This window comes from Providencia sp. PROV202, from assembly GCF_028479565.1.
GTDB classification, from domain to species: domain Bacteria; phylum Pseudomonadota; class Gammaproteobacteria; order Enterobacterales; family Enterobacteriaceae; genus Providencia; species Providencia zhijiangensis.
Genome location: NZ_JAMPNV010000015.1, coordinates 57,672 through 115,342, shown reverse-complemented (window position 1 = coordinate 115,342; position 57,671 = coordinate 57,672). Strand labels below are relative to the sequence as shown.

The 57,671-nt window shown below is 43.5% G+C and carries 50 protein-coding genes (1 of these 50 only partly in view); 18 read left to right on the top strand and 32 right to left on the bottom strand.

The features are described 5' to 3' along the window. A protein-coding gene (gene tdh, locus PR799_RS12200) for an L-threonine 3-dehydrogenase (protein WP_108479150.1) crosses the window boundary here: on the bottom strand, positions 1-64 show its beginning. 962 nt of this gene lie to the left of the window's left edge; the window shows 64 of its 1,026 coding nt (coding positions 1-64); it begins with the start codon at positions 62-64; its stop codon lies off the left edge, out of view. A gap of 105 nt (positions 65-169) precedes the next feature. After that, positions 170-1,363 (bottom strand): glycine C-acetyltransferase, encoded by a 1,194-nt coding sequence (locus tag PR799_RS12195; protein ID WP_272522187.1) that lies wholly within the window; start codon positions 1,361-1,363, stop codon positions 170-172. 232 nt (positions 1,364-1,595) lie between these two features. Between PR799_RS12195 and rfaD the strand changes: the two genes are divergently transcribed. From rfaD to rfaC, 3 genes are read left to right on the top strand one after another with little or no spacing between them, the layout of a single operon-like run. Beyond that, on the top strand, positions 1,596-2,534 hold the full coding sequence (rfaD, locus tag PR799_RS12190; protein WP_154603313.1) for an ADP-glyceromanno-heptose 6-epimerase: 939 nt from the start codon (positions 1,596-1,598) through the stop codon (positions 2,532-2,534). A gap of 54 nt (positions 2,535-2,588) precedes the next feature. Then, the gene (rfaF, locus tag PR799_RS12185) at positions 2,589-3,635 is read left to right on the top strand and encodes an ADP-heptose--LPS heptosyltransferase RfaF (protein ID WP_272522242.1); all 1,047 of its coding nucleotides are present in this window, start codon (positions 2,589-2,591) and stop codon (positions 3,633-3,635) included. Then, positions 3,635-4,597: a lipopolysaccharide heptosyltransferase RfaC gene (gene rfaC / locus PR799_RS12180; protein ID WP_154628017.1), complete on the top strand. Its 963-nt coding sequence runs from the start codon at positions 3,635-3,637 to the stop codon at positions 4,595-4,597. Before rfaF ends, rfaC begins: the two co-directional genes overlap by 1 nt. Positions 4,598-4,702: 105 nt before the next feature. Here rfaC and PR799_RS12175 read toward each other — a convergent pair whose 3' ends face one another. Together PR799_RS12175 and waaA are read right to left on the bottom strand one after the other, a co-directional pair. Next, the gene (locus PR799_RS12175) at positions 4,703-6,166 is read right to left on the bottom strand and encodes an ArnT family glycosyltransferase (protein WP_272522185.1); all 1,464 of its coding nucleotides are present in this window, start codon (positions 6,164-6,166) and stop codon (positions 4,703-4,705) included. A gap of 207 nt (positions 6,167-6,373) precedes the next feature. Continuing rightward, entirely contained in the window at positions 6,374-7,651 is a 1,278-nt protein-coding gene (waaA, locus tag PR799_RS12170; RefSeq protein WP_272522183.1) for a lipid IV(A) 3-deoxy-D-manno-octulosonic acid transferase, read from the bottom strand. A 214-nt stretch (positions 7,652-7,865) separates the two neighbouring features. Here waaA and coaD point away from each other — a divergent pair, with 214 nt between their 5' ends. Continuing rightward, positions 7,866-8,351 carry a pantetheine-phosphate adenylyltransferase gene (coaD, locus tag PR799_RS12165; RefSeq protein ID WP_154603309.1) on the top strand — a complete coding sequence of 162 codons (486 nt, stop codon included), beginning with the start codon at positions 7,866-7,868 and terminating at the stop codon, positions 8,349-8,351. 3 nt (positions 8,352-8,354) lie between these two features. Here the strand turns inward: coaD and mutM are convergent, their stop codons facing one another. Continuing rightward, a complete protein-coding gene (gene mutM, locus PR799_RS12160; RefSeq protein WP_272522182.1) occupies positions 8,355-9,164 on the bottom strand; it encodes a bifunctional DNA-formamidopyrimidine glycosylase/DNA-(apurinic or apyrimidinic site) lyase in 810 nt (269 codons plus the stop codon). A gap of 224 nt (positions 9,165-9,388) precedes the next feature. Between mutM and PR799_RS12155 the strand changes: the two genes are divergently transcribed. Further along, on the top strand, positions 9,389-10,348 hold the full coding sequence (locus tag PR799_RS12155) for a glycosyltransferase family 2 protein (RefSeq protein WP_272522180.1): 960 nt from the start codon (positions 9,389-9,391) through the stop codon (positions 10,346-10,348). A gap of 55 nt (positions 10,349-10,403) precedes the next feature. After that, on the top strand, positions 10,404-11,645 hold the full coding sequence (locus tag PR799_RS12150) for an O-antigen ligase family protein (protein WP_272522179.1): 1,242 nt from the start codon (positions 10,404-10,406) through the stop codon (positions 11,643-11,645). Between the two features lie 43 nt (positions 11,646-11,688). Here PR799_RS12150 and PR799_RS12145 read toward each other — a convergent pair whose 3' ends face one another. The 7 genes from PR799_RS12145 to radC form a co-directional block, all read right to left on the bottom strand. After that, positions 11,689-12,663, bottom strand: coding sequence for a glycosyltransferase (locus PR799_RS12145; RefSeq protein ID WP_272522178.1), 975 nt, complete (start codon positions 12,661-12,663; stop codon positions 11,689-11,691). Positions 12,664-12,732: 69 nt separating this feature from the next. After that, positions 12,733-13,530: a lipopolysaccharide core heptose(I) kinase RfaP gene (gene rfaP / locus PR799_RS12140; protein WP_272522177.1), complete on the bottom strand. Its 798-nt coding sequence runs from the start codon at positions 13,528-13,530 to the stop codon at positions 12,733-12,735. Continuing rightward, the gene (locus PR799_RS12135) at positions 13,523-14,647 is read right to left on the bottom strand and encodes a glycosyltransferase family 4 protein (protein WP_272522175.1); all 1,125 of its coding nucleotides are present in this window, start codon (positions 14,645-14,647) and stop codon (positions 13,523-13,525) included. The genes rfaP and PR799_RS12135 overlap by 8 nt, the downstream gene beginning before the upstream one ends. A 1-nt stretch (position 14,648) precedes the next feature. Beyond that, entirely contained in the window at positions 14,649-15,713 is a 1,065-nt protein-coding gene (rfaQ, locus tag PR799_RS12130) for a lipopolysaccharide core heptosyltransferase RfaQ (protein WP_272522174.1), read from the bottom strand. A 211-nt stretch (positions 15,714-15,924) separates the two neighbouring features. Further along, the gene (gene rpmG / locus PR799_RS12125) at positions 15,925-16,092 is read right to left on the bottom strand and encodes a 50S ribosomal protein L33 (RefSeq protein WP_004265124.1); all 168 of its coding nucleotides are present in this window, start codon (positions 16,090-16,092) and stop codon (positions 15,925-15,927) included. Between the two features lie 11 nt (positions 16,093-16,103). Then, a complete protein-coding gene (gene rpmB / locus PR799_RS12120) occupies positions 16,104-16,340 on the bottom strand; it encodes a 50S ribosomal protein L28 (RefSeq protein WP_004265123.1) in 237 nt (78 codons plus the stop codon). A gap of 253 nt (positions 16,341-16,593) precedes the next feature. Continuing rightward, positions 16,594-17,259 carry a RadC family protein gene (radC, locus tag PR799_RS12115; protein WP_272522172.1) on the bottom strand — a complete coding sequence of 222 codons (666 nt, stop codon included), beginning with the start codon at positions 17,257-17,259 and terminating at the stop codon, positions 16,594-16,596. Positions 17,260-17,441: 182 nt separating this feature from the next. Here radC and coaBC point away from each other — a divergent pair, with 182 nt between their 5' ends. The 3 genes from coaBC to slmA all read left to right on the top strand — a co-directional run bounded on the left by coaBC (position 17,442) and on the right by slmA (position 19,941). Next, the gene (gene coaBC / locus PR799_RS12110; protein ID WP_272522171.1) at positions 17,442-18,698 is read left to right on the top strand and encodes a bifunctional phosphopantothenoylcysteine decarboxylase/phosphopantothenate--cysteine ligase CoaBC; all 1,257 of its coding nucleotides are present in this window, start codon (positions 17,442-17,444) and stop codon (positions 18,696-18,698) included. Next, entirely contained in the window at positions 18,670-19,125 is a 456-nt protein-coding gene (dut, locus tag PR799_RS12105) for a dUTP diphosphatase (RefSeq protein WP_154628027.1), read from the top strand. The genes coaBC and dut overlap by 29 nt, the downstream gene beginning before the upstream one ends. A 219-nt stretch (positions 19,126-19,344) precedes the next feature. After that, complete coding sequence (gene slmA / locus PR799_RS12100; protein ID WP_154628028.1) at positions 19,345-19,941, top strand: nucleoid occlusion factor SlmA; 597 nt, start codon at positions 19,345-19,347, stop codon at positions 19,939-19,941. A 54-nt stretch (positions 19,942-19,995) separates the two neighbouring features. On the opposite strand, the gene pyrE is transcribed toward slmA, so the two are convergent. Both pyrE and rph read right to left on the bottom strand, forming a co-directional pair. Continuing rightward, positions 19,996-20,637, bottom strand: coding sequence for an orotate phosphoribosyltransferase (gene pyrE, locus PR799_RS12095; RefSeq protein WP_154628029.1), 642 nt, complete (start codon positions 20,635-20,637; stop codon positions 19,996-19,998). A 137-nt stretch (positions 20,638-20,774) separates the two neighbouring features. Then, positions 20,775-21,488, bottom strand: a complete 714-nt coding sequence (rph, locus tag PR799_RS12090) for a ribonuclease PH (protein ID WP_036950714.1) — start codon at positions 21,486-21,488, stop codon at positions 20,775-20,777. Between the two features lie 123 nt (positions 21,489-21,611). Here rph and PR799_RS12085 point away from each other — a divergent pair, with 123 nt between their 5' ends. Next, positions 21,612-22,475, top strand: coding sequence for a YicC/YloC family endoribonuclease (locus PR799_RS12085; RefSeq protein ID WP_132497006.1), 864 nt, complete (start codon positions 21,612-21,614; stop codon positions 22,473-22,475). A 139-nt stretch (positions 22,476-22,614) separates the two neighbouring features. Here the strand turns inward: PR799_RS12085 and PR799_RS12080 are convergent, their stop codons facing one another. The 3 genes from PR799_RS12080 to PR799_RS12070 form a co-directional block, all read right to left on the bottom strand. Next, positions 22,615-23,259, bottom strand: a complete 645-nt coding sequence (locus PR799_RS12080) for a Qnr family pentapeptide repeat protein (RefSeq protein WP_272522167.1) — start codon at positions 23,257-23,259, stop codon at positions 22,615-22,617. Between the two features lie 326 nt (positions 23,260-23,585). Continuing rightward, positions 23,586-24,842, bottom strand: coding sequence for a nucleoside permease (locus tag PR799_RS12075; RefSeq protein ID WP_154628032.1), 1,257 nt, complete (start codon positions 24,840-24,842; stop codon positions 23,586-23,588). A 117-nt stretch (positions 24,843-24,959) separates the two neighbouring features. Then, positions 24,960-25,778 carry a purine-nucleoside phosphorylase gene (locus tag PR799_RS12070; protein WP_036950708.1) on the bottom strand — a complete coding sequence of 273 codons (819 nt, stop codon included), beginning with the start codon at positions 25,776-25,778 and terminating at the stop codon, positions 24,960-24,962. Positions 25,779-25,981: 203 nt separating this feature from the next. On the opposite strand from PR799_RS12070, the gene PR799_RS12065 reads away from it, so the two are divergent. Next, positions 25,982-27,184, top strand: a complete 1,203-nt coding sequence (locus PR799_RS12065; protein ID WP_272522165.1) for an ROK family protein — start codon at positions 25,982-25,984, stop codon at positions 27,182-27,184. Positions 27,185-27,257: 73 nt separating this feature from the next. Here the strand turns inward: PR799_RS12065 and PR799_RS12060 are convergent, their stop codons facing one another. The 6 genes from PR799_RS12060 to fdhE all read right to left on the bottom strand — a co-directional run bounded on the left by PR799_RS12060 (position 27,258) and on the right by fdhE (position 35,515). Beyond that, the gene (locus tag PR799_RS12060) at positions 27,258-28,424 is read right to left on the bottom strand and encodes a nucleotide sugar dehydrogenase (protein WP_272522164.1); all 1,167 of its coding nucleotides are present in this window, start codon (positions 28,422-28,424) and stop codon (positions 27,258-27,260) included. A 60-nt stretch (positions 28,425-28,484) separates the two neighbouring features. After that, a complete protein-coding gene (locus tag PR799_RS12055) occupies positions 28,485-29,486 on the bottom strand; it encodes an NAD-dependent epimerase (RefSeq protein ID WP_154628039.1) in 1,002 nt (333 codons plus the stop codon). Positions 29,487-29,551: 65 nt separating this feature from the next. Then, complete coding sequence (locus tag PR799_RS12050) at positions 29,552-31,210, bottom strand: LTA synthase family protein (protein ID WP_272522162.1); 1,659 nt, start codon at positions 31,208-31,210, stop codon at positions 29,552-29,554. A gap of 75 nt (positions 31,211-31,285) precedes the next feature. Beyond that, complete coding sequence (gene selB / locus PR799_RS12045; RefSeq protein WP_154628041.1) at positions 31,286-33,154, bottom strand: selenocysteine-specific translation elongation factor; 1,869 nt, start codon at positions 33,152-33,154, stop codon at positions 31,286-31,288. After that, entirely contained in the window at positions 33,151-34,542 is a 1,392-nt protein-coding gene (selA, locus tag PR799_RS12040) for an L-seryl-tRNA(Sec) selenium transferase (RefSeq protein ID WP_272522161.1), read from the bottom strand. The genes selB and selA overlap by 4 nt, the downstream gene beginning before the upstream one ends. Before the next feature lie 37 nt (positions 34,543-34,579). After that, positions 34,580-35,515, bottom strand: coding sequence for a formate dehydrogenase accessory protein FdhE (gene fdhE, locus PR799_RS12035; protein ID WP_154628043.1), 936 nt, complete (start codon positions 35,513-35,515; stop codon positions 34,580-34,582). 313 nt (positions 35,516-35,828) lie between these two features. Between fdhE and PR799_RS12030 the strand changes: the two genes are divergently transcribed. Beyond that, a complete protein-coding gene (locus tag PR799_RS12030) occupies positions 35,829-36,482 on the top strand; it encodes a YoaK family protein (RefSeq protein ID WP_272522160.1) in 654 nt (217 codons plus the stop codon). Positions 36,483-36,553: 71 nt separating this feature from the next. Here PR799_RS12030 and fdoI read toward each other — a convergent pair whose 3' ends face one another. The 3 genes from fdoI to fdnG are packed head-to-tail and all read right to left on the bottom strand — an operon-like array spanning position 36,554 to position 41,210. Further along, positions 36,554-37,210, bottom strand: coding sequence for a formate dehydrogenase cytochrome b556 subunit (gene fdoI / locus PR799_RS12025; RefSeq protein WP_036950687.1), 657 nt, complete (start codon positions 37,208-37,210; stop codon positions 36,554-36,556). Beyond that, complete coding sequence (fdxH, locus tag PR799_RS12020) at positions 37,207-38,151, bottom strand: formate dehydrogenase subunit beta (protein ID WP_036950684.1); 945 nt, start codon at positions 38,149-38,151, stop codon at positions 37,207-37,209. The genes fdoI and fdxH overlap by 4 nt, the downstream gene beginning before the upstream one ends. A gap of 11 nt (positions 38,152-38,162) precedes the next feature. Then, positions 38,163-41,210 carry a formate dehydrogenase-N subunit alpha gene (fdnG, locus tag PR799_RS12015; protein ID WP_154599595.1) on the bottom strand — a complete coding sequence of 1,016 codons (3,048 nt, stop codon included), beginning with the start codon at positions 41,208-41,210 and terminating at the stop codon, positions 38,163-38,165. A 175-nt stretch (positions 41,211-41,385) separates the two neighbouring features. Between fdnG and fdhD the strand changes: the two genes are divergently transcribed. Next, entirely contained in the window at positions 41,386-42,216 is an 831-nt protein-coding gene (gene fdhD / locus PR799_RS12010) for a formate dehydrogenase accessory sulfurtransferase FdhD (RefSeq protein ID WP_272522158.1), read from the top strand. A gap of 102 nt (positions 42,217-42,318) precedes the next feature. On the opposite strand, the gene mnmE is transcribed toward fdhD, so the two are convergent. The 5 genes from mnmE to rpmH form a co-directional block, all read right to left on the bottom strand. Then, complete coding sequence (gene mnmE / locus PR799_RS12005) at positions 42,319-43,683, bottom strand: tRNA uridine-5-carboxymethylaminomethyl(34) synthesis GTPase MnmE (RefSeq protein WP_036950677.1); 1,365 nt, start codon at positions 43,681-43,683, stop codon at positions 42,319-42,321. A 111-nt stretch (positions 43,684-43,794) separates the two neighbouring features. Beyond that, on the bottom strand, positions 43,795-45,456 hold the full coding sequence (gene yidC / locus PR799_RS12000) for a membrane protein insertase YidC (protein ID WP_036950675.1): 1,662 nt from the start codon (positions 45,454-45,456) through the stop codon (positions 43,795-43,797). 2 nt (positions 45,457-45,458) lie between these two features. Beyond that, entirely contained in the window at positions 45,459-45,719 is a 261-nt protein-coding gene (gene yidD / locus PR799_RS11995; RefSeq protein ID WP_006660611.1) for a membrane protein insertion efficiency factor YidD, read from the bottom strand. Next, complete coding sequence (gene rnpA, locus PR799_RS11990) at positions 45,683-46,042, bottom strand: ribonuclease P protein component (RefSeq protein ID WP_006660612.1); 360 nt, start codon at positions 46,040-46,042, stop codon at positions 45,683-45,685. Before rnpA ends, yidD begins: the two co-directional genes overlap by 37 nt. A gap of 18 nt (positions 46,043-46,060) precedes the next feature. Beyond that, the gene (gene rpmH, locus PR799_RS11985) at positions 46,061-46,204 is read right to left on the bottom strand and encodes a 50S ribosomal protein L34 (protein ID WP_004906236.1); all 144 of its coding nucleotides are present in this window, start codon (positions 46,202-46,204) and stop codon (positions 46,061-46,063) included. 802 nt (positions 46,205-47,006) lie between these two features. Here rpmH and dnaA point away from each other — a divergent pair. The 5 genes from dnaA (at position 47,007) to PR799_RS11960 (ending at position 56,282) form a co-directional block, all read left to right on the top strand. After that, positions 47,007-48,398: a chromosomal replication initiator protein DnaA gene (dnaA, locus tag PR799_RS11980; RefSeq protein ID WP_036950671.1), complete on the top strand. Its 1,392-nt coding sequence runs from the start codon at positions 47,007-47,009 to the stop codon at positions 48,396-48,398. Positions 48,399-48,403: 5 nt separating this feature from the next. Then, positions 48,404-49,504 carry a DNA polymerase III subunit beta gene (gene dnaN, locus PR799_RS11975; RefSeq protein ID WP_154628048.1) on the top strand — a complete coding sequence of 367 codons (1,101 nt, stop codon included), beginning with the start codon at positions 48,404-48,406 and terminating at the stop codon, positions 49,502-49,504. A gap of 9 nt (positions 49,505-49,513) precedes the next feature. Continuing rightward, positions 49,514-50,608 (top strand): DNA replication/repair protein RecF, encoded by a 1,095-nt coding sequence (recF, locus tag PR799_RS11970; protein ID WP_154628049.1) that lies wholly within the window; start codon positions 49,514-49,516, stop codon positions 50,606-50,608. A gap of 18 nt (positions 50,609-50,626) precedes the next feature. Further along, positions 50,627-53,041 carry a DNA topoisomerase (ATP-hydrolyzing) subunit B gene (gene gyrB, locus PR799_RS11965; protein WP_154628050.1) on the top strand — a complete coding sequence of 805 codons (2,415 nt, stop codon included), beginning with the start codon at positions 50,627-50,629 and terminating at the stop codon, positions 53,039-53,041. A 253-nt stretch (positions 53,042-53,294) separates the two neighbouring features. Continuing rightward, positions 53,295-56,282: an autotransporter domain-containing protein gene (locus tag PR799_RS11960; protein ID WP_272522157.1), complete on the top strand. Its 2,988-nt coding sequence runs from the start codon at positions 53,295-53,297 to the stop codon at positions 56,280-56,282. Between the two features lie 134 nt (positions 56,283-56,416). Here PR799_RS11960 and asd read toward each other — a convergent pair whose 3' ends face one another. Next, entirely contained in the window at positions 56,417-57,523 is a 1,107-nt protein-coding gene (gene asd / locus PR799_RS11955; RefSeq protein ID WP_154603205.1) for an aspartate-semialdehyde dehydrogenase, read from the bottom strand. Positions 57,524-57,671 lie beyond the last annotated feature (148 nt).

Below are 57,671 nucleotides of genomic sequence, written 5' to 3'. Positions count from 1 at the left end.
CCGGTTTCGGAACATCTGTCATCCATATACCTGGTTCTGCTTTTAATTTGGACAGTGCTTTCATAGGCGACCTTTTATTTATGATTACATTAATTTCATGACCACTTTAATTTCATAACCACTTTAATTTCATAACTGTATTAATTTGATAAGAAAATCAACTTGATAACTAAATTAATTGAAGCTTTTTGCCAATACGGGTGAATGCATCAACCGCGTGTAAAATATCGGCTTCACTGTGTGCAGCGGACATTTGCGTGCGAATTCGCGCTTGCCCTTGCGGAACCACCGGATAGAAAAATCCAGTGACATAAATACCCTCTTTTAATAGCTCTGAAGCGAATTGCTGAGCAACCTTGGCATCCCCTAACATCACAGGAATGATGGCGTGGTCGGCGCCTGCTAATGTAAATCCTGCTGCAGACATTTTTTCTCTAAATAACTTCGCATTAGCCCACAATTTTTCACGACGCTCTTGCCCTTCGGTCATCATATCGATCACCTTAATGGACGCAGCAACAATGGCGGGAGCCAAAGAGTTAGAGAATAGGTATGGACGTGAGCGTTGGCGTAACCACTCGACAACCTCTTTTTTGGCGGCAGTATAACCACCAGATGCACCACCTAAAGCTTTTCCTAATGTGCCAGTAATAATGTCTACTCGCCCCATCACTTTACAATACTCATGGCTACCACGACCGTTTTCACCCACAAAACCAACAGCATGGGAGTCATCCACCATAACCAATGCGTTATATTCATCCGCAAGGTCGCAAACAGTTTTCAGATCAGCAATCACGCCATCCATCGAAAAAACACCGTCAGTCGCAACCAGAATATGGCGCGCACCCGCAGCTTTAGCTTCTTCAAGGCGCTGTTTTAATTCCACCATATTGTTATTGCTGTAGCGATATCGTTGGGCTTTACACAAGCGAACACCATCAATGATGGATGCGTGGTTTAATGCATCTGAAATAATGGCGTCTTCAGGGCCTAATAGGGTTTCAAAAAGTCCACCATTGGCGTCAAAGCAAGAGGAATAGAGGATCGCATCTTCCATTCCTAGGAAATCTGCGATTTTCTTTTCAAGAACTTTATGGCTGTCTTGGGTGCCGCAAATAAAGCGAACAGATGCCATACCAAAGCCATGGCTATCCATACCCTGTTTTGCCGCTTCAATCAGCGCGGGGTGATTGGCTAAGCCTAAGTAGTTATTTGCACAGAAGTTAATAACGCGCTGTCCACCTTGGATTTCAATATCCGCGTCTTGAGAGGTCGTAATAATGCGCTCATGTTTAAACAAGCCTTCAGCTTCTATTTGCACCAATTGTTGTTTAATCTGCTGGTAAAATTGTTCTGACATGATTTGTTCCTGTAAAGAAATTGTTTACAGAGTTTAATAATAGTCTCTGGAACTAGCGATATCTGCGGAGTAAATAAGTTAAGTTTGTAGGCAAGATCACGATAATGCCCTTTGAAGAGGTATGACAACTAGGACAATTATCTGGTCGATATACTGTTGTCTGTACAAAGAGGTGTTATTATAGACCCCAATTTTATATCCATTTATTCTTAACCCACTTGAGGTATTCACGATGATCGTAGTCACTGGCGGAGCTGGTTTTATTGGCAGCAATATTATTAAAGCCCTGAACGAAATGGGTCGCACCGATATTCTGGTGGTGGATAACCTGAAAGATGGTACTAAGTTTGCCAACCTTGTTGACCTCGATATCGCCGATTACATGGATAAAGAAGACTTTATCGTGAGCGTGATTGCGGGTGATGATTTTGGTGATATTGACGCTGTTTTCCATGAAGGTGCTTGCTCATCTACAACTGAGTGGGACGGTAAGTACATGATGGATAATAACTATCAGTTTTCTAAAGAGCTGCTGCATTACTGTTTAGAACGTGAAATTCCTTTCCTGTATGCCTCTTCCGCGGCGACATACGGCGGACGTAGCGATAATTTCATCGAAGAACGTGAATTTGAAAAACCACTGAACGTGTATGGCTACTCTAAGTTCCAATTTGACCAATATGTTCGCAACATCATGCCTGAAGCTCAGTCTCAAGTGTGTGGCTTCCGCTATTTCAACGTTTATGGACCAAATGAAAACCATAAAGGCAGCATGGCGAGCGTGGCTTACCACTTAAACAAACAGATTAATGAAGGGCAAACTCCGAAACTGTTTGAAGGCAGCGACACTTTCCGCCGTGACTTCATTTACGTTGGCGATGTAGCTGCCGTAAATTTATGGTTCTGGGAAAATAACGTTTCTGGCATTTTCAACTGTGGTACAGGTCGTGCAGAATCATTCCAAGCGGTTGCCGATGCGGTCACTGAATTCCATAAAGATAAAAATGTGTCTATCGAATACATTGAATTCCCTGAGAAATTAAAAGGTCGCTACCAGAGCTTCACTCAGGCTGATCTGACTAAATTACGTGCCGCAGGTTACACAGCACCGTTTAAAACCGTTGCTGAAGGCGTGACCGAATATATGCAATGGCTGAATAAAGACGCGTAATTGTCTTTTATGAAAACAGTGCCAATGAAAACCGTACCTATGAAAACTGAGCCTATGAAAATATTAGTGATTGGCCCCTCATGGGTAGGGGATATGATGATGTCTCAGAGCCTTTATCGCACGATCAAGGCGCTGCATCCTCATGCTCAGATTGATGTGATGGCACCCGATTGGTGCCGTCCGTTATTAGCGAAAATGCCCGAAGTGTCCGAAGCGATTTCTATGCCATTAGGGCATGGAAAGCTAGAAATTGGCGAACGTCGTCAATTAGGCATCAATTTGCGGAAAAATGGGTACGATCAGGCGATTGTTTTGCCTAACTCCTTGAAATCTGCACTGGTGCCGTTCTTTGCTAAAATCGCCAAAAGAACGGGATGGCGCGGTGAAATGCGTTATGGGCTACTCAATGATTTACGCCCATTGGATAAACAAGCATTTCCGCTGATGGTGCAACGCTACGTCGCATTGGCGTATGACAAACAGCGCATCAAATCTGCCGATGATATTCCCGCCCCGATTTTATGGCCTAAATTAGTCACTGATAAACAGCATGTTAGCGATACTGTGAGTCAATTTAATATTGATTTTTCTCGCCCAATTATGGGTTTTTGCCCAGGCGCTGAATTTGGTCCTGCAAAGCGTTGGCCACACTATCACTATGCGGCGCTCGCCCAGAAATTAATTAGCGAGCAAGGCTACCAAGTTCTGTTATTTGGCTCTCAAAAAGACCATGAAGCGGGCGAAGAAATCCGTCAAAGTCTAACCGATGACGCTCGTCATTACTGCCTCAATTTCGCAGGAAAAACATCGTTAGAACAAGCCGTTAATCTTATTGACGCTTGCCAAGCCGTTGTGAGTAATGATTCTGGCTTAATGCATGTGGCTGCAGCTCTCGATAAGCCGTTAGTCGCACTATATGGCCCAAGCAGCCCTGACTTTACCCCACCACTGTCCGATAAAGCAGAGGTGATCCGACTGATAACGGGTTACCACAAGGTGCGTAAAGGTGACGGCGAAAGCGGCTATCACCAAAGTCTGATTGATATTCAACCGCAAATGGTACTGGATGCCCTCACGCGTTTAAATATAGGTATTAAATAATGAGAGTGTTATTAGTAAAAACATCATCTATGGGAGATGTTTTGCACTCTCTGCCTGCATTAACCGATGCGCAGGCGGCAATACCGAATATTCAATTTGATTGGGTGGTTGAAGAGGGATTCGCTCAAATCCCTACATGGCATAGCGCGGTGAATAAAGTGATCCCTGTGGCAATCCGTCGCTGGCGAAAAAATTGGTTTTCTACACCAATTCGTGCCGAACGTGCAGAGTTTCGTCGCCAATTGCAAGAAACCCACTACGATGCGGTTATCGATGCGCAAGGGTTACTTAAGAGTGCGTTGCTAGTCACTCGTCTCGCTCACGGTTCTAAACATGGTTATGACCGCCATAGTATCCGCGAACCGATTGCCAGCTTCTTTTACGATCATCGTTATTCCATTAGTAAACAGCAACATGCCGTGGAGCGTATCCGCCAATTATTTGCTAAAAGCCTCGGATACACTTGCCCTAGGACCCAAGGCGATTACGCGATTGCTCGCCATTTCTTGCAGTCAACCAACGAAACCGAAGCGCCCTATGTGCTGTTTTTGCACTCCACAACCCGCGACGATAAGCATTGGCCTGAATCTCATTGGCGTGAACTGATTCAGTTAATGAAGGAAACTGGGCTGAGAGTGAAACTCCCTTGGGGTGCAGAGCATGAGCATCAGCGGGCAATAAGATTAGCCGAGGGTTTTGATTTTGTTGAAGTCTTACCAAAATTAACGCTGGCACAAGTCGCGCAACAAATTGCGGATGCAAAGGCGGTGGTTTCTGTCGATACCGGCTTAAGCCATTTAACCGCTGCGCTGGATAAACCGAATTTCACGCTGTTTGGTCCAACAAACCCTGGTTTAATTGGTGGTTATGGAAAAGGCCAAAATGAGATAAAAAGCGCAGATAATAGAATGGATAGCATTAAAGCTGATACTGTATTCCAACAACTTCGCACCGAGTTATAGTTCTATATCAGACATTTTCTAAAAACTCTCAGCCATAGAAATTAAACAACCATAATAATTAAGCGGTCATTTGACCGCTTAATTATTTTTCACTTCGCAAAAGATTTATTTTCTCTCTGGGGCAATAAACCCAAAACACATGGTTTTCGGCTCAGCATCCGGTTCAGAGCGATAAATCACATCTTCTTTTTCAATTTTAAATTGTGGCCAGAATTTGCGTACTTTGGCGAAACCTTCATGGGCGCAATCATCGTATTTACGCCCTAATAAAATAGCACCGTGCTCACGAATTTCTGCTTCAGTAATATCACGGTTGTACACATTCGGCGGCATATGGTTTTCTAGCGTCCAAGGCTGGATAACATGTGGCCTATCTTGAGCGTAGATAATAAACCATTGGTGTAGGTTATCTTCGCCGCCAACATATTTGACAGGCGTTCCGTAACGTTGATACCAACGTTGTTCACCTTCTGCGATTAAGGTTTTCACGCCAATAAATTTCTGACCCGCTCCGCGAATATTTCCTGCTTGAACAATCAGATAGCCGGATACCATTAAGACACCAACTACGGCTAAACCAATTAATGGTTTTTTCAGTGACTTTTTCGGCATTACGGTGATTGAGCCAACAAACAAAGGCGCACATACCATCATAAATGGCTGTAACCACTCCGTAATTCGCCCGCCATCATGGAACGAGAACCAACCGTAAATCACCGCGAGTGGAAATAAAATAATAAAGTTTGCCATGCGGTTCGATAAGGCTTTCGGCCAACCAATTTTTCCGCCACAGCAATATAAGATAATCGCTGCGATAATCAGCGGGTAAAACACGCTCAGAGCGGCTTCGGTGGTATGTAAGTTAAAGCCTGGGTCAATTTGTGAATCTACCCATTTAAAAGCAGAAAAATCACTCGCCATCAACCAAAAGAAGTTTGGCAAAATCATCGAAAACCACAGCGCTATCGCCAGATAAAACACCGGATGTCGATAGCTTTGGCGCGCTTGTTTCACAAAAAGGGTAAGCAAGAAAACAGAGCCGACTAAGGCAAGTGTGGAATATTTCCCCATTGTTGCAAGACCAGCAACTAAAGCAAAAGGTAGCCACCACAGAGGGTTATCTTCGACAGCACGCAGGAAGAAATAAATCACCCAAGGCCAAAATGTCACTAAAATATAGTTATCATTATAAGGAATGATATCGAAATTAATGACACCGGATAAATTCATCATCAGCATCGCAAACCATGCAAGATCGCGACGACCGGTTAATCGGTAGGCAAGTTTCCATACCCCAAGTAACCCAAATCCAATACCGATAAAATGGCTCAAATACCAATAGAAACTATAAGAAATCCCCAAATGGATGGCAGGCCACATCATGGTACCGACAAACCACGGGTTTTTTGGCGATCCCCATTCACCATTCATTCCCCAGTTAACGGCTTCGACCGTATCGTAAGGAACAGTGGGGTCAAAAAAGAAACTCGCAAGGATCCAGGCAATGGCATAGCCAATGATCCAAAGATACACATACTTATTTGAAGTTGGTTGATTGGTTGTTGGCATTCTTTTTTCAGCGAAATTTATCAATAAAGTTAAAGGGAAATACGCATTATTTTACGTCGAGCTTATAGAGAGTTATCCCTCACTCGGCTGAGTATGCAAAAACGTGACTGGGTAGTTTACTATAGTTTAAACAAAATAATCAGAAATGAGAGAAATTGTCATTACTCATTGTAGTAATATTCAAGTTATCAATATTTTTGCTGAATATTACTGTTCTCTTGGAGGTAAATAAGGTTGCAATAACTTAAGTAAACGCTGTAATGCGCCTTGGTTTTCATGCAATACTTCCGCTGCATGACGACCATAATACAGCCGATAATCTTCATCAGACAGTAAACTCATAACGGCTTGAGCCAACGATTCGCTATCTGTCACAGTGATCAACCCATCGGCTTGGGTTAACTTAGCGCAAATATCTTTAAAATTAAAGGTATGCGGCCCCATCAAAACAGGCAATGCATGCGCAGCTGCTTCAAGTGGATTATGACCGCCCGTTTCAACTAAGCTCCCGCCAACGAAAGCAATATCTGCAATTCCGTACAGCAACATCAACTCTCCCATCGTATCGCCAATAACCACTTGGGTTTCTAGAGATGGGATAACGCCGCTACTACGACGAATAAAGCTTAGCCCTGCTTTTTGTGTCAGTTCTTCCGCTTTTGCAAAACGTTCAGGATGCCTTGGGACTAAAATAAGTAATAAATTAGGAAATTTTTTCAACAACTGTTGGTGAGTTTGCAAAACAATGGCTTCTTCACCTTCGTGGGTACTTGTCGCAATCCATACTGGACGATGTGCGGCCCACTGCCTACGTAACGTAATCGCTTTAACGGCCAGTTCAGGGGTAACGGAAATATCAAATTTTAAGCTCCCCGTCACTTCTAACTGCTTACGTCTTAACCCTAATTGAATAAAACGTTCACCATCTTCTTGATGCTGAGCAGCCACCATCGTGACATTCTGTAGCATACGCTTCACAAAACTACCGAGCTTTTGATAACCCGCAGCAGAGCGTTCAGATAACCGAGCATTCGCAATAACTAATGGAATATTACGCTTATGCAGCTGGTTGATCATATTTGGCCAGAGTTCCGTTTCCATAATAATCACCAGTTTAGGATCAACTTGATTAAGGAAACGGCTCATGGAGCCGGGTAAATCATAAGGGAGATAAACGTGACTAATATCGTCACCAAATGCCGACTGAACACGCTCTGACCCGGTTGGAGTCATAGTTGTCACCGTGATAGGGAGTGATGGGTAGTGATGGCGCAGTGCACGAACTAACGGTACCGCTGCAAGGGTTTCGCCCACAGAAACTGAGTGTAATAAAATGCCTTTAGGAACAACTTTTCCACTACAAAAACCATAGCGTTCCCCCCAGCGTTTGCGATACGCAGGGGCTTTACGGCTACGCAATAATAAGCGTATCCAAATTAATGGCTGGATGAGATAAAGAAGTATCTGATATACACGCAATAACATTCGATCTGATTCACTTACCAAAATTGGCGGTATCTTACCATAAACCATTACTGAAAGTGTGTAGAATCTGTGCCTAAAATGAGACTTAAAATAAATGCATACCTATCAGTGATTGTTGCAAGAGAGCGCAATTGCCGTTAATGTGGATTTCACCGTCACTTATTCCTATCGATATATTAGGATAAGCAATAATAAACAAAGAGATAGCAATATCATGACCCATAAAGCTATTTATCCGGGAACCTTTGACCCGATTACCTCTGGACACGTCGATATCGTCACTCGTGCTGCTGCGATGTTTGACCACGTTTTACTCGCTATCGCAAACAGTCAACGCAAAAGCCCTATGTTTAATCTGGAAGAGCGTGTTGAGCTAGCAAAACAAGTTACCGCTCACTTAGGAAATGTTGAAGTGGTTGGTTTTTCTGAATTAATGGCGAATTTTGCACAGAAAAATAATGCAAATATTTTAATTCGTGGCGTACGTTCAGTGGCGGATTTTGAATATGAGTGGCAGCTGGCTAATATGAACCGCCATTTTGTTCCCGAGCTAGAAACGGTATTTTTACTTCCATCACAAAGCTTATCTTTCGTTTCATCCTCATTAATTAAAGATGTCGCGCTTCATGATGGAGATATTTCGTCGTTTTTACCGCCTGTTGTTGCGGATGCTATGTTGAAAAAACTCAACAAAATCTAGCAATTACTTCTGACATTGAGGGCAATAAAAGGTTGTCCTCTGTCCTTGTTTAATGCTTTCAATCGGGGTTCCGCACACTGAGCACGGCTCGCCTTTTTTTCCATACACAAACAGCTCTTGAGCAAAGTAACCCGGTTTTCCATCTGACTGTAAAAAGTCTTTTAGAGTGGTTCCACCTTGCTCTATTGAACGTTGCAGCACTTTTTTAATCTGCGTAACCAGTTCGGTAATTTCATTGAGTGTCAGTGCGTTAGTCAGCTTTTCTGGGGAGATTCTTGATGCAAAAAGCGCTTCATTAGCGTAGATATTCCCTACCCCAACAACAACTTTGTTGTCCATCAACCAAGGTTTGACCGCAACCTTACGTTTAGTTGCTAAATCAAAGAGATATTTAGGATTGAATTCATCACAGAGAGGTTCCGGGCCTAAATGAGCAAGAACGGAGCTGGACGCTAAATCATCGCACCAAAGCCATGCGCCAAAGCGTCGAGGGTCGGTGTAGCGTAGTACTTTACCATCACGCAAGATAAGGTCTACATGGTCATGTTTCCCTTCTGGTAATTCTTCCGTCAAAATTCGCACACTGCCAGACATTCCTAAATGGACAATAATCCATCCTTTTCGCAGTTCAATAAGCAGATATTTTGCCCGGCGTTGAACACTTATCACGGTTTCATCAGATAAACGCATGATTTGTTCACTTACTGGCCAACGTAACCGTTCATTACGCACAACGGCATAACTAATTGTATTGCCGACTAAATGTGGCTCAATACCTCGGCGACTGGTTTCAACTTCGGGCAATTCTGGCATGGTTCACTCTCAATTTGGCGAAAAACTTGGTTAATAATCACATATTACCCCTATAACATGGATAACCATTGTTATACCATAAGCCCTATTAATCAAAGAGCACAGATTGATAAATCTTACTAACAAGGGTGACCGAGTAAATATTCTATTTGGGTTTATTGACGCAACTATATGAATGACGTTCACCCTCGTAACAGTTAATAATTACATATTGGCATTTTTCGATGAAAAACATTAAGTTATCTATTATTGTTCCATGCTATAACAGCGAAAAATATATTGATGAATGTTTGTCTTCAGTTATTTCGTTTATGGATAACGAAGTAGAATTAGTTATCATCAATGATGGTTCAACAGATAGTAGCGAGCAGGTTATTTTTAATAAAATCAGCCAATATACTCATCTAAATATACTGTATGTAAAAAGAGAAAATGGAGGGCTCTCAAAAGCAAGAAATCATGGGATATCCCTGAGTTCAGGAGAGTATGTTGCCTTCTTAGATGCTGATGATTTTCTGAATAGTCAATTTTATAATGAAATCAAACCAGTAATATCATTATCAAATTATGACCTCATTGAATTTGACACACTAAAGTTCGAAAATTCACATCCAGATATAAAAAATGAAATAAAAACCAGCAACTTTTCTGGTGCTGTGAAAATAACGGCCTACCATGATTTAATGCCTGTATTTAATAATAAAAAATGGTTTGCATGGTCAAGGGTATATCGAAGTACTCTATTTAAAGAGGTAGGTGTTCATTATCCTGCCGGAATTTTGTATGAAGACATGGCAACCACTCCCTTTCTTTATTTAGAAAGTAAAAATATCTACAGTATCAATAAAACCTTGATTCATTATCGAGTGAATGAAACTAGTATCACGCAAACCTTTAGACGGAGTGATATTAATAGTCTTATTTATGTTATGGCTACACTGTCATTTATTGCTCTAACTAAAGGCCCTCTAGTGACAAAAATGTTGGCAAAATCACAGTCAGAAGCATTTCATTTACTGAAAAAGTCAATATCCAAAAATACTGGAGAAAAATTATCAAAATTTGAAGTTTTTCAAATAAAGCAGTCCATAAGTTTATTTAAAAAATATTTATCCTATAAAGAACGGCTTCAGATTTGTCTTTTAGAGATTTATCTTTCTTTACGTAAAAAGAATAAGTCTTAACTTTTAATAAAACAGAATCACTAGAAATATACAAATTTCAATAACAGGTAACTTTGTGAAAACAATCCATAAACTCAGTACACAAGCTCCCTTTTTCTTACTTTTTGTAATGATAATTGGGATGTTTACTAACGATACACAAGGTATTCTAAACATTTCCACTGTACTGCTTTTTTTATTTGTTGCCTATACCGCCACAACAAAAAAAATCAACGTACTTAGTGGGCTAAGTCGACTCATTAAAGGTCGAAAATTTTTGTTCGTTTTTTTAGCTTGGTGCTTATTTTGTGCAGCCTTCTTTACATATTCAGGTTTTACCGCAGATGCACTTAAAGCGATATTTGAGGATTGGCGTTATATTATTGTTATTACGTTATTTTTGATTGTATTTCAGAGTAAACAAAGTAAATCCCAGAAAGTCATTACATATGCCCTGATTTCTACCTTAGTCTTTATTCTTTTTATTACGCCGGTTTTAAAAATTATAAAGGGTAGTGATATGCCGATGTATCTTCAGCTTAGATATGGGTTTGCTCATTACGCTACCCTCATTTTTCCATTTGTTTTAACGGGTTTTTTTACATCGAAGAGCATTTCTTTTAAAATAATTTTATTTTTACTCTCTATTATAGGGTTTATTTTTATTCTTTATACTGGCAGCCGCGGTGGAGCATTAGCTATCGTCGTTGAATCTGCATTGATATTGCTACTATTATCACCTAGCCTAAAGAGATTTTTATCTTACAGTCTAATTTTTTCACTACTGTTATCCGCCACACTTTATACTTCTTATTCCTTAATCCCCCAAGTAAAGAATAAAGTTAACCAAACTATTAATGCGAACAATATCACATCAAGCAGAGATCAAATTATTGATGTTCGTTATCCACTTATCATGAATAGTATAGAAAATAACTTACATGGAATTGGATATAGCGGGGTAGCTTATAATAATTACTTGAATGACCATAATGTAAAACCTATCAAAAGTGCATCAGGCTATTCAGAAAAGAAAAAAATGATGACTCACAATAATGATGAACCTTTTTTCCTGAATATTGCATACAATATTGGCTATATTGGATTATTTCTATTTTGTGCAGCTTTCATTGTCAACATGAAAGATCTTCTACGTAGTTTTAAACAAAAAAAAGGTATCCTTAACGTCGGTATATTTGTGTCATCCATCGGCTATTTTTTAGTCTATTGTCTATTTGAATTTATCTTCTTAGATATCTTTATTTTGTACAACATACTTACTGCTATCTTGATAAATAACGTTTTGGTGAAAAAATGACACAAAAAAGCCATCAATACTGATGGCCTTTTTGATGTAATACTTAATGAGAGGCTTTTTTCATTAAGTATTGAATTGTCGTCACAATAAACTGAAGATATTTACCATTTCTTCTGAGATGCGATTTCTTACGAGATAGCTGCTTATAACCTTCCGGTTTTAATAACGGTATATTCTTCCATGGTGAATTTTTACGAGCACGTTCTAAATAATCATACTCTTCATAAAAATTTGCCCACTCATGGAAAGGCTTGGTTAACCCCACAAAATGAATAAAAACTACGCTGTCTGGGATCTTAGCCAGATGCCCCTTGCTCGTAATATACCAATCAAGAGAAAACATATAATTATAGTTTTCACTAATATTGATGAGCTTATCGCTGAGCAATACGTTTAATGCATCTTGATCTGGATGTGAAAAATCATTTTTTTCAACTAACTCAATAACCTTGTTTGGAATATCGTTTTCAGCCAGATACTTGAGAGACATATATAAAAAACCTGAGTTAAAATACTTGCTCATATCGATCGATAAACGCTGTTTTTCACTGCAGAATTTATCTTTCACTGCATAAACAAAGGTATTTTCATCAAATTTTAAAGTCTTTAACTCTGCCATATTGCCTTTACAAATGATGTCAGCATCGAGATATAGCAGATTATCAATGGTATCCGAAAGATATGAAATAATGAGTAACCTAAAATAAATTGCATGGCTCCATGCTTTAGATGGAAGCGGCAACTGCTTAAATTTTTCGTTATCAATAAAGTAGATAGTTAACTTATGTGGTGTATTTTCGACTAATCCACGAAATAGTTTTTCATCAGGCAAATTATCGACAAAAAGGTGAAAATGGAAATTTGTTTCTTGATTATTGAGAAGAACCGATGCAATTGACGTACCGACACCGTATAAAAACTTCTCATCAACACCATAGCCAATGTGAAAATAACTATCTTCACTGCTTTGATTATCGTTTATTTTTATCAATGATTTAATCATATCATTGTTTATCATGTCGTTACCTTTTACCTAATCAATCACAATGTTTGAATAACTGTCTATGATGCTAATATTGAGTATCTTTTATAAACGATATTTTAAACTTCTTTGGCGAATTTTTTCTGCTCTTTGCTCAGAGATTCGTATTAATCGTTGCTCTTTCTTCAAAATCTCACACAGCGGCATTTCAAAATAAACCTTCATAAATCGGAAAATATCTCGCTGAGTTAAACCGATTTCTAGGGATGAAAAGTATAAACCAATTAAGTCCTTATTTCGCCAGCGGGTAGGAACTGATGACCGTAGCTGTGCGCGATGCAAATCGATGACTGAGATTTTTAAATCTTGCAGATTTTCCGTGAACGGTAGATGCAGTAAGAAATGGCAAATATAACAGTCGCGATGGTTAATACCGATGCGATGCATCTTACGTACCATCTCGGCAACTCGCCGGATCAACATTTGCTTAGTTTTGAATTTAGGCGGTTGAGTGGTCCAATTAGCGCAGTAATCTTCTAAACTTACCGTAGGAGTTAAATCTTCAGTGATAATAAATGAATGACGTCGAAGTGGGTTCCACCCTTTTTGCCCGAAAGCACGTCCGTTCATGGTATCAACACCCGCTTCGGTCAATCGATGAATTGCATTCCATTCCCGGTCAGCACCTAAAACAGGTAAACGGAATGAAAATAAATTCTTCAAAACCTCTTTTAGCGTCGTGCCATAGTGAATCTTAATAAAATAGCTTTTATCATCAAGCTGAAAACGCAATGTTCTGCGCGTTTCCAATGCACGAAAAACTTCACCATCCAGTTTATCTGTTTCAACGAATGGGTCTTTATCTTTCCATAATTCGTTAAAAGGTGCTTTTAACTCAACCATTAGAGCATCCTAAAATAATATCGGCCGCTTTTTCCGGTAAACTATACAGATCTTCTGTATCCGCATAGTATTTAGCATTGTTTACCCACTGAGCTCGTTTTTGTGTATCTTGCAGACTATCGCATAAAGCCTGATTTAAAACCGTCTGTTCAAACGGCTCATTGACCACCACGCCACATTGGGCTTTGTCGATAAACGACGCATAACCACACACTTCAGTGACTATAATTGGTAATCCAGCAACAATCGCTTCAAGCAGGACAATTCCAGCCGCTTCTTGGTAAGCCGGATGCATCAAAATATCCGCAGCGGCCATTAGCTCCGCAATATCATTGCGCCCGCTAAAAAATGAAACCTGTTTAGCAATCCCCAACGTTTCTGCGAGTTTTTGATATTTAGCGGGTTTGTCTTGCCCTACCACCATTAATAATGTGTTAATCCTGATACTTTCAGGCAGTGCCGCCATCGCTTTGAGAGTTCTATCAACTCCCTTACGTTTAAAATCGGACCCAACTTGAAGCAGCAAAAATGCAGATTCGGGAATTTGATTCTTTTCTCGATAAATACGCTTAGCATCTGCAATCTGTTGGTCATATTTTCGGTCAACGGCTATACCCGGTGGCAGCATGTGAAAACGGCCACTTTCAGTTCCATAATGCTTTTCAAAATGAGCAATTTGATGGGGGGTAAGCATCATTAGCTGCGTTGCCTTTCCTTTCTGGAAGACCGCTTTTTCAAAAGCAGCATAATGTTTATAGCGCGGAGTCAACTTATAGAAAAAGCCTTTTTCTTCAGCCACTTTTTGCGCATAACAAACATCCGCAGCAAAATAAACATCAAGCTCAGGCATTTTATTAAAGCCAACGATTCTATCAGCAGGATGTTGCTTCAGATGTGCCATTACCCATTCACAATATTGGGCATTTCGTCCATGGTTAGTGCCTGAACTGGTAGGAACAATAATAATTTCAAACTGTTCTGGACGCTCACCTTCCCATGACTGGGTATAAACACGAATATGGTGTCCGCGAGCTTGGCAAGCCGTCGCGATACGTAAAAAATCGCGTTGTAACCCACCAAAGGGAAAATATTTATACAGACAAAATGCCAATACCATCTTAGTACCTTCCCATCATTGAGCGCATATTCATCGGCAGCATTTGCTCCGTTGCTTCAATCACATCACTCGCAGGGATCACGGAGAGATATTTTTTATTGCGGTCTAGTTCATCTCTAGGTGGCATATTTTCATAATCTCCTGCCCAGAATTTCACCACATTATCGCTCCATGGACGCCAGAAAATATGGTTTGTGGCGCCAAATAGGCACACGATGGGCGTTTTAACCGCGGCAGCAATATGCATCGGTGCAGAATCGACGCCAATAAAAAGAGCGGCGTGTGCAATTAATGCACCTAGTTCAGGGAAGGATGTTTTTCCTGCAAGCTCAGTCGTTGGCTTGGTTTGGCAATTCTCCGCAATTTCATTCACACACGCTAAGTCTTCTTTGCTGGGGCCCGATGTTAATACCACTTGATAGCCACGAGACTGCAATGCATCAATGACAGCTGAGAATTTTTCATTATCCCAACATTTAAAAATTTGTCGGGCGGTTGGCTGGATCACAACATAGCTACTGTGAACGCCAAGCTCTAACAGTCTTTGATCAATTTTTTTCCAATCATCTTCCGCATAAGACATGGTTAGGTCTGTTTTGAATTCTTGGATCCCTAACGGCTTTAATACAGAAAGATTGTTTAAAACAACATGTTCGCCTTCAGGGGGAGTGAGATGCGTAAAGCTATTTCGCCAAAATTTCGAATCACGATGTCCGAAATCGTGCGAAATCTTAGTTTCTGCGGGAATGGCGCGAACGAGTAACGAAACCATCCATTGGTCAGCAAGATTAACGACCAAATCATATTGATTACGACGTAATTTAAACAGCAGACTTAAAAAGTTGCAGGCTTTGCTCAAACCACCACTTTTCTTGCCTTTCATACCATATAGTGTATGGATCTCTTGGTTTTCCGACAAAATGGGAATGGTGTCCTGATAAAGCAAAACATCAATCTGGGCATCAGGATAATTTTGCTTTAATGAGCTGATAACAGGCGTCGTCAGTAGCATGTCACCATGAAACCGCATCTTGATTACAAGAATTTTTTTATACTGTTTTTTCACCAGGAGCTCTTAATCAGGTCTAGTAGATAAATTGATATGGATATTTGACAATAAAATGCGTTATTAATTCCATGAATACTGAATATGTTACTACGTTCAGATTAATGGTTATAGTTTTTAATCAATATCCCAGTGGATAGCCACTTTATGGCTAATTTTTGACATAAAAAAACCCAGCCTAAGCTGGGTTCTTCGTACGCAGAAAGCAAAATTATTTGATTTTTGCTTCTTTGTAGATCACATGCTTACGAACAACTGGATCGAATTTTTTCAGTTCCAGTTTTTCTGGCATTGTGCGCTTGTTCTTCGTAGTGGTATAGAAGTGACCTGTACCTTCAGAAGAAACCAGCTTGATTTTCTCGCGAATACCTTTAGCCATTTTTTAGCTCCTTAGTACTTCTCACCGCGGGTACGCAGTTCAGCAAGAACAGCATCAATACCCTTTTTATCGATAACACGCATACCTTTAGCAGATACACGCAGTGTTACGAAACGTTTCTCAGACTCAACCCAGAAACGGTGAGAGTGCAGGTTTGGCAAAAAACGACGTTTGGTCGCGTTTAATGCGTGTGAACGGTTGTTACCGCTCATTGGACGCTTGCCGGTAACTTGGCAGACTCGTGACATGTCTATTCTCCAAAAATCTAATCAGCTCGAGCTTTTTTGTTCTGGGCTTGACTGCCTCGTCAGGCTTAGGAGCCCATCTCAGCAAACTTTTAAGTGATCAACAAAATATCTTTATCTTAGCAAAAAAATTTACTGAGATAGGCTCTTCTCGTCAAACCCGAGATCCTTAAAGGTGGCGTAGTATACGCTTTCAATCGTTTTCACTCAAGCCCAACACAGCAAAAGTTGTCATTTTTTAGTCAAAAAAATGATTTTACAGCCATCCGCGCTCAGCAAATGAGGTACAAGATTTGTGTCCAACCACAAAATGATCAAGTAATTTAATCCCCATCATGTCACAAGCACTCTGAATTTTCTCAGTCACATACTTATCAGCCATACTTGGCTCAGGGTTTCCTGATGGGTGATTATGGGCAAGCACTATCGCACTCGCATTCATTCTCATTGCAAACCGAAGAATTTCTCGCGGATGCACTTCAACACGATTGATCGTCCCTTTAAACATTTCTTCATGGCAAATAACCTGATGTTGGTTATTGAGAAATAGCACTATAAACACCTCACGCTCCTGCCCTGAGAATAGTTCAATTAACTTATATTTCAATGCGTTAGGGTTATTTATAATATCAGGGCTCAACACTTGCATAGAGAAGCAGCGCTTCGCCAGCTCACTTGCAGCTTGCAATTGCGTCAATTTACAATTTCCCACACCTTTGCATTCAATTAACTTCTTATAGTCGGCTTGCACTAATAAATAGAGTGAACCAAACTCATAAAGTAACCGTTCAGCAAGTTGTAAAACAGATTCACCCCGTGTTCCTGTACGTAAGAAAATGGCTAATAGCTCTATATCTGATAATGAAGCAGCGCCGTATGCGAGCATTTTTTCTCGCGGTAAAAGCTCCGTGTATTCATGCATCGACCAACCTCCTTTCGCGTCGTTGCCCTCTTTTTAGCTAACGAATCCGCAAACGCCAATCGTCTAAGCTGTCCTTTGCGTAGCGCTTCGCAAAAATAGCATCGGGATACAAAATCGGCTCTCTCACCAAGCTCATTGATATGGTAAGATGCCCCCCATGTTGACCAAATCGGACAGAGACCATGACTCAACAAACTTCAGTTAACTCATTATTAGGTAAGCGAATTGTTCTTGGTATCAGTGGTGGAATAGCCGCTTATAAAATTCCTGAACTCACTCGCCGACTGCGTGATGAAGGGGCATCTGTACGTGTTGTCATGACACCTGCGGCAAAAGCGTTCATTACACCACTCACGTTGCAAGCCGTTTCCGGTTATCCGGTCGCTGATGATTTGCTAGACCCTGCCGCTGAGGCCGCAATGGGTCACATTGAATTGGCAAAATGGGCTGATATAATTATTTTAGCGCCTGCCACTGCCGATTTAATCGCACGATTAAGCGCTGGCATGGCGAATGATTTACTCACGACGGTTTGTCTTGCATCTGCGGCGCCTATTGCCGTCGTGCCTGCGATGAATCAACAAATGTATCGCGCAGCAGCAACACAGGATAATTTAATCAGACTGCAACAACGCCAGTGTATGATTTGGGGCCCTGATGAAGGCAGTCAAGCATGTGGTGATGTGGGTCCTGGGCGCATGATTGACCCATTATCGATTGTGAAATTAGCTAGCCAGCATTTTCAATCATGTTTAGGTCAGCAATCCCGTTCAGATCTAGACGGGATTTCAATCATGGTTACGGCAGGCCCAACCCGTGAAGATTTAGACCCTGTACGCTTTATCAGTAATCACAGTTCTGGAAAAATGGGTTTTGCCATCGCGCAAGCCGCCAGTGAACGTGGAGCGAATGTCACTCTCATTGCTGGCCCTGTTAATCTGGCAACACCGAATGGTGTAAACCGCATTAACGTGACGAGCGCCCTTGAGATGTACGAACAAGTACACCAGTCTATTACTGAGCAAGATATTTTTATCGGCTGTGCTGCGGTTGCAGATTACCGAGCTAAAACCGTCGCTGAAAATAAAATTAAGAAACAAGGGGATGAAGTTTCCATTACCCTTGTACAAAATCCTGACATTGTGGCAAGTGTAGGAAAACTGGCGCAAAATCGCCCTTATGTAGTCGGTTTCGCGGCAGAGACCCAAAATGTCGAAGAATATGCACGACGAAAGCGCCAACAAAAGCAACTTGATTTAATTTGTGCGAATGACGTTTCCTTAGCGGATAATGGTTTTAATAGTGATAACAATGCACTACATCTATTTGATGCCCACGGCGATGTTCGATTACCACACAGTAGTAAAATTGAATTAAGCCACCATTTACTTGACGAGATACTCCAACGTTATGAAAAAAATCGATCTGAAAATTCTTGATGCCCGTATTGGGAACGAGTTTCCACTGCCAACTTACGCGACCACTGGCTCTGCGGGTTTAGATTTACGTGCATGTCTTGATGCACCTATCGATTTAGCACCGGGTCAAACTGAATTGATCCCAACGGGTCTAGCTATCCATATTGCAGACGAGCAACTTGCCGCAGTGATCCTGCCACGTTCAGGTTTAGGTCATAAGCATGGCGTTGTACTGGGTAACTTAGTCGGTTTAATCGACTCTGACTACCAAGGCCAACTGATGGTGTCTGTATGGAACCGTGGCGATAAAGCATTCACCGTTGAACCGGGTGAGCGTATGGCACAAATGGTATTTGTTCCTGTTGTTCAGGCGCAATTCAATATTGTGGATGACTTTGACGCGACAGAGCGTGGTGAAGGCGGTTTCGGTCATTCTGGTCGCCAATAAGTCGAACCTATTCACGTTGAAATACCGAATATAGGCGTCCTACAAGCGCCTATATTTATGAATAAAAACAATCAGTACGGTATTTCTTCACCTCGTGAATGGCTTAGATTTGGTTATAATCTCTACATATTTTAAATCTGTTTTATTCTGAGTGTGACTTTACTCAGAGCGAAATTTTGGATAGTTTGTCTTGCTGTTTTAGCAGGGGTCTTATCAGACATGGCAGAGAATACAATACAAAAACGTAACAGACGTGATGAGATTTTACAGGCTCTTGCGTTAATGTTAGAAAGTAGCGATGGCAGCCAGCGTATTACAACGGCAAAACTCGCTGCAACAGTCGGTGTTTCAGAAGCTGCGCTATATCGTCATTTTCCAAGCAAAATGAAGATGTTCGACAGCTTAATTGAATTTATTGAAGATTCACTTGTTTCCCGCATCAACCTGATTTTAGCGGACGAAAAAGATACACTTGTCCGGATTAAACTGGTTTTAGCGCTAATTTTAGGTTTCTCTGAGAAAAACCCTGGATTAACGCGTATAATGACGGGTCATGCGCTAATGTTCGAGCAAGATAGACTGCAAGGGCGCATTAACCAATTATTCGAACGTATCGAATCACAGCTGCGACAAGTATTAAAAGAGAAAAAAATCCGTGATGGACAAGGTTTTATCCATGACGAATCACTATTAGCTTCTCAACTATTAGCCTTCTGTGAAGGTATGCTGTCCCGTTTCGTACGTTCTGAGTTTCGTTACCGTCCAACGGTAGAATTTGAAGCTCGCTGGCCTTTAATTTTGGCTCAGTTACAATAACCGCTTATTTATACTACTCACCCCGCCCATTATTGGGCGAGGGCTTTTTTTCAATTAAATTCCGTACTGGTCACGATACGCTTTCATTGCAGCAAGATGCTGTTGCATATCTTCTTTTTCCGCTAAATACGTAATTAAGTCACTCATTGTGATGATCGAATACACTTTACAGCCATAATCACGTTCCACTTCCTGCACCGCAGAAATTTCCCCTTTCCCTTTTTCTTGACGATCTAAACACAACAACACACCGCTCAACGTTGCTTCTTGCTGTTTAATGATCTCCATCGACTCACGAATTGCCGTACCTGCCGTAATCACATCATCAACGACCACCACACGACCTTTCAGTGGACTACCCACTAATGTGCCGCCTTCCCCGTGGTCTTTCGCTTCTTTACGATTAAAGCAATATGGCATATCGATATCGTGATGTTCTGCTAACGCCACTGCGGTTGTGGTTGCAATCGGAATGCCTTTATAGGCTGGACCAAAAATCACATCACACTCAATGGCACTTTCTTTTAATGCTTGTGCATAAAAACGACCGACAAGAGCCAAGTCACGCCCTGTATTAAACAGCCCCGCATTAAAGAAATAGGGACTCTTACGACCTGATTTCAGCGTAAACTCACCAAATTTCAGTACCTGTTTTTTCATGGCAAGTTCAATAAAATCGCGCTGATAGGCTTTCATTGGTCATTCTCCTCATTAATTAGTATTGGTCTTTTTTTGAAACGACTTTTGCGGTTTATCTTCATCAGTAAACAACTTAATCAATAAACTGCGGGCATAAAAAAGGCGACTTTTCAGCCGCCTATTTAATAATAAATCTATTTCAGCGCTTCTCGCTGAGCTTCGAAAATGGTGTCTAGCCCCGTTTTCGCTAATGCTAGAAGAGCTAAAAGCTCTTCATGGCTGAATGGTTCGCCTTCTGCGGTACCTTGTACCTCAATCATGCGACCATCATCCATCATCACGACGTTCATATCCGTTTCTGCCGCAGAATCTTCAACATACTCAAGATCACACAGCGCTTCTTGATTAACGATACCCACAGACACTGCAGCAACCATAGATTTCAGAGGGCTTTTTGCTAATTTACCTTGAGCAACCATGTTGTTCAGTGCATCAACCAATGCAACGCAAGCGCCGGAAATTGCCGCAGTACGTGTACCGCCATCCGCTTGGATAACATCGCAATCCAGCGTAATGGTATGCTCGCCCAATTTTTTCAGGTCAACCGCTGCACGTAATGAACGGGCGATCAGTCGTTGAATTTCCATAGTACGACCGGTTTGTTTCCCTTTTGCCGCTTCACGTTGGTTACGGGAGTTTGTAGCGCGAGGTAACATGCCATATTCTGCGGTTACCCAACCTTGTCCCTGACCTTTTAAGAAACGAGGAACACCCTCTTCAACGGTCGCGTTACATAACACCTTAGTGTCGCCAAACTCAATAAGAACAGAGCCTTCTGCGTGCTTTGTATAATTACGCGTAATTTTTATTGGACGCATCTGGTCTGCTAATCTACCTGCTGGGCGCATGGTGTTATCTCCGTTATCAACTCAAATTGGCACGTATTATACGTTGTTAATCGGATAATGCCTATCCTGTCATCCGTCATAGCGCTATAATCCTGTTATCTTAATGAATGATAGGAACGAATTATGATCCGTAGTATGACTGCCTTTGCCCGCCGTGATATCAAGGGTGAATGGGGGAATGCGGCTTGGGAGCTGCGTTCCGTAAACCAGCGTTATTTAGAAACCTATATCCGTTTACCCGAGCAATTTCGCAGCTTAGAGCCAGTTATCCGTGAACGCCTTCGTTCCCGTCTAACCCGTGGTAAAGTCGAATGTAACCTACGTTTTGACTTAGATGGTGCTCACCGTGGTGAGTTACTGCTCAATGAAGATTTAGCTCGCCAGCTGATTAGCGCAGCGAACTGGGTAAAAAATTACAGCCACGAAGGTGAAATTAATCCGTTAGAAATCTTACGCTGGCCGGGTGTGATGTCCGCTGGTGAACAAGATTTAGACGCGATTAGTGAACAGTTAATGGCTGGCTTAGATGAAACCATCGATGCCTTTATCCAAAGCCGTGAAGCAGAAGGTGCAGCGCTGCATAGCCTTATCGAGCAACGTCTGGATGGTGTTTTGGTTGAAGTTGCCAAAGTTCGCCAACATATGCCTGAAATCCTACAATGGCAGCGTGACCGTCTACAAAGCAAGCTAGACGATGCACAAATCCAAGTAGACAGTAATCGTTTAGAGCAAGAGCTGATTTTACTGGCTCAGCGCGTTGATGTCGCCGAAGAGTTAGACCGACTGGAAGCGCACGTCAAAGAGACACGTAATATTCTGAAGAAAAAAGAAGCCAGCGGCCGTCGCCTCGATTTTATGATGCAAGAGTTTAACCGCGAATCAAACACCCTTGCCTCTAAGTCTATTAATAGTGAAGTGACTAACTCTGCTGTTGAACTTAAAGTGCTGATCGAGCAAATGCGCGAGCAGATTCAAAATATCGAATAAAATTCACTTTTCAGAGTAACTTCAAGCCAGCTTATTCACTGAATTCGCTGGCTTTTTACTATTCATACATAGCAGAGTGAAGCACAATAACGCATTGCCAGCGTGTGCCGTTAAGGTGCATCACCGAGATAAAGCTACATTAACTGTTACCCACAACAATAATGCCGAGGCTATCGATTAAATGAAAGATTTGGTCTTCGTTTAACTTAACGCCACTAAAATCCACTCGTCTAATATCTAAAGCCCCAAGCTGGGAATTCGTTAAATCACAACCCGTAAAATCTGCATCACTCCAATTAAATGAAGAAAATTCTCCACCTGAAAGATCTGAATTCCTAAAAACTGATCCTATAACCGTTGTTTCGTGCCAGCGATTCTCCCACAGCTCACATTTCTCTAGGATAACCCCGGAAAAATTCGCATAACTCAGATTCGATTTTGTAATATATGCAGAGCAAAACCATGTTTTCGCCGTAATCAAATTCATAAAACTGGCACCGCGAAAGTCAGCCCCTTGAGCAAGACACTCTCGGATTTCTAATCCAAGAGCCTGTGAATGCCTAAAATCTACCATGGATAAATCACAATTTTTAAAGCTGGCATCTTTTAAAATTGAACGGTTAAAACGGCATGCTTTTTGAGTATCTCTATCATAGAACCTACAATTGAGAAACTCTGTATCCGTCAAATCAGCGCCTGAAAAATCACAGTTTGAAAACACTGCATCTTTGATGCTCGTCCCTTTAAACTGATTTTTCCCTATTTTTTCTTCATTTAATAACATAATAAACCATTCAAAAAAGATTGGACTGCAATGTTCTGCTGATGTTAGGTGATATTGTCTATATCAAATCCTTCAATCATCAGGTCGATGGCTAACAGTATTAGCACAAAAGCAGTGACAAAGGGAACCCTTACAAGGGTCTCGAGGTGAGCGTTATTTGATCAATTTATTGGGCGCGTCAATTGAATCTGTACCCAATGGGGTCCCTCTGAATCCAGTCACTACGTACATTTGAGTCACTGGATCAATGAATAGATTTATCACTTTTTAGAACAATTTAAAGCCAGCATATTCGCTGGCTTTTTTTATTCAATCAAACTCAACAGTTAGTTCGCTTTAGCGACCAGCAACGGTTTCTCACGTTGATGCTTATAATGGAAAGAGAAGTAGAAAATCACGGCCAATATTACGGTGTAGGACGAGAACACTAGCCAAATTGACTGCCAATCCTTCACGCCATCCACACTAAAGTAGTCAACGACCAATCCACTCAATATCGCGCCAAAATAGGCACCCACACCATTCACCATGGTCATAAACAACCCTTGAGCACTGGCACGCATACGGTGATCCACTTCCTGCTCAATAAAAATAGAACCGGAAATATTAAAGAAATCAAACGCACAACCATACACAATCATCGACATAATTAAGAACATCAAACCGATAGTCGATGGGTCACCAAATGCAAAGAAACCAAATCGTAATGTCCATGCCAACATACTGAGCAGCATCACGGTTTTAATGCCATAACGCTTTAAAAAGAATGGAATAGCAAGAATAAATGCCACTTCGGCCATTTGGGAAACTGACAGCAAAATCGATGGATACTGAACAATCAAACTGTCTTGATACAGCGGGTTACGCGCAAAATCATGCAAGAACGGGCTACCAAACGTATTGGTAATTTGCAGAACCGCGCCCAGCAGCATCGCAAACAGGAAAAATACCGCCATAATCGGCTTTTTGAATAACACTAATGCATCTAATCCAAGCTTGCTCATCCAACTGGTGGTGATAGCCTGCTTATTCACTGCCATTTTAGGTAATGTCAGGGAATACATCGCGAGCAGCAACGAACAACTTCCCGCCACATACAGTTGCATACTGCTCAACTCAAATTTCAGTAAGCTAATGCTCCACATCGCCGCAATAAACCCTACGGTACCAAATACACGAATTGGCGGGAAATTAGCAACAGAGTCTAGCTGATACTGACTTAGCGATGAGTAGCTAATGGTGTTCGACAAGGCAATAGTCGGCATAAATGCCATCGCATTAATTAACATTGCCCAGAACATCACTGAAGGATCCGCCACCGTCGCAGCGTAAAACAATGAACCCGCACAAATAATATGGCAAAGCATATACAGGCGGTTTGCAGGAATATATTTATCCGCAATGATGCCGATTAATCCGGGCATCAAAATAGCGGCAATCCCTTTCGAGCTGTACACCATACCGACTTCAGCCCCTGAGAAATCCAAGGTTTTCATCATGTAGGCACCTAATGTCACCAGCCAACTTCCCCAAACAAAATATTGCAGAAAAAGCATGACCTTTAAACGAGACTTAATATTCATACTAGGCTCCGTTTGAAGTAAGTTTGGCGGGTGACATTCTCAGCTTGACGATAACGTCCTAAAGGAAAACCGTTCCCGCACTGTCTTTCTATTAATTTGAGATTAAGTAACTTGACGTTAGAAGCGCTCGATGACACCAGTCACTAATTTTAAGAAGGTCGCCTTCACTTTTTCAGCGGTCTCAATCACTTCATCATGGCTTAAAGGCTGTTCTAAAATGCCGCACGCCATGTTGGTCAGGCAGGAAATACCCACAGTTTTAATCTGAGAATGGTGAGCCACCAGCGCTTCAGGTACAGTAGACATTCCTACCGCATCAGCGCCAAGAGTTCTGATCATGCGAATTTCGGCCGGCGTTTCATAGGTTGGGCCTGTCCACCATGCATACACGCCTTGGCGCAGAGACACGCCTTGCTCCTTCGCGACATCCAAAATCGTTTGGCGCAGCTCTTTGTTGTACACTTCGCTGACATCAAGGAAACGTACACCCAGTTCTGGATTATTTGGTCCCATTAATGGGTTATTCGCTGTCAGGTTAATATGGTCAGTGATGACCATCAGGTCGCCAGGGTTAAAGTCAGTATTCACCGCTCCACAGGCGTTTGTAATGATTAATTTTTCCACACCCAGCGCTTTCATTAAACGCACAGGGAATGTCACTTGATCCAGAGAAAAACCTTCGTAATAGTGGAAACGACCTTTCATCGCCACCACCGTTTTGCCTGCAATCGTCCCGATCACTAACTCGTTCGCGTGACCTACTGCTTCAGACTTCGCAAAATGTGGCACTTCGCTATAAGGAATATGCACCGCATTTTCTAACGTATCGGCAAATGGACCTAATCCAGACCCTAAAATGATCCCAACAGTGGGTTTCATATCCGTACGAGATTGGATAAAACTCAGGCTTTCTAAGATATCTTTGGTGTTGTGCATAATACGCTCCGCAATCAAATCAAATAAAGAAGATGATTGGGATAATAACGTAATTAGAAAATCTAACAGCGATCTTAATCTCATTTTGAGAAAATGTTGATAAACATGACATCTGTTAAAGTACTCGCCATGTGAATCTGTTAATCTTGAACTATTAGCTACATGGCCGGGTCTACCACGAACGAAAACAGGAGGGGGAGCCATTGTTACACCGTTTATTGAACGAATTTCGCACATCCAAAAATTCCAAAACTCAAAAACTCAAAACGCTGTATCGGCTGATCCTCAATCACGGGCCAATTCGGGCGGAGGCACTAACCTCCCTCGCGAATATGAAACCCGCGACCTGTGCCAGACTCCTCGATGAACTGAGTAAGTGCCAGTTAATCTCCACGTCAGAACTTGGGGAATCAACGGGAGGACGCAAACCCATTTTGTACAGCGTCAACCCAGCTGATGGTTACTTAATTGGCATTGAGATGAGTGATATCTACTCAACAATTGTTCTGCAAAATCTGAAGTTAGATATTCTTGGTAAAGTCAAAATCAAGTATGAGCACCTCGAAACCGCCGAAAATATGCTCGACCATCTATTGGATAACGTCGATGACCTACTTGCTGAACATCAGCTAGATACTCAGAAAATCCTAGGGATAGGCATTGCCATCGACCATATTTTAGAGCGTGATAAAGTGCCTTACTCTGACTACAACGCACGAATTCAAGCGCTATATCAGTACATTACCCAGCGCGTTCCCTGCTTTGTTCTGTTAGGAAGTGGGATCAGCTTTGCGGCCTTTGCAGAGTACCGTTTACGCTACGCCTCTGATAGCCAACGATTCTTACTCACCACTTGTGACACCGACATTCGCAGCTCGACGATTATCAATAACCAATATGCCCCAACGCCAATAAGCACCGCTCAAGCTTTTGGACACACGACTATCGATATCAATGGTCAGCGTTGTGAATGTGGCTCATTTGGCTGTTTAAAACAGTACAGTTCATTACACGCCATTAAATCTCGCGTGATTCAACATTTAAGGCTTGGTAAACCCTCGGTCATTAACCAACTCGTCAAATCTGAAGATGAAATTAACTATCACACGATTTTTCAGGCTCTTGCCCAGAATGATGAGGTGTGTCTTAAAGCCTTAGAAGAAGCCGCGTATTACTACGGTATCGCGATTGCCAACGCGGTATTAATTACCCAAGCCGATGTGGTGGTTTGCGGGGGAACACTCACGCCAAAAAACCATTTCTTTGAGATGACCAAAAAATCCATTGAGCAAAAACTCTCGATTTTCCCGCATATCAAACCGCGCATTTACCCAGCGAATGATTCTTATGAAATCGTCGCTCAAGGTGCAGGTGGAATGGTGATGGAAAGCTATCTCTCTGAATGACAATGGATACAAATAAAAAATGCCCCAACTTGTGGGGCATTTTCATTATAAGTCATCGGTGACTATTTTAATCTTAATCATTACCAAACAGGTCACGGGTATAGACTTTATCTGCCACATCATCCAGCTCAGGCACCATACGGTTTGCCAGAATAATGTCGCTTTCCGCTTTGAACGTTTCTAAGTCACGGATAACTTTTGAGCGGAAGAACTCGTCTTCTTTCAGTACTGGTTCGTAAACCACCACTTCAATCCCTTTGGCTTTGATACGCTTCATCACGCCTTGCACTGCAGAGGCGCGGAAGTTATCGGAGCCCGCTTTCATCACTAAGCGATACACACCCACTTTACGTGGTGCTTTGGCAATAATGGCATCGGAGATAAAATCTTTACGCGTACGGTTAGACTCGACAATCGCGTTAATCAGGTTATTCGGCACATCATCGTAGTTCGCCAGTAACTGCTTGGTGTCTTTCGGTAAGCAGTAGCCACCATAACCGAATGATGGGTTATTGTAGTGGCTGCCGATACGCGGGTCTAAAGAAACCCCTTCAATGATTTGACGCGCATTTAAGCCACGGCTTTCTGCGTAAGTGTCTAATTCGTTGAAGTATGCGACACGCATCGCTAAGAAGGTGTTTGCGAATAATTTAACCGCTTCGGCTTCAGTCCCGTCAGTGAACAGCACCGGCACATCTTTCTTAATCGCACCTTCTAACAGCAAATCAGCAAAAATTTGTGCACGTTCAGAACGCTCACCCACCACAATACGGGACGGGTACAGATTATCCCACAGCGCACGACCTTCACGTAAGAATTCTGGGGAGAAAATCACGTTGGTGTAACCGAACTCTTCACGCAGACGCTCCGTAAAGCCCACTGGAATAGTAGATTTGACGATAATGGTCGCTTCCGGGTTCAGTTTGTTCACATCATGAATAACGGATTCCACTGAATTGGTGTTGAAGTAGTTAGTTTTTGGGTCGTAGTCTGTCGGAGTCGCCACAATCACGTATTGTGCGCCCGTATAGGCTTCGACTTTATCTTCTGTTGCACGGAAATTAAGCTGTTTTTCCGTTAAAAACTGTTCAATTTCAGTGTCGATAATCGGGGATTGCTTATTGTTAAGCATCGCCACTTTTTCAGGAATGATATCGACAGCCACCACTTCGTGGTGTTGGGACAGTAACATGGCGTTAGATAGACCGACGTAGCCGGTACCTGCGATTGCTATTTTCAAACTTGCCTCTCAAATCCTTCTGCGGATATTACAGGTGGTTTATGGTATCGATGGTCAGTATTAACGGTGATAATACGATTTATACCAGTCAACAAATGCCTGAACACCCTGTTCAATAGAAACTTGTGGGCGATAGCCGGTGACGTCAAACAGGTCTTCGGTGTCTGCCCATGTCGTGTAAACATCTCCCGCTTGCATCGGTAAGAAGTTCTTAATGGCTTCTTTTCCTAACGCATTTTCCAATGCAGAAATAAAATCAATCAGCTTCACTGGCTGACCATTACCAATATTATAGATGCGGTAAGGTGCGCTGCTTTGCGCTGGCGAATCAGAACGATTTTGCGGGTCTGCTTGCGGGATTATATCTGAAACGCGAATAACACCTTCGACAATATCATCAATGAAAGTGAAATCACGGCTAAGATCGCCGTTATTATAAACATCGATAGGTTCACCCGCTAAGATAGCTTTGGTGAATTTAAACAGCGCCATATCCGGGCGTCCCCACGGACCATACACGGTGAAAAAGCGTAAGCCAGTCGTCGGCAGCTGATAAAGATGCGAATAAGAGTGCGCCATTAACTCATTAGCTTTTTTGGTTGCGGCGTACAATGAGATAGGGTGATCGGTGGACATGTCCGTGGTGAATGGCATTTTATCGGTTACGCCATACACCGAGCTCGAAGAGGCATACACCAAGTGTTTTACTTTCGCTTGGCGGCAGCCTTCTAAAATCGCCAAATGCCCATTCAAGTTACTGTCCGCATAGGCAAATGGGTTTTGTAATGAGTAACGCACCCCTGCCTGCGCGGCAAGGTGGATAACGCGGTCGAAATTCTCTTGAGTACACAACACCAGTACTTTTTCGCGGTCAGTGATATCAAGATGAATAAACCGGAACTGCGGATATTGTTCAAGAATATGCAGTCGAGACTGTTTCAATCCCTGATCATAATAGGCGTTCATATTATCAATACCGATAACTTCATGCCCACTTTCTAACAGTCTTTGACACAATCTAAAACCAATAAACCCGGCACTTCCCGTGACCAAATATTTCATATTCGTTATCTTCTTACGTTATTAAATGATGGTTTATCAACATTCTAGCACTAATTAGAGATAAACTACTTGGTCTCATCTTTATTGGCGACACCGAGCACATGATAAACATAGTGGCGATAACCATCGAGCAACTGCTTATCTTCACAGTCATTCAGTTTACCGTCGCATAAATGGCGCATCTTAATGTTTGCTTCATAGAATGGCGATACTTTTAAGTTCGCGCGTTCCAATAACATTCCACCAAGGAATGAAATATCCGTTAACTCACCCGTTTTAATTGCGGTACCCGCTTTGAGATTATCTCTTAGGGTAAACTGCGTCGCATAAGCAGGAGACGATAATGTGGACTTATACTTGTCCAAACTGATCCCCGGTTGATGGTCACCAAAATAGAGGAACATCAGTGGACGCTGGCGCTTTTCCATAAACGAAACAAAGTCACGAATCGCATCGTCTGAGTGGACGATTTTTTCCATATAATGACTAAATTCGCCTGCAGAATCTTTATTATCTAGCTTATCTTTAATTCCGTAATCATCACTGTGCCCTTCTTTATAAGGCCCGTGTTCATACATGGTTAATGCAAAAATAAAGACGGGCTTGTCCGTTTCTGTTGCCAAAATTTCTTTCACGTACTTCAGCATATCTTCCGTGCTGATCGTCCATAAATTATCTTGCAACTTACCGGGATAGCCTAACTCTTGAGGCTGAATGATACGGTCAACGCCCAACGTTTCATAAGCGTGACCTGAATGATAAGCCCCTTTATTAAACGGTGTCAGGACGACCGTGTAATAGCCATTGGCTTTCATCTCTTTAAATAAGCTGTTATTTAAATGATCGACCACAAAATAGAACACGCCACTTTTTTGTGCTCCGAAATCATCGCTATTTAATCCCGTTAATGCAGAAAACTCGGATAACCATGTTCCGCCACCGAAGGTTTGTACGCGCATCGGACTATGTGCAATCATATTGGCATCTTGCTGGAACATAAATAACTCTGGCAGTTTCGTTCCCGCAGGTAAATCATAAACTTTTGGATCAACCGTGGATTCTTGTAATAACAACAGAATGTCAGGCTTTTCGGTCTGTTCATTCTTCACCAAAGCAATATTGGCGGCTTTTTGCTCAAAATAGCTCGCATCACCCACAAAATGCGGTGATTTGTATTTCGCATTCTGTGCAGTCATCACCAAGTTAGTGACTGTACCGCGCCCTTTCGGTAAGGTTTGTGACCATTTATCGAAGTAATGCGTACTTGCCCAATTCGCCCCGAAGTAACCTACGATGACCATCAGCACGCTAACCACGCGTGATACCTTACGTTTACATGGTGTAAATAAACGCCAGCTGATCACACCGTTGATGATAAGCAGAATAAATAACGCAAGTACCGCCACACCCGCCAACCAATAGTGACCTAATGTCCCTAAGTTGGAGGTATCCGTCATCAAATTAATATCAGTGAAGAAAAGTTGCTCTTTATAATAGTGAACTTTCAACTGGTTAAAGATTTTGATGATAATAAACAGGGTACTCGTAATAATTGCAGAGAAAACCCAACGAGCAGTGACTGTAAATAAAACGCCAAATATGACAGCGTAAACACAAATGGAAATCAGACCAGGATAAATAACGCCACTTTTTTCAAAGACTAAAAATAGCGAGCCAATAAAAATCAGCGCCAGATAAATACTCGCAATTAGTTTTTTATTCATTTGACTTCCACAATTCACAAAAAGGTATCGAGGTTAATAAAACTGCCAGCATTATAATGGCGGAAACCCTACAATTTATTCAACAAAAATGCCTTTGTCTCGTAAATAATGCCCATCTTCTTTACGACGAGTAAAGCCGCTTTTATCAAAGAACTCGAGAATTTGAATCGCCAGTTTGCGGCCAATACCCAATTCATTACGAAAATCAGCGGCAAAAATCACCTCGTGCTCAGCACAGTGGCACGAAATAATTTGGGCAAATTGACGGATCTGTTCGCTGCTATAATACCTATCGCGCACAATCGCCACGATCAGCCCCATTTGTGCGGCTTTTTTCAATATACGGCGAATAGTATCTTCATCGTGACCCGTTTCTACGGCAATATCGCGTACCCAGCGAGCTTCCGGATGTGTAAATAGCCCTTCCACTTGTTGCCAAATACCTTGCTGCTTGGCATCAAACACTAACCCATGCTGCGGCATATGCAGCCAGCCACGAGTCTGCTTAATCGCCCCCTCGGCAATCAAATCATTAATCAATTTGAATACCAAGGTTTCATCCATCGTGGGTAGCGCCATTCGTTTCAATCGCGCTTTACCTACACCTATCTGGTCACTATGAACTTCATTGAAGTTTTCGAGGGATTGAATCAATTTATCCTTGGCAACCTGCGCCTTAAACGCCGAAAGTACTACATCGCCGACACGGACGATATCAACTTGTTCCAGCAAGGAATCTAATGCCAACTGAGTTAACTGACGCGACCAACCGTAACTGTTTAAGTCTAGCTCACCACTAGGTAACTGTAAGTTAAGCTGCGCCAGCTCATCATCCGTAGCACATAAACGAGATAACCAATCGAGGAACTCAGGCTGTCTCTTACCACGACGCGGAGAGACTAAGCGAATAACACGCGCACCAGCTAGGGTTTGTCGCGCACTAATATCGCGAATAATTAATCGGTCATTATCCACCAGCCACAGTGGCGTATCTAAAATCAGCTCGGCCAACATCGGCGTTTCGCCTGATTCCGTCAGCAAAGAGACTCGCCCTGTAATGTGACTTGCACCGTGGTAAAGATGCACGGGTTGCCAATGTTTGAGTGGCGCATCGCAGGTCAGTTCCACTATCACCCGAGAAGCGATAAAAGCAGGTTGTTCTGCCAGCAGCCAATCACCGCGGGTTATCGATTCTTTATCTATGTTCCCCGTTAAATTCAGCGCGACGCGATCTCCTGCTTGAGCAAACTCAGCCACTTGGTTTTGGCGATGAATACCACGAATTCGGACTGGAGTATCCGCCCCCGTCACCCATAAGGACTCACCCACATTCACTTTACCCGCAAGCGCCGTTCCTGTGACCACAATCCCCGCCCCTTTCACATGGAAAATACGGTCGATGGCTAAACGGAAACGCTGTTGCAGGTCAGTAGAAGAATTGTGTTGTTGGTGCAGTTGCTGCAAGTATTGACGCAGCGCATCAATACCCAGCCCTGTACTTGCTGAAGTAATAAATAGTGGCGCATTCGACCAGCCTTGGCGACGCAGTTCCGCATGAACCTGCTGAGTAACGTCTGCCACTCTCTGTTCATCAACACGGTCGGCTTTGGTTAAAATCACCGAGACATCTTGGCAACCCGCAAGTCGTAAAATCGACAAATGCTCAAGGGTTTGCGCCATTATTCCATCGTCGCACGCCACCACCAGTAAAGCATGATTAACTCCACCGATCCCCGCCAACATATTTGCGAGGAATTTCTCATGCCCAGGAACATCAATAAAACCGATTGAGCTACCATCAGATTGCGGCCAATACGCATAGCCGAGGTCGATAGTCATTCCGCGTTTCTTCTCTTCTGGAAGATGCGCAGTGTTCACGCCTGTCAGCGCTTGAATTAACGATGTTTTACCATGGTCAACATGACCGGCTGTCGCAAAAATCATGACAATAACGCCTGCACTAACGCGTGTTCATTCTCAAGGCAACGTAGGTCTAGCCACAATTTGCCCTCTTTTAAGCGCCCGATAACTGGCTGAGGTAATTGACGCCAGCGGCTGGCAAGACGCTCTAAATTACCGCCTTTTCCATCAAGAGGCGCGAATGTAATCGCATAGCTGGGTAATCGGTCAACAGGAAGAGAGCCGCTACCAATTTGCGATAAGCAAGGCTCAGCCTCGACAAAGAAGCGATCCCCATAATAGGCTTGCAGCTTCACGAGGATATTTTCGGCACTCTGCCTAATTTCTTCTTGAGAACGAGTTAACCAGCGTAATGTTGGCAGTTCAGTGGTGAGTTTTTCTGGGGTTAGATAGAGTTTTAGCGTCGCTTCTAACGCAGCCAGCACCATTTTATCTACGCGAAGGGCGCGTTTTAAAGGGTGTTTTTGAATGGCATCAATCCATTTTTTCTTACCGAGAATGATCCCCGCTTGAGGCCCTCCCAGTAATTTGTCTCCTGAAATAGAGACTAAATCAATGCCTTGAGATAAATATGCTTGTGGCATCGGCTCCGCAGGCAATCCATACGCGGTCATATCAATCATCGACCCACTGCCTAAATCAATCGCCGTCGGTAATTGGTATTTTTGCCCTAAAACAGCCAGCTCTTCCCCTTCAACTTCCGCGGTAAAGCCTTCAATGCTGTAGTTACTGGTATGCACCTTCATTAACAACCCAGTTTGGTCATTAATGGCATTTTCATAATCCCGTAAATGAGTTCGGTTCGTGGTACCCACTTCAACCAATTTACAGCCAGCCTGAGCCATCACATCGGGGACGCGAAATGCGCCCCCAATTTCCACCAGCTCACCGCGAGAGACTATCACCTCCCGCTGCGGGGCAACGGTGGCTAATAACAGTAAAACCGCTGCTGCATTGTTATTCACAATACAGGCATCTTCTGCTCCTGTGAGTTGGCACAGTAAATCAGCAATGGCGCGGTCGCGATGTCCTCGCGTTGCGCCATCAAGAGAATATTCTAACGTGACTGGTGAACTCATCACTTGCGAAACAGCATGAATGGCAGAGTTGGACATCACTGCACGCCCTAGGTTGGTGTGCAACACAGTCCCCGTCAAATTAAAGACGTTTTTTAACGCACTGTGTTGCAACTCATCATGGCGAACAGAAAGTTCTGCTAACCAATCACCGTGCCAATCCGGTAAACATCCGTCTTGTGCAATAGACGCTCGCGCTTGTTCCTGCATTTCACGTAGGCATTCTGTTACCCAATGTAGACCCGATTTTTCCACCAATATCTGTGCTTCATCGCATTGCAAAAGCTTGTCGATGGCAGGTAACTGGCGGTATAGCGCGACATTCGATTCATCCATAGTCACTCTTCTCTTTTCTTACTGTGTCGCTAACAGATTATTTTTCGCCCGGGAATAAGAATGGGTTAATGCTGCTACGAGCAAAACCTTCTTCTTCCATACGCGCATCTAAAATGATCGAAGCTAAATCATCCGCTACCGCTTCCACTTTGGCTTCTTTCTCTTGATATAACACTTTCAGATAGCTACCGCAGTCACCACAGCTTTCCGCTTTCACTGCTGCATTTTCATCATCCAGTGACCAGTAGTTAAGATCACGAGTTTGTTCGCAGTTACTGCATTTCACACGAACCATGTGCCACTCTGTTTCACACAGTGTGCAGTGTAAATAGCGTAAACCTTGGCTAGTCCCAATTTGTACAATGCTGGAGACAGGCATACTGTTGCACACAGGGCAGTAATGACGGTGATCGCCGTGCTCTGCGCGAGCTTTACCCGGAATATTGGCCGCCATTTGTGCCCAATAGACAGACAATGCCGCCCAAATGAACATAGATTTATCCGCAGGGACTTTTTCAAACTGTTCGTTTAATAGCGCAGTTGCCATCTCTTCGAGTTCAGCTTCTGAGGCTTTTTCTAAGTTTTCGAGTGCAGTATGCACAGAATCTGGCACGATCGGCATCAATTCGGCGATGATTGAACGTAATAATTTGTGCCAGTGATCCGTACGTGGAAATGTTTTTGCGTCTAATGGTGCGGTATTCGTTGCCATTGAACGTGCTAAAACCGCTTCCATATCCATCTCTAATGGATTGTCATGCTGCGCATTATTTTGCGCCGTTGCCACTTCCGCAGCGAAGTTCAGATAATCTGCAAAAGGATGTTCACCAACGCCTAGCTCTTTTAATCTTTCTGCACGACGTTGATAAAGGCTTTTTAAATTCGGGAATAAAACAGGCGGAATAAAACCGATGCCTTTCTCTTTTAATCTTTCTTGACCTAATTCTTCTTTCGGGACGATACGAATACCCATTGCTCTCTCTCTTTTATATTTTTTATAACAACTTACCCCGAGAAATTGCCTATTCGCATTTCCCCGCAAGCCTCTAAGAAAATATTCGATTAACCAGCAAGTCTTGCCGTTGTACCCGTCAGGATAAAACAAAAGTCACTGATAGGCTACTCTAGCCCTCCGAATATTCACCGTTGTTAACCCTAGTTTGTCTGTGGAAATAACAAATTGGTATTAAGGTATTTTTATTTGATATAAATACTGTTATTTCCATGATGTTAATCCAATTGGCACCTATAATGGTGTGCTCTCTATCCGCATAAAGGGCAATAATATGTCGTCATTATTTCACTTCGAAGCGAAGTCTCACACACCCTTCTTTTTATTGCTTGCCTTTATTGGCGGATTTGTCGATGCCTGCTCATTTGTCATCTTTGAGGTGTTTACTGGCCATCTGACAGGAAATAGCATTTTAAGTATGATTTACCTCGCCAAAATGAATATTGGCATGTTGCTACTCTCTGCAATTTCCATATTAGGATTTTTTGCAGGAACATTTTTAGGTTCTTGGATTCGGCTCAAGCATAGCGCAATTGTGTTATATCGCTTTGTTCTAGGTCTGGTATTTTTAATATTTAGTAGTGTTTTCACTATTTATTTTTTCATCCAGCCTTTGTATTCGCCTGATTTAGCCATTTTGCTGATCAGCTTATCAATGGGCATTCAAAATGGTTATTTTAATAAGGCGGGCACGGTTGGGATCCATTCCACCTATGTCACCGGCATGACCACATCCTGCATTAATGCCTTTTTAAAAAATGTGCCTGAAGATAGCAGCAAAACAGTTTTACTCTTGGCGGTACTCTCTTTTATTGCGGGGGGATTAGCTGGCGGGATTTTATCGGTGAATTACCAGTATGTTGGGTTTTCTGCCGTATTAGTTCTTTTGGGATGTGCGCTAATTTACAGTTTCACAATCCGTGATTAGCACTATCTATTTTAGTGATAAAAAAAGCCCACAACCAATGTTGTGGGCTTGATTCATCGAGATAAAAACCCTTAGTTTTTCTCTTGCTGCTCTTGTTGCTGTTTCTCTTTAGCAACTAGCTCGCGGTACCAGCGTGGGTGGTGCTTTCTCGCCCAACCACGTGTTACCCAACCTTCAACCATCGCACGCACAGAGCCTTTGACCCAAATTGCCGCATATGCATGCACAACAATCATCAGGATCAAGCCAATGGCTGACAGCGAGTGAATAAGAATCGCTGCACGGTACACTGGAATTGGGAAATAATCTGCAAAGAATGGACGCCACATAATCACACCAGTGACAACCAATGCCAGTAAGCAGATAGTGACCACCCAATACACCCCTTTCTGACCGAGGTTGTATTGGCCTACGTCGCCAGCTTCTTCGTTTTTCAGTACTTTACCGATATTTTTCCCCCATTTAATATCTTCTTTATTAATGAAGTTATGGTGGAAATAACGGAAGAACATAAAGACGAACAGCAAGAACATTGCCGTACCCACGAATGGATGCAAAATTCGAGACAATTGTGGCGTGCCTAAAATGTTCATAAACCAGTTCAGCGATGGGAAGAAAAAGCCTAGTCCGCTGATAGCCGTGAACAAGAAGCAAATCACAACCGCCCAGTGATTGATCCTTTCAATCGGTTTATGGCGAATAATTTTGTCGTTATCATCTGGCATCATTTCTGATCCTCCCCTTCTTTTGATTTCGAAGTGTCAGACGACATTGCGTTGTGCAAATCTTCTAGAGCCTCTTCTTCATCTTTCTTGGAGACGCGGTTTGGACCAATTCCCACATAGTGGAAAATTGCCGCCGCAAATGTTGCCGCAAAACCAACCGCAGCAATCGGCTTCCAGATACCTTTCCAGAAGGTAACTGTTGGGCTGATGGTCGGGTTTTCTGGTAATCCGTGATACAACTGCGGCTTATCTGCATGGTGCAATACGTACATAACGTGCGTACCGCCCACACCTTGTGGGTCGTATAAACCTGCGTTTGCATAACCACGAGTTTTCAGCTCTTCAACACGTTCGCCAGCCATGCCAATCATGTCTTCTTTGCTACCAAAATGGATAGCGCCAGTTGGACATGTTTTCACACAAGCAGGCTCTTGACCGACTTCAACACGGTCGACACACAGCGTACATTTGTATGCGCGGTTATCTTCTTTGTTGATGCGTGGCACGTTGAACGGGCAACCCGCGATACAGTAACCACAGCCGATACAGTGTTCAGATTGGAAATCCACGATACCGTTTTTGTACTGGACGATTGCGCCTTCTGACGGACATGCCTTCAGGCAACCCGGATCAGCACAGTGCATACAGCCATCTTTACGGATCAGCCATTCAAATTTATCGTTCTCTTCCACTTCAGAGAAGCGCATGACTGTCCATGACTTAGCGGTTAAATCCGTTGGGTTGTCATACACCCCAACGTTTGTTCCGATTTTGTCACGGATATCGTTCCATTCGGAACACGCAACCTGACACGCTTTACAGCCGATACAGGTTGTGACGTCAATCAGCTTTGCAACTTCTTCCTTATAGTCCCGCACCTGAGGTGCGGGCGTCAGGGAATTGGTGGCCGAGCGACGAATAATGTCCTGAGATTGCATTGACATAATTTATCTCCTTACACCTTTTCCACGTTGACAAGGAATGATTTAAATTCCGGCGTCTGAGTATTCGCATCACCCACATATGGCGTTAATGTGTTGGTGATAAAGCCCTTCACTGCAACACCTTCAAAGCCCCAGTGAATTGGAATACCGATGGTATCGATGTCTTTTCCATCCACTTGCAGGGTTTTAATGCGTTTAGTGACCACGGCTTTCGCTTTGATGTAACCACGTTTAGAACTAACTTTAACCGTATCGCCTTGCTCGATGCCTTTTTCTTTCGCTAAACGTTCACCAATTTCAATGAACTGTTGAGGTTGGATAATGGCATTTAACAGTGCATGCTTCGTCCAATAGTGGAAGTGCTCAGTTAAGCGGTAAGTGGTACCCACGTATGGGAACTCAGTCGCTTTACCCATTTGCGCCCAGTCGTCTTTAAACACACGAGCAGCAGGGTTTGACACCACATTTGGATGCAGCGGGTTAGTATCCAGCGGCGTTTCGATTGGTTCGTAATGCTCTGGGAATGGACCTTCTGCCATCTTATCCAGTGCAAATAAACGCCCCATACCTTCAGGCTGCATGATAAATGGACCGACACCGCTTCCTGGCGCTGCTGTGCTATAGTCTGGAATATCCATACCTACCCACTTGCTACCATTCCACTCAAGGATTTGGCGCTTCGGATCCCATGGTTTACCCATTGGATCAGCAGATGCACGGTTATAAATCACACGACGGTTCAGTGGCCATGCCCATGCCCAACCTAATGTGTTACCCAGACCAGTTGGGTCGGAGTTATCACGGTTAGCCATTTGGTTACCTTTCGGCGTCCAGCTACCAGAGAAGATCCAGCAGCCGCTCGCTGTTGTACCGTCATCACGTAATTGAGCAAACGAGCTAAGCAGTTCGCCTTTTTTCACAATCACGTTACCGTCGGCATCTTTCAGGTCTTCTAATGCGTAACCGTTACTTTCTTGAGCCACTTCTTCCGGCGTTGGATTATCGCGGTCGAGGTAATCCCAAGTCATGCTCAGAACCTGTTCAGGTGCTGCGCCGCCTTCGGTTTCATACATTTGACGCAGGCGATGGTAGATACCCGACAGAATTTCGCCATCACTGATAGCTTCACCCGGGGCGTCCGCACCTTTCCAGTGCCACTGTAACCAACGTGCTGAGTTAACAATTGAACCGTTTTCTTCAGCGAAACAGCAAGATGGTAGACGGAACACGGTGGTTTGAATCTCTTCCGGTTTCACATCGTTCATTTCGCCGTGGTTTTGCCAGAAGTTTGCGGTTTCTGTGTTCAGCGGGTCGATAGTAATTAAGAACTTCAGCTTAGAAAGCGATTTCGAGACTTTGTTCTTGTTCGGGAATGAGGCTAATGGGTTAAAGCCTTGGCAGATATAGCCGTTAACTTCGCCCTTATCCATCATTTCGAAATAACGTAGAACGTCGTAGCCCTGATCCCACTTAGGTAACAGGTCGAAGCCCCAGTTATTCTCTTTCTGCGCTTTATCACCATAGAAAGTTTTCATTAAGCTGACGAAGAATTTAGGGTAGTTACCCCAATAGTTCACCTGACCAGCAACGGTCGCTTTTGGTGTATTCGCCGCTAAATAGCTTTCTAAAGTTGTTTGTTTTTCTGATGGTAATGTCAGGTAACCCGGTAAGCTCTGAGATAACAGACCTAAGTCAGTCAGACCTTGGATATTAGAGTGTCCACGCAGTGCGTTAACACCACCACCTAACATACCCATGTTACCAAGCAGTAACTGGATCATCGCCATGGTACGAATGTTCTGCGCACCAACGGTGTGTTGAGTCCAACCCAGCGCATATAAGAAGGACGCTGTTTTGTCTTTCGCGCTAGTTTCTGCAATGTATTCGCAGACTTGTAAGAAGTCTTTGATTGGCGTACCACAGATGTTGTTAACCACTTCTGGGGTATAACGGCTCACGTGCTCTTTCAATAGATTCAGAACACAACGTGGGTTTTTCAGAGTCGGATCGCGCAGCGCTAAGCCGTTCTCATCCATCTCGTAGTTCCACGTGGTTTTGTCGTATTGACGTTTTTCTGCATCGTAACCGGTGAACAGACCGTCATCAAAACCGAAGTCTTCACGGATAACTAAGCTAGCGTTGGTGTACGCCTCAACGTATTCACGTTGAATTTTTTCGTTATCCAGCAAGTATTTGATAACACCTGATAGGAAGGCAATATCGGTACCTGAACGGATAGGCGTGTAAAAATCCGCCACAGCCGCAGTACGGGTAAAGCGTGGATCGATAACGATTAATTTTGCTTTATTGTGGATTTTCGCTTCCATCGCCCAGCGGAAACCGACTGGATGCGCTTCTGCCGCATTACCGCCCATAACGACGATCAGGTTTGCGTTTTTAATGTCAACCCAGTGGTTGGTCATCGCACCGCGACCAAATGTTGGAGCAAGACTTGCTACCGTTGGTCCGTGTCAGACACGCGCTTGGTTGTCCACGGCAAGCATGCCGAGGGCGCGACTAAATTTTTGGGTGACAAAACCTGTTTCGTTACTTGCCGCTGATGCACACAGCATACCGGTGGTTAACCAACGGTTGACCGTTACACCATCTTTATTCTGTTTAATGAAGTTTGCATCACGGTCTTCTTTCATTAACTTGGCGATGCGGTCAAACGCGTCGTTCCAAGTGATGCGTTTCCATTCATTAGTGCCTGGTTCGCGAACTTCTGGATACTTGAGTCGACTCTCACTGTGGATAAAGTCGATTAATCCTGCACCTTTAGGACAAAGTGCACCACGGTTTACCGGATGATCCGGGTCCCCTTCGATATGAAAAATGCTTTCTTTCGCATTCTTCGCGCCATCACCTAGGCTGTACATTAACAGCCCACAGCCGACAGAACAGTAGGTACAGGTATTTCGAGTCTCTTTAGCACGCAGTAATTTATACTGGCGTGTAGAGGCTAATGCAGTTGCTGGAGCAAAACCCAGCGCTGCTGCCGTTGTACCTGCCATACCGCCAGCGCAGATCTTAAAGAACTGCCTTCTGCTGACTTGCATGGGGGATCTCCTCATATACATTGCTCATGTTTACCTAACTTCGTTATAAAATTTGAGGTAAACTGTTCTTATTCAACGTCTTCCTTACGTATTCAGGTTCATTGCCTGATAAATGGTGTAAATTCTTTTTACCCATATCGAATATTATGTATCATTAGTGATAGGAATTCATCTAATGTATGAAACAAATACTACAAATAACCCCAAATTATCTAAAATGATCGGCGTTCAATCCACAATCGTGCAACAAAAAAATAACCTCGGTTCGCTGGTTAATGATTTCGTTGCAGAGGAAATCCCTATCGCGCTCGTCTATAACGGGATATCTCATGTGGTAATGATGGCGACACCCAAAGATCTGGATGATTTTGCTGTCGGTTTTTCATTATCAGAAGGGATCATACAATCCCGTGATGAAATTCGCGGAATTGATATTGTGCAAGGTTGTCACCGAGGCATTGAAGTTCATATCGAGTTATCAAGCCGCCGTTTTATGGCGCTCAAAGAGCGTCGTCGTAATCTGACTGGGCGAACTGGCTGCGGTATTTGTGGTACAGAACAGCTCGATGAGATATTCAAGCCTATCACTCCGCTGCCATTCACTCAAACATTCTCATTATCTTATCTCGATAACGCCCTACAAGAATTGAAGACAGTTCAAGAAATTGGCGCATTAACCGGTTGCACTCATGCCGCTGCGTGGATCTCTCCTGAAGGTCGTTTAGTGGGCGGATGCGAAGATGTGGGTCGCCATGTGGCGTTGGATAAGCTACTGGGAATGAAAAGCCGCTCTGACTGGCAACAAGGGGCTATTTTGGTGTCTAGCCGCGCAAGTTATGAGATGGTACAAAAAGCCGCAAGCTGTGGTGCGGAAATTTTATTTGCCGTCTCTGCTGCAACGTCCCTCGCGATTGAAGTCGCCGAAAAAGCCAATTTAACGCTGGTCGGTTTCTGCCGCCAAGGTAAAGCGACGGTGTTTACCCATCCAAGTCGGGTAATTGACTAGCCTATATCCACTCACTGCTTAAATGAATTTACTGGTAATTTCTGTGGGCTAAAACCATTTTCCCGATGTCAAGAAAATGGTTTTTCTATCTATTTATCTTAATCACTTACCAATACAGAAACTCGAGAAAATACGCCCTAACAAATCATCAGAGGTAAATTCACCCGTAATTTCGCTCAGTTCTTGCTGAGCTAAACGTAGCTCTTCAGCCAATAGCTCACCAGAGCGAGCATTCACTAACTGGTCATAACCTTGAGCAAGATGGGTTGCCGCATTATTTAATGCTTGTAAGTGACGACGACGAGCAAGGAAGCCGCCTTCCGTATTGCTATTGAAGCCCATAGTCTCTTTCAGGTGATCGCGCAGCAAATCGATACCTTTTTCTTCACGAGCAGATAAACGAATTAGCGGATAACGAGCATCGGCAACAAACTCTACAGATTCCCCTGTTTTATCCGCTTTATTACGAATAACCGTGACCGGCAATGTTTCTGGCAAGCGAGCCATAAATTCAGGCCAAATCTCTTGTGGCTCCGTAGCATCCGTCGTAGTGCTGTCTACCATAAATAGAACACGGTCGGCTTGCTCGATCTCTTTCCATGCGCGTTCGATACCGATGCGCTCTACCTCATCACTGGCTTCACGTAAACCGGCGGTATCAATAATGTGCAGCGGCATACCATCGATATGAATATGTTCGCGCAACACATCACGGGTGGTACCTGCTATATCCGTCACAATCGCCGCTTCGCGCCCCGCTAATGCATTCAATAAGCTAGATTTACCTGCGTTTGGACGACCGGCAATCACCACTTTCATGCCTTCGCGCAACAAACTCCCTTGGCGAGCCTGTGAGCGTACGTCTTCTAAGTCCGCCACTACTTCGTTTAATTTGGCTTCAATTTTACCGTCAGATAGAAAATCAATTTCTTCATCTGGGAAATCAATCGCTGCTTCCACGTAGATACGCAAGTGAGTGAGTGCTTCCACCAATTGATGAATATGGGAGGAAAAGGCACCTTGCAAAGAGTTCATCGCGGAACGCGCCGCTTGTTCTGAACTCGCATCAATCAGGTCGGCAATTGCTTCAGCTTGCGCCAAATCGAGTTTGTCATTTAAAAATGCACGCTCAGAAAATTCCCCCGGATTGGCAATACGGATATTGGCAATGGTCAGAATTCTTCTGAGTAATAAATCGAGGATAACAGGACCGCCATGCCCTTGTAGTTCAAGAACATCTTCCCCGGTAAAAGAGTTAGGTCCCGGGAAATAAATAGCAATCCCTTGGTCAAGGACAGAGCCATCTGCATCACGAAATGGCAGATAATCGGCATAGCGCGGCTTCGGTAACTTTCCGAGTACTGTTTCAGCAACAAGAGCTGCTTGCGGGCCGGATACACGTAAAATTCCAACCCCACCACGACCGGGAGCGGTTGCCTGTGCGACGATAGTATCGTTGATTTGCATGATGTTTCTCTGTCTATGACTAAAAAAATTGAGGCGACCCTAAATGGATCGCCTCAATGTTACTATAGAATCTGGCTTTGTGAAGCCCTCTAAACTCGATTGGAATTTAGATTATTTCTTCGCTTTCTTATCACGGCTATGTAAGCCACGTTTTTCCAGACCGCGGTAAATAACTTGCTGCTGGATAATGGTGACTAAGTTGCTCACGATATAGTACAGAACCAGACCTGATGGGAACCACAGGAAGAACACGGTAAACACGACTGGCATGTAAGTCATGATCTTCTGCTGCATTGGGTCAGTCACGGTAGTTGGTGACATCTTCTGGATAACAAACATCGTCACACCCATCAGCACTGGTAGGATGTAGTACGGGTCTTGTGCAGACAAGTCTTGGATCCAACCAAAGAACGGTGCGTGACGCAGTTCAACAGAACCCATCAACATGTAGTACAACGCAAGGAAGATTGGCATTTGAATCAGCAGCGGTAAACAACCACCCAGTGGGTTTACTTTTTCTGATTTGTACAGCGCCATCATTTCTTGGCTCATACGTTGTTTATCGTCACCAATACGCTCACGCATTGCAGCCAGTTTAGGTTGCAGTAAACGCATTTTCGCCATTGAGGTGTACTGCGCTTTAGTCAGCGGGTACATAATACCACGGACGATAAAGGTGATAACGATGATGGCAATACCCCAGTTACCGACGAAACCGTGAATGAATTTCAACAGTTTGAACAGTGGCTGAGAGATAAACCATAACCAACCATAATCTACGGTTAAGTCTAAATGAGGAGCAACTTCCGCCATTTCTGACTGAATTTCAGGACCAATCCACAGTGTAGAAGAGTAGGTCGCAGCACCATTTGATGCGATGGTCAGAGGTTCACTCTTATAACCAACGATAGCTGATTTCTTATCGAGATCAATGGTGTAGAAAGTGCTTTGCTCAGAAGAAGCTGGGATCCACGCAGTTGCAAAGTATTGTTGCAGCATGGCGACCCAACCACCTTTGGTTGTCAGGCTTAAGTTTTTATCTTCGATGTCACTGAAACTATATTTTTTATAGTTATTTTCATCAGAAGAGTAAGCCGCACCACGGTAGGTATGCAGAGCAAAGTTGCTGCTGCCAGTATCACGTTGTTCAGGTAAAGCGATGGTTTGCTTTAATTGACCGAAGAACGCAAGCGTTAAAGGCTGCGCAGTTGGGTTTTGAATGTTGTATTCAACATCAACAGTGTATTTGCCACGCTTCAGAATGTACGTCTTCTGATAAACCACACCGTTATTATCGGTGAAGGACATCGGAATACGTAATTCGTCTTGACCATCTTTTAACTCAAAGCTTGCTGCATCTGAAGTATAAAGAGGGCGTTGACCATTGTTATTCGCTGGATTGTCTGGACCATGAGGACCGATCAGACCACTTTGTGCCTGATAAACAAAACCTGGTGTGGTTTCCAATAAACGGAATGGGTTTGGTGAATTCAGGGTTGCTGGATAGGCTAACAGATCAGCCTCATCGATATCACCACCACGAGTATTGATACGAATATCAAGTACATCGGTTTTAACGGCAATAAGCTTACCTTGTTCACTACCTGTGACCGCTTGACCATCATTGCTTGCACTGCTCGGCATGTCCGTCTTTTGCTGCGAAACTTGAACAGCCTTGGTTTCCTGAGCAACTTTATCGCTCTCCCAAGCCTGCCAAACTAAGAACGACACGAACAACAAAGCGATGAGTAGAAGATTGCGTTGGGAATCCATCGTTATAATTCTCTATTATCATCAGTTTTTCTAGGTGGGACAGGATCATCTCCACCAGCGTGTAAAGGGTGGCATTTTAATACGCGTTTGGCAGTTAACCAACTACCTTTTAGCATACCAAACCTGCGCAATGCCTCAATTCCGTAATTAGAGCATGTGGGATTGAAACGACAACGAGGTCCTAACAACGGACTAATAGCCAGTTGGTAACCTCTGATCAGCATGATCAGGACTTTTGAGCCAAGCGACGGTGACGACGCCATAACTTATCCAATGATTCCGTAATCTGTTGATTGTCGAGATCGGCTACCCCTCTGCGAACCAGAACCACAAAGTCCATTGAAGGCAACTCATGTTGATGCAAACGAAAATATTCACGGGCTAATCGCTTGATACGATTACGCTCATGAGCACGTTTAACATTTTTTTTGGCGATGGTAAGACCGATGCGGGGATGCCCCAGCTCGTTAAGGCGACCAAGGATTGTTATCTCTGGGGAACTCGCCCTCTGCGGCTGCTTGAAGACATTGTCGAAATGCCTGGGAGTTAACAAACGTAACTCCCGGGTAAAAGCGAGCGTAACCACTATAGAGGGCTAGCTTTATTACTTAGATGAAACGGTCAGACGAGCGCGGCCTTTAGCACGACGGCGAGCCAGAACCTGACGACCATTTTTAGTGGCCATACGAGCACGGAAACCGTGTGAACGGTTGCGCTTCAGTACGGACGGTTGAAAAGTGCGTTTCATAACGATTTCTACCTAACTTTAAAATTTATTACTGATTCAGTAAACGCGTTGGCAACCAGTGGAAACTGATTTACACCTGTGCCTCTATCGCAACAATATAGAAAGAGGCAGGATTGTAATAAAACATAGGGGGTCACGTCAATAAAATGACGTAATCAAACCACTTTTTATTTAAACCTGGCTGACCGGTTTGCCGATATGTGCTGTGACAAGCTACGTATGGAACTCATTCATGCTGCCTTTTAGGCAAGTCTAACCGTTTAACTTTCAATCAACTCAAGCGTTTATTGACGTTATCCATAAAACCATGCTGCCTAAATTCATCATAAAAAGTGACATTCGCAGTGTACACAGGGAGGAAGATTATACGGACTCCTCCCTAAAGCGCAAGGATCTTAGCGGGATCCGAAAATATTTTTTGATCTTGGGAGATAATTTCTATATATAGGCTAAAGTTATCCCCAGACATGTGGAAAATTTGTCGTTGCCCGCGATCACCCAGCAAAATTCTCCCCTACCAGAGCCGCCTTATCACATTTGCCTGTGGATAAAAAGCATAAAAACTGTGTAAAAGAATGGAGATCTTGAGTGAATTTTGCGGTATGATCGCAGGTCTATTTCTGATCGGAGGATCAGGAATAGGCTGTGGATAGATATGGTGAGTAAAAGTTAGTCAAACACCTTCTCTGGCCCCCTATTCTCTTAGTGACCACGAAAAGTGACTAATGGAATAGTTGCCAGTAAAAAATTCTTAACGAAATCCGTAATTCTTGTTTCATTGACCTTGTTAGGGGAGTCCAACGTGTCACTTTCGCTTTGGCAGCAATGTCTTGCCCGATTGCAGGATGAACTACCTGCCACAGAATTCAGTATGTGGATACGCCCTCTTCAAGCTGAATTAAACGATAATACACTGGCACTGTATGCCCCGAATCGTTTCGTCCTTGATTGGGTGAGAGATAAGTACATCAATAATATCAATGAATTATTGAATGACTTTTGCGGTTCTGATGCCCCTGCTCTACACTTTGAAGTAGGCAACAAACCGATGACCATCGCGCCGGTGAGCCCTCAAGTACGCACTAATAATGAAATGCCTGCGTTCGCCGCACCATCTGCACCAGTAAAACCAAGTTGGGATAACTCAGCTAAAGTTCAACCAGACGTGTCATACCGTTCGAATGTGAACCCAAAACACACGTTTGATAACTTCGTTGAAGGTAAATCAAACCAACTGGCTCGCGCGGCCGCGAGGCAAGTTGCTGAAAACCCTGGTGGCGCTTATAACCCACTGTTCCTTTATGGTGGAACGGGTTTAGGTAAAACGCACTTATTACACGCCGTGGGTAATAGCATCATGCAGCACAAGGCCAACGCCCGCGTGGTCTATATGCATTCTGAACGATTTGTACAAGATATGGTCAAAGCATTGCAGAATAACGCCATTGAAGAATTCAAACGTTATTACCGTTCTGTTGATGCCTTACTGATTGATGATATTCAATTTTTTGCCAACAAAGAGCGTTCACAAGAAGAATTTTTCCATACATTCAACGCCCTGCTTGAAGGCAATCAACAAATTATTTTAACCTCCGACCGTTATCCAAAAGAGATCAACGGTGTGGAAGATAGATTAAAGTCCCGTTTCGGCTGGGGTTTGACCGTTGCGATTGAACCACCCGAGTTAGAAACCCGTGTGGCTATTTTGATGAAAAAAGCCGATGAGAATGAAATCCAACTGCCCGGTGAAGTGGCATTTTTCATCGCAAAACGCTTACGTTCTAATGTGCGTGAGTTAGAAGGTGCATTAAACCGTGTTATTGCTAACGCGAATTTTACCGGTCGCGCTATCACTATCGACTTTGTTCGAGAAGCGTTACGTGACCTATTAGCACTGCAAGAAAAGCTGGTAACTATTGATAATATTCAGAAAACTGTTGCTGAGTACTATAAAATCAAAGTCGCTGATTTACTTTCTAAACGTCGTTCTCGTTCTGTCGCTCGTCCGCGTCAGATGGCAATGGCACTGGCGAAAGAGCTGACAAACCATAGTTTACCTGAAATCGGGGATGCTTTTGGCGGTCGTGACCACACCACGGTGTTGCACGCTTGTCGTAAAATTGAACAATTACGAGAAGAAAGCCATGACATCAAAGAAGATTTTTCAAATCTAATCAGAACATTATCATCTTAATTGCTATGAAATTTATTATAGAACGCGAGCAGTTATTAAAACCGTTACAACAGGTTAGTGGCCCTTTAGGTGGACGTCCAACGTTGCCTATTTTAGGAAACCTTTTACTTCACGTAAAAGAAGGTGCCCTGCAACTGACGGGAACCGACCTAGAAATGGAGATGATGGCCAATGTTCCGCTCACTCGTGAGCATGAAATTGGTGCCACCACGGTGCCTGCGCGCAAGTTTTTTGATATTTGGCGTGGTTTACCGGAAGGTTCTGAAATCCAAGTCGAGCTTAATGATGACCGACTGCTTGTCCGCTCTGGGCGCAGCCGTTTCTCATTATCTACTTTACCTGCTGCTGACTTCCCGAACTTAGATGACTGGCAAAGCGAAGTCGAATTCTCTCTGCCTCAATCCATACTGAAACGTTTAATTGAAGCGACCCAGTTTTCAATGGCACACCAAGACGTTCGTTATTACCTGAACGGCATGCTGTTTGAAACTGAAGGGCAAATGCTGAGAACTGTCTCCACAGATGGTCACCGCCTTGCAGTTTGCTCAATGGATATTGGTCAAGAATTGCCATCTCATTCTGTGATCGTACCTCGCAAAGGTGTCATGGAATTGATGCGCCTACTCGATGGCGGCGATGCATTATTGCAGCTACAAATTGGTAGCAACAATATTCGCGCCCATGTTGGCGACTTTATCTTTACCTCTAAACTCGTTGACGGTCGTTTCCCTGACTACCGCCGCGTTCTGCCAAAGAATCCAGATAAAACCTTAGAAGCTCGCTGTGATTTGCTCAAACAAGCTTTCTCACGCGCAGCAATTTTATCTAACGAAAAATTCCGTGGCGTACGCTTATTCTTCAGTGAAAACCAATTACGCATCACGGCGAATAACCCTGAGCAAGAAGAAGCGGAAGAAATTGTTGATGTTAATTACCAAGGTGGTGAGATGGAAATTGGCTTTAACGTCAGTTACATCCTCGACGTCTTGAACGCGCTGAAAAGCGAAAGTGTCACACTGTTTTTAACGGATGCCGTTTCTAGCGTACAAATTGAAGACTCAGCAAGCCGCTCTGCGGTATATGTTGTTATGCCAATGCGTTTGTAATCATTCAGTATGATCCTTTCGCGTTTATTGATCCGCGATTTTCGTAATATAGAAGACGCCGATCTCTCCCTTGCAACTGGGTTCAATTTTTTAATTGGGCCTAATGGGAGTGGCAAAACCAGTATACTGGAAGCAATTTATACACTTGGACATGGACGGGCCTTTCGCAGCATTCAGGCGAACAGAGTTATCCGTCATGACCAAGAACAATTTATTTTACATGGTAAACTGGGACACTCAGACACCGAACGTAAAACATTGTCGCTGGGTTTGAGTAAAAACCGCGAAGGCGACAGTAAAGTCCGAATTGATGGTACCGACGGGCATAAAATTGCAGAACTCGCAAAGTTATTGCCAATGCAGCTCATTACCCCTGAAGGGTTTACCTTGCTGAACGGCGGTCCAAAATATCGACGTGCGTTTATCGATTGGGGATGCTTTCATAATGAAGCCCTCTTTTTCTCGACGTGGTCGGACTTAAAACGTTTGTTAAAGCAGCGAAATGCGGCTTTACGACAAGTGACTCGTTATGAGCAAATTCGCCATTGGGATCAGCAACTCGCCCCAATTTCCGAACAAATTAGCCAATGGCGCGGCGAGTATATTGCAGGTATCGCAGAAAATATTGAGCAAACCTGCAAACAATTTTTACCCGAATTTTCACTTTCAGTCTCTTTCCAACGTGGTTGGGACAAAGAAATTGATTATTCAGAACAGTTAGAGCGGCAGTTTGAGCGCGATAGAGCGTTAACCTACACCGCATCGGGGCCACATAAAGCTGACCTGCGAATTCGAGCCAACGGCATTCCCGTTGAAGATATGCTCTCTCGCGGCCAACTGAAATTATTAATGTGTGCACTCAGGTTAGCGCAGGGTGAATATTTCACCCAACAGAGCGGGCAACAATGCCTGTATCTACTGGATGATTTTGCTTCAGAACTTGATTCTGGTCGCCGGCAATTATTAGCGGCTCGACTCAAAGCTACGCAAGCACAAGTGTTTGTAAGTGCTATTACACCGGCGCAAGTCAATGATATGATTGATGCCAACAGTAAGATGTTTAGTGTAGAGCAAGGCAAAATAGAAGTTCAACCTCAGGAATAGAAAGAGCAGGAAACGTTGATGTCGAATACATATGACTCCTCAAGTATCAAGGTATTAAAAGGACTGGATGCGGTGCGTAAGCGCCCGGGCATGTATATCGGTGATACCGACGATGGAACAGGTCTTCATCACATGGTCTTCGAGGTTGTGGATAACGCTATCGATGAAGCCTTAGCGGGTTTCTGTGACGATATCGTCATCACTATCCATGCCGATAACTCCGTCTCTGTCCAAGATGATGGACGTGGTATCCCTACTGGCATCCACGAAGAAGAAGGTGTCTCCGCTGCAGAAGTTATCATGACCGTTCTGCACGCTGGTGGTAAATTTGACGACAACTCCTATAAAGTTTCCGGTGGTTTGCACGGTGTAGGTGTTTCGGTTGTTAACGCCTTATCTGAAAAACTTGAATTAGTGATCCGCCGTGACGGTAAAGTTCACGAACAAATATACAAACACGGCGAGCCACAAGGTCCTCTGACTGTCGTCGGTGAAACTGACCAGACAGGGACTCGCGTACGTTTCTGGCCAAGCATGGATACCTTCAAAGGTGTCACTGAATTCGAATACGACATTCTGGCAAAACGCTTACGTGAACTTTCATTCTTAAACTCGGGGGTTTCCATCCGTTTAATTGATAAACGCGATGGCAAAGAAGACCATTTCCACTACGAAGGTGGGATCAAGGCCTTCGTTGAGTATCTGAGCCGCAACAAAACCCCAATTCACCCATCCGTATTCTATTTCTCCACAGAGAAAGACGGTATTGGTGTGGAAGTTTCCATGCAGTGGAACGACGGTTTCCAAGAGAATGTTTACTGCTTTACTAACAACATTCCTCAGCGCGATGGCGGTACCCACTTAGCGGGCTTCCGTGCTGCGATGACCCGTACCCTGAACAACTACATGGAAAAAGAAGGCTACCAGAAGAAAAGTAAAGTCAACGCAACAGGTGACGATGCGCGTGAAGGCTTAATTGCCGTTATTTCTGTGAAAGTGCCAGATCCAAAATTCTCTTCTCAGACCAAAGAAAAACTCGTTTCTTCAGAAGTGAAAACCGCTGTAGAAACCATGATGAACGAGAAGCTGGTTGAGTATTTATTAGAAAATCCAAACGACGCTAAAATCGTTGTTGGCAAAATCATTGATGCTGCGCGTGCCCGTGAAGCTGCACGTAAAGCGCGTGAAATGACCCGCCGTAAAGGGGCATTAGATTTAGCAGGCTTGCCGGGTAAACTGGCTGACTGCCAAGAACGTGACCCTGCATTATCTGAATTATACTTAGTGGAAGGGGACTCTGCGGGCGGCTCTGCAAAACAAGGTCGTAACCGTAAGAACCAAGCAATTTTGCCACTGAAAGGTAAAATCCTGAACGTGGAAAAAGCGCGTTTCGATAAAATGCTCTCTTCCCAAGAAGTTGCAACACTGATCACTGCATTAGGCTGTGGTATTGGTCGTGATGAATATAACCCAGACAAGCTGCGTTATCACAGCATCATCATCATGACGGATGCCGACGTCGATGGTTCGCACATTCGTACGTTACTGTTGACCTTCTTCTACCGTCAAATGCCAGAAATTGTTGAACGTGGTCATATCTTTATTGCTCAGCCGCCACTGTATAAAGTGAAACGCGGTAAGCAAGAGCAATACATTAAGGACGACGAAGCGATGGATGACTATTTGATCTCTATCGCGCTGGATGGTGCTGAGTTGCACTTAAGTGCAGAAGCCCCAGCCATGAAAGGTGAACAACTGGAAAAACTGGTTGTTGAATACAATGCAGCGCACCGTATTATCCGCCGTCTTGAGCGCCTGTACCCACAAGCGCTGCTGAACAGCTTAGTGTATCAATCCACACTGACTGAAGAAGCACTGAAAGATAGTGCGCAAGTTGAAGAGTGGGCGAAAACCTTAGTGGCGCGTTTAGAAGAGAACGAGCAAGCGGGTAGCTCTTACAGCTATATCATTCATGAAAACCGCGAGCGTCAGCTATTCGAACCAACCATCCGTATCCGTACCCATGGTGTTGATAGCGACTACAACCTCGATTTCGACTTCGTTCATGGTAGCGAATACCGCCGTATCACCGAATTAGGTGACATCATCGGTGGGTTAATCGAAGAAGGCGCTTATATTCAACGCGGTGAACGTCGCCAGAATATCGACAACTTCGAGCAAGCATTAGATTGGTTAAGCCGTGAATCTCGTCGTGGTTTATCCGTGCAGCGTTATAAAGGCCTTGGTGAAATGAACCCAGAACAACTTTGGGAAACCACCATGAACCCTGAAACTCGCCGCATGATGCGTGTGACGGTCAAAGATGCCATTGCAACTGACCAGCTGTTCACTACCCTGATGGGGGATGCGGTTGAACCTCGCCGTGCCTTTATTGAAGAGAACGCCTTAAAAGCCGCGAACATCGATATTTAATCGATTTTCCAGCGAAGTCATTGAATAACCCTATACTTCGGTATAGGGTTATTTTTTTATTTAATTTTAATCTTAAGTATCTATTTATTATTAATTCCAATTTAAATTTAATTAAATAACTAAATGAATTTAATTAATAGAATGAAGAATAAAAATAAAGTTTGTCTCATTTTATTTTCTATTTATAGAAAATAAAAATTACCTCATTAAGATGAAATAGATTTTACCCTTTCTAAAAATCTATAGGTCTATAATGAACAAAATAACTCCCGCGGTATCGCTTGGTCTATTTGCTCTATTTAACGCCCAAATTACCTTTGCAAACTCCGATTATATTGATGCCAGTGAATTCATCATTGAGCAACGAAATCAGCGATTTGACGAACTAAGAAACCAAGTCATACCGCCGTATCCAGCCCTGCAATCTCAAGCCACGCAGTGGGATAAAGACGTTAGCCAGCAGGCAATGCAATTAACAGGAAAACGCAAAAAGAACGCTGAAAAAGATAAAAAAAATACACCAGAATATCTTTTTAATATTTACCGAGAATACGTGTTTAATCAAAAGGGATTTAATTATAATGATTTTAAAGAAATTAAAGCCTATAACCGTTTAGAGAATTTATTCCATTTAGCTACTCTTGCAAATGACCCAATTCAAAATCAAACTCGTTCAATGGGTTTTATTCTCAAAGACTATTATTCACGTGGTCGTCCAAATCAAGTATTCGATGATAAAGGCGAATATCTCCCAAACTATATTGATATTAGAGGCTCTTCTTACCCAAGCGAACATACTTGGAATGGGTTTAAACAAGCCGCTATATTTGCGACAATTTTTCCAGAAAAAGGCGCTCAATTCTTTGATAGAGCCATAGGCTATGGAGAAAGCCGCGTGATTGTCGGTTCGCATTTCCCAACCGATACCATTGCCTCACGCGCCGCCAATTACTATCTTCTCGCTCATTTACTAAAAGAGGATAAAACCGCCAATGCACTGATTAGCCAAGCCAAAGAAGTACGCCAAGAGCTAAACACCCAATGCACCATCAATGATAAAAAATGCAAACCACCGATAGGCTCGCTCCCCTCTTTTAATGAAAACCTAGGTTACTACGCTAAGCAAAGTGAGCAGCCATCTCCGGCACTCCGCGTAGATCAAGTTCCTGCTGATGCCGCGTATTTGCTACGCCCTCGCTTTACCTATCTTAATAAATCGCAGTGGCAGCAAATTATTGCAGGCACTGCCTATCCCACAAACTCTTTAGCGGGCTGGGGAGTTAAACAAAATCAACCTGAAAGCCACTGGGGGCTGATTAACTTACCGAAAGCCTACAAAGGACCAACACATCTTGCTGAAGATTGGGTTGTGGATCAGCGTGTGACTCAAGACGATGTTGCAAACGTCGGTATAGCCGATACTTGGAGCAATAATATTGAGGGTAAAGGGCGCTTAATTAAACAAGGGGAAGGAACATTAACCTTAACGGGTACTAACCGTTTTGCAGGGCTTGAAATACAGCAAGGTCGTGTGGTTTTAACGCAAGAAAACCACTTAACAGGCCCCGTCAATGTTAATGGTGGAAAGCTTGAGGTCAAACACATCCTACATGCGCCAGTCGACGTCACTAATGGCACATTAGCGCTCAGTCACAGCATCAAAAATACGGTGACATTAAACCAAGGTGCCCGATTTATTGCTTCTGGCTCAGTTGATGATTTAGTGGTTAACAGCGGTGCTATCTTAACCCCTGGAGATAATACTAGAGACCCGACAAGGCATCTCACGGTGAATAACACCGCCATCTTCCAGCCTGGCAGTGAATTCTATGTGAGTATTCAAAAAGATGTAATACAGGAATTTGACGCCCTACATGCTGGCGGTACAGTGACCATCAACGGGGGCAAGGTCAACGTGTTCTTCGCTGAAGAATCAGAACCATTCAATGAACGGATACCTAGTCAAGATGAAATTCTGGGTCGATTCCGCACTCAATATGAAATTATTCGCGCCCCCAATATTCAAGGGAAATTTGACGGCATCGAACCTAACTATCTATTTATTGGTACCACATTAAATTATGGCGCAGATCCTCGTTCACCCACGATGCAACGTGTCACACTCAACGTCGGTCGTAGTGGCCTGACTTTTGATGCCTTTGCAAAGACGCCAAACCAAACCGCCATTGCTCACGCCCTTGAAGATCTCCCATTGAATAACACCCTATATAAACGTTTAATCCTCAGCCAAACCACCGCAGGGATTAACGATCTTCTTCGAACCTTATCCCCACAAATTCATATCGATACCCTTGCTAGCCAGTTGAATAACCATCGCCAATATCACGGCACGCTGCTGCAACAAACACGCGCATCAGAAAATATCGTCAAAGAGCGCGGAGATAACCGTGGTAATGTGTGGGTAAATATTCCCTACCATTGGGACAGAACACAAAGCGATGGAAACGCTTCCGGCTTTACAAACAGCAATTATGGCGTGTTCTTAGGCGCAGATAAGCATTTCTTCAATGATGACTTTATCTTTGGCATGAGCACTGGTTTTACCAAAAATTCCGTCTCTGGTGGTGTCGGTCATAGCCATAGCAACAACTATTATTTAGCAGCTTATGGCTCTCTGCAATTAGCGCCAATCACCTTACGTGCAGGGCTTGGGCACACATGGCACACCATCAAAACCGATAGAACAGTCACCTCATCCATTTATTCCGATCACAATACCGCCGACTATAAAGGCAAGACCAACCACCTGTTTATGGAAGCCGCTTACCCGTGGAAATCGGCATTTATCAACGCCGAGCCGTTTGTGAACTTCGCCTTTACCAATGCGGAAAGTCATGGGTTTAGAGAAAAAGGAGAAAAAGCCTCGTTCGTTACAGGTCGCCAATCCCTTGATGCCACCACTACAACGCTGGGATTACGTTTAGATAACCAGTGGAAAGTGGGTAAATCATCCTCAATCGATGTACACGGGGAACTCGGCTGGCAGCATCAATATGACAAGCAGGAACGCGAAATGGCATTTCGATTTGCCCAGCGCGACCTACTTGCACCACCGCTTAACTATCATGGTGTGAATGCACCGCAAGATGGAGTAGCACTCAAGCTAGGATCGAATATTCAGATTACTGACAATACCAAGCTATCCGTGGATTACAGCCAATTTACGGCCAAGGGATATTTAGAAAATAATCTTGATGCCAAATTGTTAGTATCGTTTTAATTCGTTAGTCTCGTTGTAATTCATCAATACGATAATTATCAACACAGTAAGCATCAATACAATAAAGCAAAATGGCACCGGAGCGTTTAATCACTCCGGTGCCATTCCTATTTAGGTTCGTTAAGAAAAGCGAACTACAGCAGAATTCTCAACATGCGGCGCAGAGGCTCCGCAGCACCCCATAGCAACTGGTCACCCACAGTAAATGCGGACAGATACTCAGGGCCCATATTCAATTTACGCAGACGCCCTACTGGCGTGCTCAGAGTGCCTGTCACTGCCGCAGGAGTCAGTTCACGCATCGTGATTTCACGGTCATTTGGCACCACTTTCACCCACTCATTATGGGAAGCCAGCAGCTGCTCCACTTCGTTCAGTGGCACATCTTTCTTCAGTTTTAGCGTGAACGCTTGGCTATGGCAGCGTAATGCACCCACACGAACACATAAACCATCAACCGGAATAATATTGCTGCCTGTTGCCAGAATTTTGTTGGTTTCCGCCTGACCTTTCCACTCTTCACGGCTTTGACCATTTTCTAACGCTTTATCAATCCACGGGATCAAACTGCCCGCGAGTGGAACACCAAACGCATCCGTTGGCATGGAACCACTGCGCGTAAAGTCTGTGACTTTTTTCTCGATTTCTAAGATAGCCGACGCCGGATTTTGCAGCTCTTTCGCCACTTGCGCGTGTAAAGAACCCATTTGCGACAAAAGCTCACGCATATTACGCGCACCCGCACCGGATGCAGCTTGATACGTTGCGACGGAAGCCCACTCAACCAAGTTATTTGCAAATAGACCGCCCAGTGACATCAGCATTAAACTCACCGTACAGTTACCGCCGACGAAGGTCTTAATGCCTTTATTTAAGCCGTCTTGGATATGCTGGTGGTTCACTGGATCTAAAATAATAATTGCATCGTCTTTCATACGCAGTGCAGACGCGGCATCAATCCAGTAGCCTTTCCAGCCCGCTTCACGTAATTTTGGATACACTTCATTGGTATAATCGCCGCCTTGGCAACTAATAATAATATCCAGTGCGCTCAGTGCATCGATATCAAATGCATCTTGCAGCGTACTGCGATGACCACCAAAAACAGGCGCTTCAGCCCCGTGTTGGGAGGTGGTAAAAAAGACCGGGTGAATAACGTTAAAATCCCCTTCTTCTACCATTCTTTGCATCAATACGGAGCCGACCATTCCGCGCCAGCCAATAAACCCTACATTTTTCATTCTCTTCACCCTGTCTGTTTACATACATCACCCAAAAAATTTCTACCCTCGACTTTCACTTTGCCAATCGAAGCGGGAAATTTTTCGGAAAGATAAAATTCAGAAATCATCAATCAACCGTATTAAACGTGACAAAATATGAACCAGT

Coding starts and splice junctions, on each gene's coding strand:
- rfaD (WP_154603313.1), top strand. CDS start 1,596: ATGATCGTAGTCACTGGCGGAGCTGGTTTTATTGGCAGCAATATTATT.
- PR799_RS12155 (WP_272522180.1), top strand. CDS start 9,389: ATGAAAAACATTAAGTTATCTATTATTGTTCCATGCTATAACAGCGAA.
- PR799_RS12135 (WP_272522175.1), bottom strand. CDS start 14,647: ATGGTATTGGCATTTTGTCTGTATAAATATTTTCCCTTTGGTGGGTTA.
- mutM (WP_272522182.1), bottom strand. CDS start 9,164: ATGCCAGAATTGCCCGAAGTTGAAACCAGTCGCCGAGGTATTGAGCCA.
- rfaC (WP_154628017.1), top strand. CDS start 3,635: ATGAGAGTGTTATTAGTAAAAACATCATCTATGGGAGATGTTTTGCAC.
- fdoI (WP_036950687.1), bottom strand. CDS start 37,210: ATGATGCCAGATGATAACGACAAAATTATTCGCCATAAACCGATTGAA.
- rfaP (WP_272522177.1), bottom strand. CDS start 13,530: ATGGTTGAGTTAAAAGCACCTTTTAACGAATTATGGAAAGATAAAGAC.
- PR799_RS11960 (WP_272522157.1), top strand. CDS start 53,295: ATGAACAAAATAACTCCCGCGGTATCGCTTGGTCTATTTGCTCTATTT.
- PR799_RS12075 (WP_154628032.1), bottom strand. CDS start 24,842: ATGAATATTAAGTCTCGTTTAAAGGTCATGCTTTTTCTGCAATATTTT.
- fdhD (WP_272522158.1), top strand. CDS start 41,386: ATGTATGAAACAAATACTACAAATAACCCCAAATTATCTAAAATGATC.
- PR799_RS12070 (WP_036950708.1), bottom strand. CDS start 25,778: ATGCACAACACCAAAGATATCTTAGAAAGCCTGAGTTTTATCCAATCT.
- yidC (WP_036950675.1), bottom strand. CDS start 45,456: ATGGATTCCCAACGCAATCTTCTACTCATCGCTTTGTTGTTCGTGTCG.
- coaD (WP_154603309.1), top strand. CDS start 7,866: ATGACCCATAAAGCTATTTATCCGGGAACCTTTGACCCGATTACCTCT.
- PR799_RS12055 (WP_154628039.1), bottom strand. CDS start 29,486: ATGAAATATTTGGTCACGGGAAGTGCCGGGTTTATTGGTTTTAGATTG.
- PR799_RS12145 (WP_272522178.1), bottom strand. CDS start 12,663: ATGATAAACAATGATATGATTAAATCATTGATAAAAATAAACGATAAT.
- rpmH (WP_004906236.1), bottom strand. CDS start 46,204: ATGAAACGCACTTTTCAACCGTCCGTACTGAAGCGCAACCGTTCACAC.
- pyrE (WP_154628029.1), bottom strand. CDS start 20,637: ATGAAAGCCTATCAGCGCGATTTTATTGAACTTGCCATGAAAAAACAG.
- mnmE (WP_036950677.1), bottom strand. CDS start 43,683: ATGCAAATCAACGATACTATCGTCGCACAGGCAACCGCTCCCGGTCGT.
- dnaN (WP_154628048.1), top strand. CDS start 48,404: ATGAAATTTATTATAGAACGCGAGCAGTTATTAAAACCGTTACAACAG.
- dut (WP_154628027.1), top strand. CDS start 18,670: ATGAAAAAAATCGATCTGAAAATTCTTGATGCCCGTATTGGGAACGAG.
- PR799_RS12085 (WP_132497006.1), top strand. CDS start 21,612: ATGATCCGTAGTATGACTGCCTTTGCCCGCCGTGATATCAAGGGTGAA.
- recF (WP_154628049.1), top strand. CDS start 49,514: ATGATCCTTTCGCGTTTATTGATCCGCGATTTTCGTAATATAGAAGAC.
- coaBC (WP_272522171.1), top strand. CDS start 17,442: ATGACTCAACAAACTTCAGTTAACTCATTATTAGGTAAGCGAATTGTT.
- fdxH (WP_036950684.1), bottom strand. CDS start 38,151: ATGTCAATGCAATCTCAGGACATTATTCGTCGCTCGGCCACCAATTCC.
- waaA (WP_272522183.1), bottom strand. CDS start 7,651: ATGTTATTGCGTGTATATCAGATACTTCTTTATCTCATCCAGCCATTA.
- rpmB (WP_004265123.1), bottom strand. CDS start 16,340: ATGTCACGAGTCTGCCAAGTTACCGGCAAGCGTCCAATGAGCGGTAAC.
- rph (WP_036950714.1), bottom strand. CDS start 21,488: ATGCGCCCAGCAGGTAGATTAGCAGACCAGATGCGTCCAATAAAAATT.
- gyrB (WP_154628050.1), top strand. CDS start 50,627: ATGTCGAATACATATGACTCCTCAAGTATCAAGGTATTAAAAGGACTG.
- selA (WP_272522161.1), bottom strand. CDS start 34,542: ATGGATGAATCGAATGTCGCGCTATACCGCCAGTTACCTGCCATCGAC.
- rfaF (WP_272522242.1), top strand. CDS start 2,589: ATGAAAATATTAGTGATTGGCCCCTCATGGGTAGGGGATATGATGATG.
- yidD (WP_006660611.1), bottom strand. CDS start 45,719: ATGGCGTCGTCACCGTCGCTTGGCTCAAAAGTCCTGATCATGCTGATC.
- radC (WP_272522172.1), bottom strand. CDS start 17,259: ATGCATGAATACACGGAGCTTTTACCGCGAGAAAAAATGCTCGCATAC.
- selB (WP_154628041.1), bottom strand. CDS start 33,154: ATGATTTTTGCGACAGCCGGTCATGTTGACCATGGTAAAACATCGTTA.
- fdhE (WP_154628043.1), bottom strand. CDS start 35,515: ATGGGTATTCGTATCGTCCCGAAAGAAGAATTAGGTCAAGAAAGATTA.
- slmA (WP_154628028.1), top strand. CDS start 19,345: ATGGCAGAGAATACAATACAAAAACGTAACAGACGTGATGAGATTTTA.
- rpmG (WP_004265124.1), bottom strand. CDS start 16,092: ATGGCTAAAGGTATTCGCGAGAAAATCAAGCTGGTTTCTTCTGAAGGT.
- PR799_RS12175 (WP_272522185.1), bottom strand. CDS start 6,166: ATGCCAACAACCAATCAACCAACTTCAAATAAGTATGTGTATCTTTGG.
- PR799_RS12195 (WP_272522187.1), bottom strand. CDS start 1,363: ATGTCAGAACAATTTTACCAGCAGATTAAACAACAATTGGTGCAAATA.
- PR799_RS12050 (WP_272522162.1), bottom strand. CDS start 31,210: ATGAATAAAAAACTAATTGCGAGTATTTATCTGGCGCTGATTTTTATT.
- asd (WP_154603205.1), bottom strand. CDS start 57,523: ATGAAAAATGTAGGGTTTATTGGCTGGCGCGGAATGGTCGGCTCCGTA.
- PR799_RS12080 (WP_272522167.1), bottom strand. CDS start 23,259: ATGTTATTAAATGAAGAAAAAATAGGGAAAAATCAGTTTAAAGGGACG.
- PR799_RS12030 (WP_272522160.1), top strand. CDS start 35,829: ATGTCGTCATTATTTCACTTCGAAGCGAAGTCTCACACACCCTTCTTT.